51 protein-coding genes and 1 pseudogene (2 of these 52 only partly in view) are annotated in these 56136 nt (G+C 73.2%); 23 read left to right on the top strand and 29 right to left on the bottom strand.

From position 1 onward, the window contains the following. Positions 1 to 140 carry the start of a CaiB/BaiF CoA transferase family protein gene (locus ACZ43H_RS20410; protein ID WP_464585980.1) on the bottom strand. The gene continues 1018 nt to the left of window position 1, outside the view, so 140 of the gene's 1158 nt are visible here — the first part of the coding sequence; the start codon lies at positions 138 to 140; its stop codon lies beyond the left edge, outside the window. A gap of 383 nt (positions 141 to 523) precedes the next feature. On the opposite strand from ACZ43H_RS20410, the gene ACZ43H_RS20405 reads away from it, so the two are divergent. After that, on the top strand, positions 524 to 1474 hold the full coding sequence (locus tag ACZ43H_RS20405; RefSeq protein ID WP_464585979.1) for a hypothetical protein: 951 nt from the start codon (positions 524 to 526) through the stop codon (positions 1472 to 1474). 287 nt (positions 1475 to 1761) lie between these two features. Here the strand turns inward: ACZ43H_RS20405 and ACZ43H_RS20400 are convergent, their stop codons facing one another. The 6 genes from ACZ43H_RS20400 to ACZ43H_RS20375 all read right to left on the bottom strand — a co-directional run bounded on the left by ACZ43H_RS20400 (position 1762) and on the right by ACZ43H_RS20375 (position 9423). Beyond that, positions 1762 to 2502 carry an amino acid ABC transporter ATP-binding protein gene (locus ACZ43H_RS20400; RefSeq protein WP_464585977.1) on the bottom strand — a complete coding sequence of 247 codons (741 nt, stop codon included), beginning with the start codon at positions 2500 to 2502 and terminating at the stop codon, positions 1762 to 1764. After that, entirely contained in the window at positions 2499 to 3353 is an 855-nt protein-coding gene (locus tag ACZ43H_RS20395; protein WP_464585975.1) for an amino acid ABC transporter permease, read from the bottom strand. Before ACZ43H_RS20395 ends, ACZ43H_RS20400 begins: the two co-directional genes overlap by 4 nt. Before the next feature lie 2 nt (positions 3354 to 3355). Beyond that, a complete protein-coding gene (locus ACZ43H_RS20390) occupies positions 3356 to 4225 on the bottom strand; it encodes an ABC transporter substrate-binding protein (RefSeq protein WP_464585973.1) in 870 nt (289 codons plus the stop codon). Positions 4226 to 4242: 17 nt separating this feature from the next. Then, a complete protein-coding gene (locus ACZ43H_RS20385) occupies positions 4243 to 4713 on the bottom strand; it encodes a DUF4396 domain-containing protein (RefSeq protein ID WP_464585971.1) in 471 nt (156 codons plus the stop codon). Between the two features lie 44 nt (positions 4714 to 4757). Further along, positions 4758 to 5036 carry a hypothetical protein gene (locus tag ACZ43H_RS20380; protein ID WP_464585969.1) on the bottom strand — a complete coding sequence of 93 codons (279 nt, stop codon included), beginning with the start codon at positions 5034 to 5036 and terminating at the stop codon, positions 4758 to 4760. A gap of 118 nt (positions 5037 to 5154) precedes the next feature. Next, positions 5155 to 9423 (bottom strand): nSTAND1 domain-containing NTPase, encoded by a 4269-nt coding sequence (locus ACZ43H_RS20375; protein ID WP_464585967.1) that lies wholly within the window; start codon positions 9421 to 9423, stop codon positions 5155 to 5157. A gap of 111 nt (positions 9424 to 9534) precedes the next feature. On the opposite strand from ACZ43H_RS20375, the gene ACZ43H_RS20370 reads away from it, so the two are divergent. The 3 genes from ACZ43H_RS20370 (at position 9535) to ACZ43H_RS20360 (ending at position 13320) form a co-directional block, all read left to right on the top strand. After that, positions 9535 to 10065, top strand: a complete 531-nt coding sequence (locus ACZ43H_RS20370; RefSeq protein WP_464585965.1) for a PadR family transcriptional regulator — start codon at positions 9535 to 9537, stop codon at positions 10063 to 10065. Beyond that, positions 10062 to 12080, top strand: a complete 2019-nt coding sequence (locus tag ACZ43H_RS20365; RefSeq protein WP_464585964.1) for an FAD-dependent oxidoreductase — start codon at positions 10062 to 10064, stop codon at positions 12078 to 12080. Before ACZ43H_RS20370 ends, ACZ43H_RS20365 begins: the two co-directional genes overlap by 4 nt. Positions 12081 to 12192: 112 nt before the next feature. Beyond that, the gene (locus ACZ43H_RS20360) at positions 12193 to 13320 is read left to right on the top strand and encodes a MalY/PatB family protein (protein ID WP_464585962.1); all 1128 of its coding nucleotides are present in this window, start codon (positions 12193 to 12195) and stop codon (positions 13318 to 13320) included. A 35-nt stretch (positions 13321 to 13355) separates the two neighbouring features. On the opposite strand, the gene ACZ43H_RS20355 is transcribed toward ACZ43H_RS20360, so the two are convergent. Continuing rightward, a complete protein-coding gene (locus ACZ43H_RS20355) occupies positions 13356 to 14717 on the bottom strand; it encodes a GH1 family beta-glucosidase (protein WP_464585960.1) in 1362 nt (453 codons plus the stop codon). 15 nt (positions 14718 to 14732) lie between these two features. Here ACZ43H_RS20355 and ACZ43H_RS20350 point away from each other — a divergent pair, with 15 nt between their 5' ends. Beyond that, positions 14733 to 15434: a pirin family protein gene (locus tag ACZ43H_RS20350; RefSeq protein ID WP_464585958.1), complete on the top strand. Its 702-nt coding sequence runs from the start codon at positions 14733 to 14735 to the stop codon at positions 15432 to 15434. Positions 15435 to 15509: 75 nt separating this feature from the next. Here ACZ43H_RS20350 and ACZ43H_RS20345 read toward each other — a convergent pair whose 3' ends face one another. Together ACZ43H_RS20345 and ACZ43H_RS20340 are read right to left on the bottom strand one after the other, a co-directional pair. Next, positions 15510 to 16469 (bottom strand): diacylglycerol/lipid kinase family protein, encoded by a 960-nt coding sequence (locus ACZ43H_RS20345; RefSeq protein WP_464585956.1) that lies wholly within the window; start codon positions 16467 to 16469, stop codon positions 15510 to 15512. Further along, on the bottom strand, positions 16466 to 18094 hold the full coding sequence (locus ACZ43H_RS20340) for an FAD-binding oxidoreductase (RefSeq protein ID WP_464585954.1): 1629 nt from the start codon (positions 18092 to 18094) through the stop codon (positions 16466 to 16468). Before ACZ43H_RS20340 ends, ACZ43H_RS20345 begins: the two co-directional genes overlap by 4 nt. A 17-nt stretch (positions 18095 to 18111) precedes the next feature. On the opposite strand from ACZ43H_RS20340, the gene ACZ43H_RS20335 reads away from it, so the two are divergent. From ACZ43H_RS20335 to ACZ43H_RS20315, 5 genes are all read left to right on the top strand, one after another. Then, positions 18112 to 18723: a TetR/AcrR family transcriptional regulator gene (locus tag ACZ43H_RS20335; RefSeq protein ID WP_464585952.1), complete on the top strand. Its 612-nt coding sequence runs from the start codon at positions 18112 to 18114 to the stop codon at positions 18721 to 18723. Further along, positions 18720 to 20261 (top strand): glycerol-3-phosphate dehydrogenase/oxidase, encoded by a 1542-nt coding sequence (locus ACZ43H_RS20330; RefSeq protein WP_464585951.1) that lies wholly within the window; start codon positions 18720 to 18722, stop codon positions 20259 to 20261. The genes ACZ43H_RS20335 and ACZ43H_RS20330 overlap by 4 nt, the downstream gene beginning before the upstream one ends. A gap of 92 nt (positions 20262 to 20353) precedes the next feature. Next, entirely contained in the window at positions 20354 to 21328 is a 975-nt protein-coding gene (locus ACZ43H_RS20325) for a sigma-70 family RNA polymerase sigma factor (protein WP_464585949.1), read from the top strand. Beyond that, complete coding sequence (locus ACZ43H_RS20320; protein ID WP_464585947.1) at positions 21325 to 21933, top strand: TIGR03086 family metal-binding protein; 609 nt, start codon at positions 21325 to 21327, stop codon at positions 21931 to 21933. The genes ACZ43H_RS20325 and ACZ43H_RS20320 overlap by 4 nt, the downstream gene beginning before the upstream one ends. A 10-nt stretch (positions 21934 to 21943) precedes the next feature. After that, the gene (locus ACZ43H_RS20315; RefSeq protein WP_464585946.1) at positions 21944 to 22957 is read left to right on the top strand and encodes a helix-turn-helix transcriptional regulator; all 1014 of its coding nucleotides are present in this window, start codon (positions 21944 to 21946) and stop codon (positions 22955 to 22957) included. A gap of 90 nt (positions 22958 to 23047) precedes the next feature. On the opposite strand, the gene ACZ43H_RS20310 is transcribed toward ACZ43H_RS20315, so the two are convergent. After that, a complete protein-coding gene (locus ACZ43H_RS20310; protein ID WP_464585944.1) occupies positions 23048 to 24028 on the bottom strand; it encodes a DUF2332 domain-containing protein in 981 nt (326 codons plus the stop codon). A 39-nt stretch (positions 24029 to 24067) separates the two neighbouring features. Further along, complete coding sequence (locus tag ACZ43H_RS20305; protein WP_464585943.1) at positions 24068 to 25525, bottom strand: NAD-dependent succinate-semialdehyde dehydrogenase; 1458 nt, start codon at positions 25523 to 25525, stop codon at positions 24068 to 24070. A gap of 356 nt (positions 25526 to 25881) precedes the next feature. Here ACZ43H_RS20305 and ACZ43H_RS20300 point away from each other — a divergent pair, with 356 nt between their 5' ends. Further along, the gene (locus tag ACZ43H_RS20300; protein ID WP_464585941.1) at positions 25882 to 27981 is read left to right on the top strand and encodes an elongation factor G-like protein EF-G2; all 2100 of its coding nucleotides are present in this window, start codon (positions 25882 to 25884) and stop codon (positions 27979 to 27981) included. A gap of 93 nt (positions 27982 to 28074) precedes the next feature. Next, entirely contained in the window at positions 28075 to 29301 is a 1227-nt protein-coding gene (locus ACZ43H_RS20295; protein WP_464585940.1) for an IS30 family transposase, read from the top strand. A gap of 66 nt (positions 29302 to 29367) precedes the next feature. On the opposite strand, the gene ACZ43H_RS20290 is transcribed toward ACZ43H_RS20295, so the two are convergent. The 6 genes from ACZ43H_RS20290 to ACZ43H_RS20265 form a co-directional block, all read right to left on the bottom strand. After that, entirely contained in the window at positions 29368 to 31275 is a 1908-nt protein-coding gene (locus ACZ43H_RS20290; protein ID WP_464585938.1) for a penicillin-binding transpeptidase domain-containing protein, read from the bottom strand. Between the two features lie 35 nt (positions 31276 to 31310). Then, positions 31311 to 32312, bottom strand: a complete 1002-nt coding sequence (locus tag ACZ43H_RS20285) for an SGNH/GDSL hydrolase family protein (RefSeq protein ID WP_464585937.1) — start codon at positions 32310 to 32312, stop codon at positions 31311 to 31313. Between the two features lie 121 nt (positions 32313 to 32433). Beyond that, on the bottom strand, positions 32434 to 34188 hold the full coding sequence (locus ACZ43H_RS20280; protein WP_464585935.1) for a DEAD/DEAH box helicase: 1755 nt from the start codon (positions 34186 to 34188) through the stop codon (positions 32434 to 32436). A gap of 77 nt (positions 34189 to 34265) precedes the next feature. Then, a complete protein-coding gene (locus tag ACZ43H_RS20275) occupies positions 34266 to 36380 on the bottom strand; it encodes a phosphocholine-specific phospholipase C (protein ID WP_464585934.1) in 2115 nt (704 codons plus the stop codon). A 68-nt stretch (positions 36381 to 36448) separates the two neighbouring features. Then, a complete protein-coding gene (glmS, locus tag ACZ43H_RS20270; protein WP_464585932.1) occupies positions 36449 to 38281 on the bottom strand; it encodes a glutamine--fructose-6-phosphate transaminase (isomerizing) in 1833 nt (610 codons plus the stop codon). Positions 38282 to 38325: 44 nt separating this feature from the next. Then, positions 38326 to 38595, bottom strand: coding sequence for a hypothetical protein (locus ACZ43H_RS20265; RefSeq protein ID WP_464585931.1), 270 nt, complete (start codon positions 38593 to 38595; stop codon positions 38326 to 38328). 259 nt (positions 38596 to 38854) lie between these two features. On the opposite strand from ACZ43H_RS20265, the gene ACZ43H_RS20260 reads away from it, so the two are divergent. The 4 genes from ACZ43H_RS20260 to ACZ43H_RS20245 all read left to right on the top strand — a co-directional run bounded on the left by ACZ43H_RS20260 (position 38855) and on the right by ACZ43H_RS20245 (position 41889). Further along, positions 38855 to 38995 carry a hypothetical protein gene (locus ACZ43H_RS20260; protein ID WP_464585930.1) on the top strand — a complete coding sequence of 47 codons (141 nt, stop codon included), beginning with the start codon at positions 38855 to 38857 and terminating at the stop codon, positions 38993 to 38995. Between the two features lie 26 nt (positions 38996 to 39021). Further along, a complete protein-coding gene (locus ACZ43H_RS20255; RefSeq protein WP_464585928.1) occupies positions 39022 to 40194 on the top strand; it encodes an acyl-CoA dehydrogenase family protein in 1173 nt (390 codons plus the stop codon). Between the two features lie 96 nt (positions 40195 to 40290). Then, on the top strand, positions 40291 to 40899 hold the full coding sequence (locus ACZ43H_RS20250) for a YceI family protein (protein WP_464585927.1): 609 nt from the start codon (positions 40291 to 40293) through the stop codon (positions 40897 to 40899). An 84-nt stretch (positions 40900 to 40983) separates the two neighbouring features. Continuing rightward, positions 40984 to 41889, top strand: coding sequence for a GNAT family N-acetyltransferase (locus tag ACZ43H_RS20245; RefSeq protein ID WP_464585925.1), 906 nt, complete (start codon positions 40984 to 40986; stop codon positions 41887 to 41889). A 6-nt stretch (positions 41890 to 41895) separates the two neighbouring features. Here ACZ43H_RS20245 and ACZ43H_RS20240 read toward each other — a convergent pair whose 3' ends face one another. The 4 genes from ACZ43H_RS20240 to ACZ43H_RS20225 form a co-directional block, all read right to left on the bottom strand. Continuing rightward, positions 41896 to 42519 (bottom strand): hypothetical protein, encoded by a 624-nt coding sequence (locus ACZ43H_RS20240; protein ID WP_464590887.1) that lies wholly within the window; start codon positions 42517 to 42519, stop codon positions 41896 to 41898. A 2-nt stretch (positions 42520 to 42521) separates the two neighbouring features. After that, positions 42522 to 43625 carry an FUSC family protein gene (locus ACZ43H_RS20235; protein ID WP_464585923.1) on the bottom strand — a complete coding sequence of 368 codons (1104 nt, stop codon included), beginning with the start codon at positions 43623 to 43625 and terminating at the stop codon, positions 42522 to 42524. Positions 43626 to 43777: 152 nt separating this feature from the next. Beyond that, positions 43778 to 45448, bottom strand: a complete 1671-nt coding sequence (gene mctP / locus ACZ43H_RS20230) for a monocarboxylate uptake permease MctP (protein WP_464585921.1) — start codon at positions 45446 to 45448, stop codon at positions 43778 to 43780. Next, on the bottom strand, positions 45445 to 45720 hold the full coding sequence (locus ACZ43H_RS20225; RefSeq protein ID WP_464585919.1) for a DUF3311 domain-containing protein: 276 nt from the start codon (positions 45718 to 45720) through the stop codon (positions 45445 to 45447). Before ACZ43H_RS20225 ends, mctP begins: the two co-directional genes overlap by 4 nt. A gap of 56 nt (positions 45721 to 45776) precedes the next feature. Between ACZ43H_RS20225 and ACZ43H_RS20220 the strand changes: the two genes are divergently transcribed. Further along, entirely contained in the window at positions 45777 to 46568 is a 792-nt protein-coding gene (locus ACZ43H_RS20220; RefSeq protein ID WP_464585917.1) for a hypothetical protein, read from the top strand. Here the strand turns inward: ACZ43H_RS20220 and ACZ43H_RS20215 are convergent. The 4 genes from ACZ43H_RS20215 to ACZ43H_RS20200 all read right to left on the bottom strand — a co-directional run bounded on the left by ACZ43H_RS20215 (position 46550) and on the right by ACZ43H_RS20200 (position 50242). Continuing rightward, positions 46550 to 46954: a DUF1707 SHOCT-like domain-containing protein gene (locus tag ACZ43H_RS20215; RefSeq protein ID WP_464585915.1), complete on the bottom strand. Its 405-nt coding sequence runs from the start codon at positions 46952 to 46954 to the stop codon at positions 46550 to 46552. The genes ACZ43H_RS20220 and ACZ43H_RS20215 overlap by 19 nt on opposite strands. After that, positions 46951 to 47580 carry a PadR family transcriptional regulator gene (locus ACZ43H_RS20210; RefSeq protein ID WP_464585913.1) on the bottom strand — a complete coding sequence of 210 codons (630 nt, stop codon included), beginning with the start codon at positions 47578 to 47580 and terminating at the stop codon, positions 46951 to 46953. Before ACZ43H_RS20210 ends, ACZ43H_RS20215 begins: the two co-directional genes overlap by 4 nt. A gap of 85 nt (positions 47581 to 47665) precedes the next feature. After that, on the bottom strand, positions 47666 to 49597 hold the full coding sequence (locus ACZ43H_RS20205) for a M3 family metallopeptidase (protein WP_464585911.1): 1932 nt from the start codon (positions 49595 to 49597) through the stop codon (positions 47666 to 47668). 180 nt (positions 49598 to 49777) lie between these two features. After that, positions 49778 to 50242 (bottom strand): nucleoside deaminase, encoded by a 465-nt coding sequence (locus ACZ43H_RS20200; protein WP_464585909.1) that lies wholly within the window; start codon positions 50240 to 50242, stop codon positions 49778 to 49780. A 45-nt stretch (positions 50243 to 50287) separates the two neighbouring features. Here ACZ43H_RS20200 and ACZ43H_RS20195 point away from each other — a divergent pair, with 45 nt between their 5' ends. Continuing rightward, positions 50288 to 50935 carry a maleylpyruvate isomerase N-terminal domain-containing protein gene (locus ACZ43H_RS20195; protein ID WP_464585907.1) on the top strand — a complete coding sequence of 216 codons (648 nt, stop codon included), beginning with the start codon at positions 50288 to 50290 and terminating at the stop codon, positions 50933 to 50935. 62 nt (positions 50936 to 50997) lie between these two features. Continuing rightward, positions 50998 to 52062, top strand: coding sequence for a glycoside hydrolase family 6 protein (locus ACZ43H_RS20190; RefSeq protein ID WP_464585905.1), 1065 nt, complete (start codon positions 50998 to 51000; stop codon positions 52060 to 52062). Here ACZ43H_RS20190 and ACZ43H_RS20185 read toward each other — a convergent pair. Next, positions 51993 to 52490 (bottom strand): DUF427 domain-containing protein, encoded by a 498-nt coding sequence (locus tag ACZ43H_RS20185; protein ID WP_464585903.1) that lies wholly within the window; start codon positions 52488 to 52490, stop codon positions 51993 to 51995. The two genes, ACZ43H_RS20190 and ACZ43H_RS20185, sit on opposite strands and share 70 nt — an antisense overlap. A 10-nt stretch (positions 52491 to 52500) precedes the next feature. Beyond that, positions 52501 to 52941, bottom strand: a complete 441-nt coding sequence (locus ACZ43H_RS20180) for an SRPBCC family protein (protein ID WP_464585901.1) — start codon at positions 52939 to 52941, stop codon at positions 52501 to 52503. Between ACZ43H_RS20180 and ACZ43H_RS20175 the strand changes: the two are divergent. Together ACZ43H_RS20175 and ACZ43H_RS20170 are read left to right on the top strand one after the other, a co-directional pair. Then, positions 52940 to 53815 (top strand): annotated as a pseudogene (locus ACZ43H_RS20175) (MFS transporter); the annotation flags it as partial. The gene ACZ43H_RS20180 and the pseudogene ACZ43H_RS20175 overlap by 2 nt on opposite strands. 76 nt (positions 53816 to 53891) lie before the next feature. Continuing rightward, on the top strand, positions 53892 to 54314 hold the full coding sequence (locus ACZ43H_RS20170; protein WP_464585900.1) for a hypothetical protein: 423 nt from the start codon (positions 53892 to 53894) through the stop codon (positions 54312 to 54314). Positions 54315 to 54334: 20 nt separating this feature from the next. Here ACZ43H_RS20170 and ACZ43H_RS20165 read toward each other — a convergent pair whose 3' ends face one another. Continuing rightward, on the bottom strand, positions 54335 to 54838 hold the full coding sequence (locus ACZ43H_RS20165; protein ID WP_464585898.1) for a mycothiol transferase: 504 nt from the start codon (positions 54836 to 54838) through the stop codon (positions 54335 to 54337). A 77-nt stretch (positions 54839 to 54915) separates the two neighbouring features. Here ACZ43H_RS20165 and ACZ43H_RS20160 point away from each other — a divergent pair, with 77 nt between their 5' ends. Next, the gene (locus ACZ43H_RS20160) at positions 54916 to 55902 is read left to right on the top strand and encodes an LLM class F420-dependent oxidoreductase (RefSeq protein WP_464585896.1); all 987 of its coding nucleotides are present in this window, start codon (positions 54916 to 54918) and stop codon (positions 55900 to 55902) included. Between the two features lie 156 nt (positions 55903 to 56058). Further along, positions 56059 to 56136: the 5' portion of an aldo/keto reductase gene (locus ACZ43H_RS20155; RefSeq protein WP_464590885.1), read on the top strand. It continues 813 nt past the right edge of the window; the window shows 78 of its 891 coding nt (coding positions 1–78); its start codon is at positions 56059 to 56061; its stop codon lies beyond the right edge, outside the window.

Below are 56136 nucleotides of genomic sequence, written 5' to 3'. Positions count from 1 at the left end.
CCCGGCCGCTCGACCCGGATCACGTCCGCCCCCAGGTCGGCGAGGATCATGCAGGCGTGCGGCCCCGGGCCGATGCCGGCGATCTCGACGACCTTCACGCCCCTGAGCGGGCCCGTCCCCTGGCCGAGTGCGTAGCTCATGGGGGCGATCATGACATTGGTGCTGTCACGGTGGGGGTGCGTCCGGGAATCGGCGCGACCGTGGGCCGCGGCCGCCGGCGGTGAGCTGGACACCATTCACACTCAGGAAACCGTGGCTGACTCACCGCCCACACCCGGTCGCCGCCGCCGGCGGTGAGCTGGACACCATTCACACTCAGGAAACCGTGGCTGACTCACCGCCCACACCCGGTCGCCGCCGCCGGCGGTGAGCTGGACACCGTTCACGCCCGGAGATCGGTGGCCTGCTCACCGCCCGACGTGGCGGGCCAGCGCCCGTGCACATCTCGTCTCGCGGAGCTGGTCGTCCACAACCGTCCGCGACGCCACTGACGTCCGTCTCCGCCGGCCGGTGCCATCGGCGCATGAGATCTGTTCCCGAGGCCTTGAGGGCCGGCCCTTTCACCCGCCCGCAGGCACGTGCTGCCGGCGTCACGCCGCGGATGCTCGACGGCAACCGGTTCGTCCGGATCCATCACGGGGTCTGGCGCCACCGCGACCACGAGATGACGGAGGCCGACTGGGTCGAGGCCGCCCGGCTCGCTCTCCCGTCTTCCGCGCACCTGACCGGCATCAGCCGTCTGCAGCAGCTGGGGCTGGACTTCGGGCCCCGGCGGCCCTTGCACTTCGTGGTCGAGGGCGACCATCACCTCGCCATCGACGGCGTCTTCCTCCATCGCACCAAGCAGCTCGCCCCGACCGACGAGGTCGGCGTGACCCCCGCCGGTGCGTTCATCTCCTACGTCGCCCGAGCGCGGGTGATCGACGCGATCAAGGTCGGGGACTGGCTCCTGCACCACGGGTACATGACCGTCGACGAGCTGCGAACGCTGGCGCTCTCGGCCCTCTGGCGGGACGGAGCACACGAGGCGGTGTGGGTCCTCGACCACCTCGACGCGCGCTCGCGTTCCCTGAAGGAGTCGGAGGTGCGGGCGGTACTCGAGTTCTCCGACCTTCCCGCACCCGAGGTGAACGTGCCGGTGCCGGTGGGTGAGGACGTGACCGTCATCGGCGACCTGGTCTACCCGCGCTGGCGGACCGTGGTCGAGTACGAAGGAGCGCAGCACCAGGAGGACCGGGAACAGTACGTCGCCGACCTCGGCCGCTACGCGTTGATGCGCGCCGCCCAGGTCACCTACGTGCAGGTCACGCGCGAGAAGCTCGCCCACGCCCGCACCACGGTGGGCGAGGTCTTCCGGTCACTCGTGATCAACGGGTACGACGGACCCCCGCCGGTGTTCGGCGAGAAGTGGCGGCTCCTGTTCGCCCAGGTGTCCGATGCCGTCGGCCCCAAGAACGGCCGGGCGGTGAGCTGACCACCATTCGCACCCAGAGAACCGTGGCTGACTCACCGCCAACCCCCGCACCCGCGACCGGGCGGTGAGCAGACCACCATTCGCACGCGGGGAACCGTGGCTGACTCACCGCCAACCCCCGCACCCGCGACCGGGCGGTGAGCAGACCACCATTCGCACCCAGGAAACCGTGGCTGACTCACCGCCAACCCCCGCACCCGCGACCGGGCGGTGAGCAGACCACCATTCGCACCCAGGAAACCGTGGCTGACTCACCGCCAACCCCCGCACGAACCCCGCCCGGGCCGTCAGCCCGGCAGCACCCGCCGCAGGAACTGCCTCGTCCGCGCCTCCCGCGGGTCGGTGAGCAGCTGCGCGGGCGGGCCCTGCTCGAGGATCCGCCCCTCGTGCAGGAAGCACACCTGGGTGGCCACCTCGCGCGCGAAGCTCATCTCGTGCGTCGCCAGCACCATGGTGGTGCCCTGCTCGGCGAGGTCGCGCACGATCGTCAGCACCTCCCCCACCAGCTCGGGGTCGAGCGCCGCGGTGATCTCGTCGAGGAGGAGCAGCGTCGGCGACGTGCACAGCGCGCGCACCAGCGCGGCGCGCTGCTGCTGCCCGCCGGAGAGCCGGTCGGGGTGCTTGGCCGCCTGGTCGGCGAGCCCGAACTGCTCGAGCAGCGCCCGCACCCGCGTCTCCGCCTCGGCCCGCGAGACGCCGTGGACCCGGCGCGGCGCGAGCGTGCAGTTCTCCAGCACGGTCAGGTGCGGGAAGAGGTTGTAGGCCTGGAAGACCATCCCCATCCGGCTGCGCACCTCCCGCCGGTCGATCCGCGGGTCGGAGATCTCCCGGCCCTCGAACCGGATCACCCCGTCGTCGATGTCCTCGAGCAGGTTCAGGCAGCGCAGCAGCGTGGACTTGCCCGAGCCCGACGACCCGATCAGGCAGACCACGTCGTGCGGCTCCACGACCAGGTCGACGTCGGCGAGCACCACCCGCTCGCCGTACGACTTGCGCAGGTCGGCGACCTCGAGCAGCGAGGGGCTCATCGCGCCCCCGCCCGCTCGCGCTCGGCGTAGCGCCGACCCAGCCAGTCGGTGAACCGGGCCAGCGGGATCGTCAGCGCGACGAAGAACGCCGCGACCACGACGTACGGCGTGTAGTTGAAGTTGTACGCCGTGTAGTCGCGCGCCACGAAGACCGCCTCGAACACACCCAGCGTCGACGCCAGCGCGGTGTCCTTCTGCAGCGAGACGAAGTCGTTCAGCAGGGGAGGTACGACGCGGCGCACCGCCTGCGGGACGACCACGAACCGCATGGTCTGCCCACGGCCGAGCCCGAGCGCCTCCGCGCTGGCGAGCTGGGAGGGGTGGATCGACTCGATGCCGGAGCGGAACACCTCGGCGACGTAGGCGCTGTAGGAGATCACCAGCGCCGTGGTGGCCCAGAAGAACGGGCTGTTCGGCACGCCCTGGAGCCGCAGGCCGGGCATGCCGAAGCCGAGCAGCAGGATCAGGAGGATGGTCGGGATGCCGCGGATCACGTCGGTGTAGACCACCGCCGACACCCGCAGCGGGACCAGCCAGGGCGACCGGGCGCCGCGGGCCAGCGCGATGGCGAGGGCCAGCACCAGGATCAGCGGCTCGGCGATCAGGAACATCTTCACGTTGAGCCAGAAGGCGTCGCGGATCTCGGGCAGCGAGGCCTTGGCGTGGTAGCCGTTGAAGAACGACTCCCGCACCCGGTCCCACCCCGGGGAGGTGACGACCAGCAGCCCGAGCCCGACGAACACGACGACCAGGGCGACCGTCGCGACCAGGATCGAGCGCAGCCGCATCCGCTGCCGGAGCCGGCGGCGCTCGAGCTCGCGGGGACTCGGGGTCCAGGCCGGCGCGGACACGCTCACTGGAGGGTGGGCACGTCGACGACGTCGGAGAGCCACTTCTTCTCCAGGTCGCCGAGGGTGCCGTCGTCCTTCAGGGCCGCCAGCGCCTCGTTCACGCAGGGCACCAGCCCGCTGCCCTTCTCGAAGAGCATGCCGAACTCCTCCTGCTGCCCGGTCTCGGGCTGGAACTGGCCCACGATGGTGCTGTCCGGGATCTCCACGGCGCTGATGTAGAAGGCGGTCGGCAGGTCCGCGAGGATCGCGTCGACCTGGTCGTTCTGCAGCGCCTGCTTGGCGGCATTGGTGTCCTCGAAGACCGCCGGGTCCTGCTCGGGCTGGATCACGTCACGGATGGCGGTGAGCGAGGTGGTGCCGGTCTGGGCGCCGAGCCGCAGCCCCTTGAGGTCGTCGAGGCTGGTGGCCTCGGCGCCCGCGGTCCCCTTGAGCGCGATCACGGCCTGCGCGGCCGAGTAGTAGCCGTCGGAGAAGTCGACCACCTTCGCCCGGGCGGGGGTGATCGAGATCTGGTTGATGTCGAAGTCGAAGTCCTTCGGCCCGGGCTTGTAGGAGCTGTTGAACGGCACCTTGACCCAGGTGACCTCGTCCTTGGAGAAGCCGAGCTGGTCGGCCACGGCGTACGCCACCGCCGATTCGTAGCCCTTGCCGTTGGTCGGGTCGTTGTCGTTGAACCAGGGGTCGTACGCCGGGGAGTCGGTGCCGATCGTGAGCGTGCCGGCCTGCTGCAGGGGCAGGTCGGCCTTCGCGCACGAGCCGGCGCTCGCCGAGTCCGACGCGGACGGGCTCTCGTCCTGCGGGGCGCAGGCGGCCGCGGCCACGAGAACCGGCAGCATCAGGGGCAGGGTGACGACGGATCCACGCAGGCGCATGGCGAAATCGTACGGTTTCAGTGGCCCGTGTGGTCATGCATCTCGTGGTTGTCATGCATCTGGTGCACGACGGCGTGCCCCTTGCCCCGTCCGATCATGAAGTGGTTGACCGGCACCGTCACGACGAACGCGACGGCCAGCGAGGCCGCCAGGGTGATCCAGAAGAGCAGGTCGGCCAGGGTCGCGTCCATGGCCCCGGGCCAGAGCACCAGGAAGCCGTTGTCGACGACCTCCATGGTGAGGATCGAGATGGTGTCCGCGGCCAGCGCCGTGCGCACCGCGGTCGGCACGTCGAGCCCGGCCCGGCGGACGCCGCGGAAGGTCAGCAGGTAGCCGAAGAAGAACGCGAGTCCCACCGAGAGCACCACGCTCGCGAGGTTGCCCCAGCCCCACCAGGTGGCCAGGACCATGCCGAGCACCTCGCCGATCGCACAACCGGTCAGGCAGTGCAGCGTCGCGGTGGCGGCCATCTTCCAGGAGCTGTTCATGCGCCTGACCATATACCCCTAGGGGGTATGTGGTCAAGGCTCGGTCACCGGACGTACCTCCACCAGTGGCGCAGCGAGTCGCACCGGGAGTCGGGCGCGACCCAGGGGCCACCGACGTACCTCGGGTCGGGGGGTGGCGGGCAGGTCTCGGCCGGGATGTGGGCGTAGCCGGGCTCGATCTCCGGCGCCCTCAGGTCGGCGTTCGCGCCACCGGAGGGGACGAGGACCAGCGATGCGGCCAGGATGCCGGTGGCAGCCAGGCCGGCAGCACCGGCCGGCAGCCACCAGGTGCGGGAGTCGGAGCTGAGCGAGTAGCGGTTCATGACGGTGTTCCTTCGACAGGCGGAGCGGCTGCTCCGCGACTGCCCCAGGTCTGGCACCGATCGGTACCGGACGGCCGCACGACCGGTATCCGCCGGGTATTCGCGCAGGTCAGGGCGGTCAGGCGGCGCAGACCCGCCGGTACGCCAGGCTCCCGAAGTGGTCCCGCCACTCCTCGAGGGTCAGGTCGCGACCGGCGGCCCGGCAGGCGTGCGCCAGCGCGGCGTCCGTGTCCAGCGGCCAGGTCCAGACCTGCCCGGACCACCACTCCACGATCCGCGCCTCGTGCCCGCCGTCGGTGAACGCGGCGGCGGCGTACGGTCGGCCGTCGAGCTCGACCCGCCCCAGCGAGGTGCCCCGGGCCGCGTCCCAGAGCGCCACGGTCCCGTCCAGCCCGGTCGTGAGGATCCGGGTCCCGTCCGGGGAGTACGCGAGCTGGAAGGCCGCCCCCTGGTGGGCGATCACCGGCGGTCGCACCAGCCGCCCGGCCCGCAGGTCGAGGACCGCCAGCACGCCGTCCGCTCCGGTCGCGTCGATCCGCTCGGCCAGCGTGCCGCCGGCCACCGCGGCGTACCTCCCGTCGGGCGAGACGTCGAGCCACGAGCCGTGGGCCATGCCGAGGTCGCCGCGCGACGCGACGGTGCCGGACTCGAGGTCGAGCACCGCCCAGCCCGGGCTCGGGGCGATGCGCAGCTGCTGGGTGCCCGGACCCCCGGTGAGGACGACCGCGGTCCGGTCGTCGGGCGCGGCCTGGACCCAGGAGACCTTGTCGCCGACCTCGACCGGCCTGCCCACCGGCTCCCAGGTCCGGGTCGAGAGCATGGTGACCCGGCCGGACACCTCGGCCACGGCCAGCCTCGTCCCGTCCGGGGTGAAGTCGATCTCGGAGACGCGGTCGCCCGGCAGCCGGGCGGACTCGGTGAGCCTCGCCGTACGCATGTCCCAGATCGAGAGCCGGTCGCCCACCGCGCTCGCGTAGTGACGGCCGTCGGGGTGCCAGGCCCCGATGGTGTGCCGGTAGCCGGCCCCCCAGGGGATCAGCCGCGTCTCCTCCCCGGTGCGCAGGTCCCGGAAGCCGAAGGAGTAACGACCGTCCGCTGCGAAGATCTCGCGGCGCCCGTCCGGGGACACGACACTGAAGGCGCCCTGCTCGCGACGCAGCGGGAGGGGGGCCCGGTGGACCAGCTCGCGGCGCCCGGTGAGGTCCCAGCGGCGCAGGGCGGTGCTCCCGCTGGTCGAGTACAGGTAGGTCCCGTCGGCAGCCAGGTCCACCGCCCGCGCCATGCCACGGTCGAGGTCGAGGGTCATCCGGGGCCCGTCCACCTTCGTCCCGTCGAGCCCCCAGACCTCGGCCTTCCGGTCGCCTCGCTGCACGAGCAGCAGCGTGCGGGCGTCCCGGCTGAGGCGGAGGTCGGCCACGTCCAGGTCGGTGTCCACCCGGGTGGACACACCCGTGCGCAGGTCCTCGACGACCGGACCGTTCCCGGCCATGGCCACGAGCATCCGGCCACCGCGGCCCATCTCGAGGGGACCGACGACGCGGTCGTCGAGCACCCGGTGGCCACCGTCCCGGAGGTCGTGCACCGTGAGGGGCCCGGTCGAGTAGAGGCGGGTGCCGTCGGGGCTGAGGGCGACCGACTGCCACTCGGGGTCGCGCAGGCGCACCCGCACCGGCCGTCCCCCGTGCCGCAGGTCCCACACCAACGCCGCCGCGGCGACAGGCGCGACGCTGCCGGTGCTCGGGTCCTCGCGGACGACCTGCACCCGGCGCACCGACGCGGCGAGGTGGCTGCCGTCCGCGCTGAACGCCAGGTCGGTGCCGACCCAGCCGTGTCCCCGCGGCGCCGCCAGCCTGGTCACCGGCACCAGGGTGCGCGCGTCCAGCAGCAGCACCGCCGGGTCACCGCCGCCGGTGGCGACCACGGCCAGGGACCGTCCGTCCGGCGCGAACTCCACGAGCTTGTCCCGCTCGATCCCGACGCCGCTGGGTTGCCCCACCTGGCGCGAGGCGACGAGCCGGCCCGTGCTGCCGTCGTACACCCGCACGGTCTGCAGGTAGTCCATGGTCGCCACCAGGCCGCCACGCGCGGCGGCGTCGACCCCGAGCACCTGCTCCTCCCCCGGCATCGGCGTGGACGACCACAGCTGCGGGAAACGGGCGATCGTCGCCTGCAGGCTGCGACGACTGGCGACCGAGTCGTCGAGGCGGACGCCGGCGACGGCCAGCAGCAGCGACTCGTCGATGTCGTCGGTGACCAAGGAGGCGGCGCCGGCGGCGCGGGCCACCGCCGCGGTCCCCGCGAGGGTGGCGGCTGACGCGCTGCGGTCGGCCACCCTGCCCTGGTGGACCGCGAACACCGTCGCCACCAGCGCCACCAGGAGCAGCCCCACCGCTCCCGCCAGCACGACCCGCAGCCGGCGGATCATCGTGGCCTGCTCGTGGGCGCGCCGGGAGGCCGACCGCTCCTCGGCCTCGGCCAGCTCCCGGCCGGCGTCGAGGAACTCCTCCTCGGAGGCGGCGAGGTCGGGCCGTGCGCTTCGCTGCCACTCCAGGGCGCCCTGGAGCCGGGCGCCGCGGTAGAGCTCGCTGACCGGGCGCCCGAGCCGGTCCCACTCCTGCGCCGCCGCGGCCAGGTGGTGGAGGATCCGGCGACCCTCGAGGTCCTCGTCGAGCCACCTGCCCAGCCGCGGCCAGGCCCGCACGATCGCCTCGTGCGTCAGCGCGACGGAGTCCTCGTCGCTGGTCAGGATGCGGGCGTCGACCAGCGTCTCGACGATCGCCAGCTGGGCCGGGTCCCCGCCCAGCAGGCGCCGCGGCACCCGGGACAGGACCGGCTGGCCCTCCGGTCCCGGCGCCACCAACCGCTGCACCAGCTCGCGCAGCATCCCGCGCTGGCGCTCGTCGAGCCGTTCGTAGACGTCCTCGGCCGTGCGGGCGACCGCCTGCTGGATGCCCCCGGAGGCGCGGTAGCCCGCGACCGTCAGCGAGCGGCCCTCCCGGCGCAGCCACGTCTCGCGGAGGCTGTGGGACAGCAGCGGCAGCGCCGCCGGCTCACCCTCGACCTCGCGGAGCAGCAGGTCGACCAGGCCCGGCTCCAGCACCAGGCCGGCCTGGCGCGCCGGACCCTCGATGGCGGCCCTGAGTCCCTCCTCGTCCATCGCACCGAGCAGGTGGAGGCCCCGCTCGACGAGGCGCCCGAACGCCGGCTGCCCGGCCAGGTCGCCCATCCGGTCCGCGCGCAGGGCGATGACCAGCCGCGGCCCGCTCCCCGCCGCGGCGTGGGTCACCAGGAGGTCCAGGAAGGCGGTGCGCACGGCCGGGTCGCGGCAGACGGTGAAGACCTCCTCGCACTGGTCGACCACGACCACTGTCGGGCGGGGTTCCGGCTGCGCCGGCGGCCAGCAGTCGAGGGGACGCGAGCCGGGCGTGACGATCTCCACGGGGTGCCCGCCGGCGCGCAGGGCCGCCGCCACGCCGGCGCGCACCAGCGAGGACTTCCCGCAGCCCGAGGGCCCGACGACCGCCAGCACCCCGGTCGCGTGCAGCCGCTGCAGGCAGGCCGCGAGGTCGCCGTCCCGCCCGAAGAAGGCCTCCGCGTCGGCGACGTCGTACGCGCTCAGCCCCAGGTAGGGCGAGTGGCCGGACGCGGCGGGTGCCGGCGCCACGACGAGCGACGGGTCCTGGCGCAGGACAGCCTCCTCCAGCGCGAGGGTCGCGGGCTCGGGGTCGAGCCCGAGCTCTCGCGCGAGCATCCGGCGCAGCTCCTGGATCGTGGCCAGGGCCTCGCCCTGGTGGCCGCAGCGGTACTCCGTGAGGGCGAGCAGCTGCCAGCGTCGCTCGCGCAGCGGCGCGTCCCGGACCATCGCCTGTGCGCGGGACAGCACCTCCGCATGGTGCCCGGAGCGCAGCGACGCGTCGAGCCAGTCCTCCTCCGCCCCGAGCCGCAGCTCCCCCAGCCGGCCAGCCTCGGTGCGGCCCGGCTCCCACTCCTCGAGCTCCGAGAACGGCCGGCCGCGCCACAGCGCGAGCGCCCGGGCGAGGGAGTACGCCGCCCGCTCGGCCTCGCCGAGGACGAGCAGCTCCCGGCCGCGCGCCGCCAGCCGTTCGAAGACGTCCGCGTCGACGTCGTCGTGGGGCACAGCCAGCCGGTATCCCTGCGGCGTCGTCACGATGGCGTCGGGCCCCAGCACCCGCCGCAGGCGGACGACGCAGCTCTGCAGGTTCTTGCGCCAGGACGGCGGCGCGGTCTCGCCCCACAACGCGTCCGCCAGCTGCTCGGCGCCCAGGGCCTGCCGCGGGGCCACCGCGAGGGCGGCCAGCACCACCCGGTCGCGCGCGCCGAGCGCGGCGCCGTCGACCTCGAGGGGACCGAGCACCGCGATGCCCATGTTCGACTGTCCCGCCGGGGACCCGGGGCGTCAACGGATCCCGCCCGGAATGGCCCGCCGTGGTGGACCTCACCATTGCACTTCGTTGCATAGGTCGGGCAGGCTGTCCCCATGGCCCTCGAACACGCGTTGCTGGTCGCGCTCCGCGAGCAGCCCGCGTCCGGGCTGGATCTCGCGAAGCGGTTCGGCCGCTCGATCGGGTTCTTCTGGCACGCCACCCACCAGCAGATCTACCGCGTGCTGGCCCGGATGGACGCCGACGGCTGGGTCAGCGTGACCGAGGTCGCCCAGACCGGCAAGCCCGACAAGAAGGTGTACGCCGTCTCCGCGGCCGGCGAGCGCGCCCTCGCCGACTGGCTGGCCGAGCCGACCCCGATGGAGCCGCTGCGCAGCGAGCTGGCCGTGAAGATGCGCGGGGCGTCGTACGGCGACCGCACCGCCGTGCTCGACGTGCTGCGCGGCAACCTCGCCGAGCACCACGCGCGACTGGCCCACTACGAGCAGCTCGAGCGGCGCGACCACCCCCACCCCGAGTCCCTGACCGGCCACGACCTCGACCAGTACCTCGTCCTGCGCGGCGGCATCCGCCTGGAGGAGTTCTGGATCGCCTGGATCACCGAGTACCTGGAGGCACACCAGTGAGCTACCCGAACCTGCTCTCCCCGATCGAGCTGGGCGACCTGACGCTGCGCAACCGCGTGGTGATGGGCTCGATGCACACCGGCCTGGAGGACCGGGTGCGCGACCTGCCGGCGCTGGCGGCGTACTTCGCCGAGCGGGCCCGCGGCGGTGTCGGCCTGATCGTGACCGGCGGCTACGCGCCGAACAGGCGCGGCTGGCTCAAGCCGTTCGCCTCCGAGATGACCACGCGGCTGCAGGCGATGCGGCACCGCGACGCGACCGACGCCGTGCACGACGAGGGCGGCGCCATCGCGCTGCAGGTGCTGCACGCCGGCCGCTACGGCTACCACCCGCTGAGCGTCTCGGCGTCGGCGAAGAAGTCGCCGATCACGCCGTTCCGACCCTCGGCGCTCTCGTCGAGGGCGGTGGACCGCACGGCCTCCGACTTCGCACGGTCGGTGGCGCTGGCGCGCAAGGCGGGGTACGACGCCGTCGAGATCATGGGCTCGGAGGGCTACCTGATCAACCAGTTCCTCGCGGCGCGCACCAACGACCGGACCGACGCGTGGGGCGGCTCGGCCGAGAAGCGGATGCGGTTCCCGGTCGAGGTGGTGCGGCGGTCCCGCGAGCTGGTCGGTGACGGGTTCCCGATCATGTACCGGATCTCGCTGCTCGACCTCGTCGAGGGTGGCCAGACGTGGGACGAGGTCACCGAGCTCGCGCACCGCCTCGAGGAGGCCGGCGTCACCGTCCTCAACACCGGCATCGGCTGGCACGAGGCGCGGGTGCCGACGATCATCACGCAGGTGCCGCGGGGCGCCTGGCGCTCGGCGACGGCCCGGCTCAAGGCCGAGGTGTCCGTGCCGGTCTGTGCGTCGAACCGGATCAACGGCCCCGAGCTCGCCGAGGAGATCCTGGCCGCCGGCGAGGCCGACCTGGTCTCGATGGCGCGGCCGCTGCTGGCCGATCCCGAGCTCGTGGCCAAGGCGGCCGCCGGCCGGGCCGACGAGATCAACACCTGCATCGCCTGCAACCAGGCCTGCCTCGACCACGTGTTCCAGAACAAGCGGGCGTCCTGCCTGGTCAACCCGCGCGCCTGCCGGGAGACCGAGCTGGTCCTCGAGCCGATCGGGCTGGGGCCCACCCGTCGCGCCGGCTCGGTGGCGGTCGTCGGCGCCGGACCGGCCGGCCTCTCGGCCGCGGTGTCGGCGGCGGAGCGCGGCTTCGCGGTCACGCTGTTCGAGAAGTCGGACTCGCTGGGCGGCCAGTTCCGCCTCGCGATGCAGGTCCCCGGCAAGGAGGAGTTCGCCGAGACGCTGCGCTACTTCACCCGGCGGCTGGAGGTCCTCGGGGTCGACGTACGGCTCGGCACGAAGGCCACCGCGGCCGACCTGGCGGCGTACGACGAGGTCGTCGTCGCCACCGGCGTGGTCGGCCGGACGCCCGACCTCGAAGGCATCGACCACCCGAAGGTGGTGTCGTACGCCGACGTGCTCAGCGGCGCGGTCGTGCCCGGTCGCCGCGTGGCGGTGATCGGCGCCGGCGGGATCGGGGTCGACGTGAGCCACTTCCTGACCCACGACCCGGCCGACACCGAGGACGACTGGATGGCCCACTGGGGCGTCGGCGACCCGGCCGTGCACCCCGGCGGCCTGACCGAGCGCAAGCCGCGCACGCCGGTCCGCGAGGTCACCCTGCTGCAGCGCAAGACCACCCCGATCGGCATCGGCCTGGGCAAGACGTCGGGCTGGGCGCACCGCGCGGTGCTCAAGCAGTCCGGCGTCGTGCAGGTCAGCGGCGTCACCTACGACCGGGTCGACGACGCGGGGCTGCACTACTCCGTCGACGGGGTCGCGCACGTCCTCGACGTCGACCACGTGGTGCTCTGCGCGGGCCAGGAGTCGGTGCGGGACCTGTACGACCAGCTGCTCGCCGCCGGACCCACGGTGCACCTGATCGGCGGCGCCGATGTGGCCGCCGAGCTCGACGCCAAGCGTGCGATCGAGCAGGGCACCCGGGTCGCGGCGGGGCTGTAGGGCGCTCCACCACTTGTAACGCTCCGTTAGGGAGACTGGTGCCCCGCCACAACGGCGCACCAGAGCCCCTAACGGAGCGTTACATGTTCCGGGCCGGGCTAGGTTCGACAGCATGATCGTTGATCTCGGCGACGAGGAGGCCCGGGCCGCGCTGCCCCTGAAGTGGGGAGCGGTCGAGCCGGGGGTGCTGCCGGCGTGGGTGGCGGAGATGGACTACGCGCTGGCGCCGCGGGTCGTGACGGCGGTGACCGACGCCGTGCGCCGCGGGACCGCCGGCTACCCGCCCTTCGGGGACGGTGGGGTCGGCGCGGCCTTCGCGGAGTTCGCGGAGCGGCACTGGTCCTGGCGCCCGCCGGCGGACGCGAGCGTGGTCGTCGGGGACGTCATCGCCGGCATCCGGCTCGCCCTCGAGGTGCTCTGCCCGCCCGGCCCGGTCGTGGTCCCAGTCCCCTGCTACCCGCCGTTCCGCGAGGTCGTCGCGATCGCCGGGCGCGAGCTGGTCGCCGTCGGGACCGACCCCGACACGGCCGACGCCGCCCTCGACCTCGACGCGGTCGAGGACGCCTTCCGCGCCGGCGCCCGCACGATCCTGCTCTGCAACCCCCACAACCCGCTGGGCCGGGTGTCGCGGCGCGTCGAGCTGGAGGCGCTCGCCGAGCTCGCCGGGAGGTACGACGTCCGCGTGGTCGCCGATGAGATCCACGGGCCGCTCACCCTGCCTGGGGCGACCTTCACGCCGTACCTCTCCGTGGACGAGCGCGGCATCCTGGTCACCAGCCCCTCGAAGACGTTCAACACTGCCGGCCTGCACACCGCGCACGTGACCGTGCTCGACGAGGCCGACCGGGCCCGGCTCCGGGGTGTCCCGCTGCCGCAGAACCACGCCTACTCGCCGCTCGGGATGATCGCCGCGGTCGCCTCGTGGCGCGACTGCGACGACTGGCACGCCGCGCTGGTGGCCCGGCTGGCCGACCAGCGCGAGCTCCTCGGCGAGCTGCTGGCGGCGCACCTCCCGGACGCACGGACCCGGCCACTGGAGGCGACGTACCTCGCCTGGCTCGACCTGCGCGGCTACGGGCACACGGACCCGGCGGCGGTCGCGCTGGAGCAGGGCGTGAGGATCGCGCCGGGCGAGGACTACCAGCCCGGGCTCGCCGGACACGCGCGCGTCAACATCGCCACCAGCGCGGACCGGCTCGAGCAGGTGGTGCTGCGGCTGGCGAAGGCGATGACGGGCTAGCCGCCGTGATCAGCCGTTGTGCTCAGCCGTTGCGCTCAGCCGTTGTGCTGGGGCTGGGCGGCGATCATCTCGGCGTACCACCGGAAGGACCGCTTCGGCGTGCGCTTCTGGGTCTCGTAGTCGACGTGCACCAGCCCGAACCGCTGGGCGTACCCCTCGGCCCACTCGAAGTTGTCCAGGAGCGACCACGTGTAGTAGCCGCGGACGTCGACACCGCGCCGGATCGCGGTCGCCACGGCGTTCAGGTGCGCGTCGAGGTAGTCGATCCGCGGCTGGTCGTCGACGACGCCGTGCTCGTCCGGGCCCATCACGTAGGAGCAGCCGGACTCGGTGATCATGATCGGCGGCAGCGCAGCGCGGTAGCGGGCGCGCAGGGTGATCAGCCACTCGCGCAGCGCGTCGGGGACGACCGGCCAGCCGAAGTCGGTCGTCGGGTAGCCGACGAGCTCGCGGAACTCGAACGGCATCTCCGACTCCTCGCCGGCGGCGGCGATCTTCATCGGGTTGTAGTAGTTGACGCCGTAGAAGTCGAGCGGCTGGCGGATCGTGGCCAGGTCTCCCTCGACCATCACGTCCTCCATCAGCGGCATCAGGTCGGCGGGGTAGCGACCGAGCAGCATCGGCTCGACGTACATGCCGTTCCACAGCGCGTCGAACAGCTTCGTCGCGCCGACGTCGGCCTCGTCGTCGCTGGCCGGCCACATCGGCGCGTGGTTGTTCGCGCAGCCCACGCTCGTCGCACCGGCGGCCCGCAGCGCGATCGCCGCACGGCCGTGGCCGAGCAGCAGGTGGTGGGACACCGGGAGCGCGTCGAACATCAGGGTGCGGCCCGGGGCGTGCGTCCCCTGGGCGTAGCCGAGCATCGTCACGACGTTCGGCTCGTTGACCGGGATCCAGTGCTCGACCCGGTCGGCGTACCGCTCCCCCACGATCGAGGCGAAGTCGGCGAACCGGTCGATCGTCGCGCGGTTGAGCCAGCCGCCGTCGTCCTCGAGCGCCTGCGGCAGGTCCCAGTGGTAGAGCGTCACCATCGGCTGCACGCCTGCCTCGAGCAGCGCGTCGAGGAGCCGGTCGTAGAAGTCGAGGCCCTTCTCGTTCGGCTTGCCGGCGCCGGTGGGCTGGATCCGCGGCCAGGACAGCGAGAAGCGGTAGCCGCCGGCGCCGAGCCGCTTCATCAGCGCGACGTCCTCGGCGTAGCGGTGGTAGTGGTCGCAGGCGACAGCGCCGCTGGACCCGTCCGCGATCCGGCCCTCCTGCGCGCAGAAGGTGTCCCAGATGCTCGGCCCCTTGCCGTCCTCGTCGGCCGCCCCCTCGATCTGGTACGACGCGGTGCTGGTGCCGAACCGGAAGCCGGCGGGCAGCTGGGGGTACGGCGGGGACTGCTCGGGGGAGGACACGGCACAATTCTGCCTGTGACCGTGGAGATCCGCCGGAGTTCGGAGCGCTTCAGTACCCGAGATGAAGGACGCCTCACCAGGCACTCCTTCTCGTTCGGGAGCCACTACGACCCCGGCAACGTCGGGTTCGGGCCGCTGGTCTGCCTCGACGACCACCGGCTGCGCGCCGGCACCGGCTTCGACGAGCACCCGCACAGCGACGTCGAGATCGTGACCTGGGTGCTCGAGGGCGCGGTCGACCACGCCGACACGACGGGCCGCGCCGGGATCGTCCGGCCCGGCACCGTCCAGGTGCAGTCGGCCGGCTCCGGGATCGTGCACCGCGAGACGGCCGCCTCGGGGGTCGGGCCGACCCGGTTCGTGCAGGCCTGGCTGACCCCGGACGAGACCGGCACCGAGCCGGCGTACACCCTCGCGGAGGTGGCGCTGCCCGAGGGCGAGCTGGTGCCGGTCGCCTCCGGGCACCGCACCGACGCGGCAGCACGGCTCGGCACGGCGTCGGCGACGTTCTGGGTGGCCCGGCTGCCCGCCGGTGGGACCCTGACCCTGCCCGACGAGCCCCGTCAGCACGTGCTCGTGGGTCGCGGTGCCCTGATCCGCTCCTCGCTGGCCGAGCCGCTGGGTGACGGCGACGCGTTCCGGATCACCGACCGGCCCGGGCTCGAGCTGACTGCGGCCGTGCCCACCGAGCTGCTCGTCTGGACCTTCACCCGTTGAGATGGGCCTCGTTCGGCGTTGAGATGGGCCTCGTTCCACGAATCCGGCCCATCTCACGACCGAATCAGGCCCAGTTCAACAGATGACCGGGAGCGCGGCCGGGAGGAGCTCGACCACGACCGGCTGGTCCGCGAGGCCCGGGAGCACGCCGAGCGGCTCGCCGTCCCCACCGACGGGTACGGGCACCCGGGCGTCCGCGCGCAGCTCGACGCGGGTCCCGGTGAGCACGGTGACCTCGGGCAGGTCGACGTGCGAGCCGTCGTAGACCTTGGGCAGCGAGCGCATCAGCTCCAGCCGCGAGGCCGCCTCGATCACCACCACGTCCAGCCTGCCGTCATCGAGCCGGGCCGCGGGCGCGATCTTCATGCCCTGCCCGTAGTAGCCCGAGTTCGCGACCACGACGGTGGCCGCGGTGAACTCCCGCTCCACGCCGTCGACCGAGACCCGGTAGCGACCGGGCTGGTACGTCGCGAGCGAGCGCAGCGCGGCGTACGGGTACTGCAGCCGGCGGGGCAGCCGGTGCGACCGGTCGACCAGCTCCGCCGCACGCGCGTCGACGCCGGAGTAGACCGAGCCGGCCACCACCCGCGCGGCTGCGCCCGGGAAGGAGAGCGCCAGCAGGTCGACCCGGCGTACGCCGCCCTCGAGGAGCACCCGCGCGAGGCCGGCCGGGTCCTCGGGCAGGCCGAGCATCCGCGCGAAGTCGTTGCCGCGGCCGGCCGGCAGCACCGCGAGCGTGCCACCCGCCCCCGAGACCAGCCCGGCGAGCGAGGAGAGCATCCCGTCGCCGCCGACCGAGACGACCACGTCGCCGCGACCCAGCGCCTGCTCGACGAGGCCGGGCATCGCCCGCGGCCCGGGCGAGTAGGTCACGTCGACGGTGGAGCCGGCCTCGCGCAGGAGCCGGGCGACGGGTACGACGGCGCCCGGCGCCGCCCCGCCGCCCGAGGCGGGGTTCACCAGGAAGGTGAAGGTCCGGGGGCCCGGCTCCGGCCGTTCGTTCGTGGGCCGGTCACCCAGGGGCTGGTCACTCACGGGACCAGCACCCCGGGGTTGAGGATGCCGGTCGGGTCGAGCTCGGCCTTGACCGCGCGGAGGATCCCGACGCCCACCGGCCCGATCTCCTGCGCCAGCCACGGCTTGTGGTCGATCCCGACCGCATGGTGGTGGGTGATGGTGGCGCCCGCCGCGATCATCGCGTCGCTGGCGGCCGCCTTGGCCGCGAGCCAGCGCTCGACGGGCGCCTCGCCCTCCGCGGTCGCGACCGTGAAGTAGAGCGAGCAGCCGGTCTCGTACACGTGCGAGACGTGGCAGAGCACGATCGTCGGCTGGCCCAGGGTCGCCTCGAGGGCCGCCTTCACGTCGGCGTACAACCGCTCCGCGTTGGACCAGAAGGTCGCCGTCTCGAGGGTCTCGACCAGGACGCCGACGTCGAGCAACGAGTCACGCAGGTACGGCGCGTGGAACCGGCCGTGCGCCCAGGCCTGGCCCGGCTCCTCCCCGAGCGCCGTCCCGCCCAGGCCCGTGAGCACGGCGGTCACGGCGTCCCGGCGCGCCTGCACCGCCTCCGGCTCGCCCTCGAAGCCGGTGATCATCAGGCACCCTCCCGCCCCCTCGCCGCCGATCTCGTCGGGCCGGGCGAGGTTGATCGCGGTCTCGGCCTCGTCGGAGAGCCGGATCACCGTCGGCAGCAGCCCGGACTGGGCGAGGGTGCGCATCGCGGTCGCGCCGTCGGCGAACGACGGCCAGCGCCAGCCCTCGTAGACCTTGACCGCCGGCAGCCTGCGCACCCGCACGGTGACCGAGGTGATGACGCCGAAGGCGCCCTCGGAGCCGAGCACCAGCTGGCGCAGGTCCGGCCCGGCGGCGTTGGCCGGCGCGCTGCCGAGCGTGAGCGGCCCCTGCGGGGTGGCGACGGTGAGGCCGACGACGAGGGAGTCGAAGCGGCCGTAGCCCGCGCTGGACTGGCCGCTGGACCTGGTCGCGGCGAAGCCGCCGATGGAGGCGTACTCGAACGACTGGGGGAAGTGGCCCAGGGTCAGGCCGTGCCCGGCCAGCAGCTCCTCCGCCTCGGGGCCGCGCAGCCCCGGCTCGAGGGTCGCCGTCATCGAGACGGGGTCGACGTGCAGCAGCCGCTTCATCCGCACCAGGTCGAGGCTGACCACGCCGGCGTACCCCTCCCGCCGCGCGGCCAGGCCGCCGGTGACCGACGTGCCCCCACCGAAGGGGACGACCGCGAGGTGGTGCTCCACGGCGAGGGCGAGCACGGCCGCGACGTCGTCGTGACCGTCCGGGCGCACGACGACGTCCGGGGCGTCGGACAGGTCGCCGGCGCGCGCCTTGAGCAGGTCGGGGGTCGACTTGCCGCGGGTGCGCAGCCGTCGCGTGTCGTCGTCGGTGAGCACGTGGTCGGCGCCGAGCAGGTCGCGCAGGCGCTCGACCAGCGCGGGGTCGAGGGACGATGCCGGCGGTGCTGCCGGCTCGACGGCCGGCCGCTCCTCGATCCCGAAGGCCAGCTCGATCAGGCCGCGCGCGGCCTCGGGCAGCGGGCTCGCCGCGGCCGGGTCGCCCCAGCGCTGTGGGTGCATCTCGGGAGGGCGCATCTCGGGAGGGTGCATCTCGGGAGGGCGCATCTCGCGAGGGTCCGTCTCAGGCGTCATGCGTTACACTGTGACACATGACGTCACTTCGTCACAACGATGACCGGTCCGCGAGCGAGCCCAACCCCCGCGACGGCTACCTCGACGCCGCCCGCGACTGCATCCTCGACCTGGGCTGGCGGCGTACGACGCTCACCGAGGTCGCGCGCCGGGCCGGGGTCTCGCGGATGACGATCTACCGCTCCTGGTCGGACATGCAGCAGCTGCTCGGCGACCTGATGACCCGCGAGTGGGCCGGCGTGGTCGCCGCGACCGTCGCCGACGAGGACCCCGCCGCCTCGACGGTGGACCGGCTGGTCGGGGACGTCGTCGGCACCGTGCGCACGCTGCGCGAGAACGAGCTGTTCCTGCGCATCGTCGAGCTCGACCCCGAGCTGCTGCTGCCCTACCTGCTGGCCCGCCGTGGCCGCTCGCAGGACGCGATCCTCGCGATGGTCGCCGAGACGATCCGTCAGGGGCAGGAGGCCGGCGAGGTCCGTGCCGGCAACCCGGTCGCGATCGCGCGCGGGCTGGTGCTCGCCGCCCACGGGTTCGTGCTCTCCACCCACACGATGGTCGACGAGGAGGCAGCCGAGGCCGAGCTCGACGCCGAGCTCACGCTGCTGCTGACCCGGGCGCTGCGGCCGTGAGCCGCCTGGACAGGAACCGCATCACCCCGGGCCTCGAGGGAGCGCCCGAGGAGGTCGACCTGGTGGTCGTCGGCCTCGGCATCACCGGCGCCGGCGTGGCCCTGGACGCGGTGACCCGGGGTCTGACGGTGCTCGCCGTCGACGCCCACGACCTCGCCTTCGGCACCTCGCGCTGGTCCTCGAAGATGGTGCACGGGGGCCTGCGCTACCTCGCCAAGGGGCAGGTCGGCGTCGCCCACGAGAGCGCCGTCGAGCGCGGCATCCTGATGGAGGTGACCGCGCCCCACCTGGCCCGGCCGATGCCGATGGTGGTCCCCCTGGGCTCGGCGGTGACCCGCCTGCAGGCGGGCGTCACCCACGCGGGCCTGGTCGCCGGTGACCTGCTGCGCCGCGGCGCCCGCACCGACGTCGAGACGCTGCCCCGGCCGCGCCGGCTCTCCGCCACCGAGACCCTGCGGCTGGCCCCGGCGCTGCGGCCGGACGGGCTCCGGGGCGGGCTGCTGTCCTGGGACGGCCAGCTCGAGGACGACGCCCGGCTGGTCACGACCGTGGCCCGCACCGCCGCGGCGTACGGCGCGCACGTCCGCACCCACGCCCGGGTGCTGGCCGCGACCGGCACCCGCGTCGAGCTGCGCGACGAGCTCACCGGCGCCACCACCTCCGTGCACGCCCGGGCCGTCGTGAACGCTGCGGGCGTCTGGGCCGGCCAGCTGGTGGAGGAGGTCACGCTCCGGCCCAGCCGCGGCACCCACCTCGTGCTGCGCCAGGAGAGCCTGCCGGGCCTGCAGGTGTCGGTGTTCGCGCCGGTGCCCGGCGAGACCAACCGCTTCGTGCTCGTCCTGCCCCAGCCGGACGGCACGGTGTACGTCGGGCTGACCGACGAGCCGGTCGAGGGCGAGGTGCCCGACGTGCCCGAGCCGTCCGAGGCCGAGATCGGGTTCCTGCTCGACGTGGTCTCCGCCGCCTTCTCCCACCAGCTGCACCGCGACGACGTGGTGGGCGCCTTCGCCGGCCTGCGCCCGCTGCTGGACAGCGCCGACGGGAGCACCGCCGACCTGTCCCGCAAGCACGCGGTGCTCACCTCCCCGACCGGCGTGGTGACGGTCGTCGGCGGCAAGCTGACGACGTACCGCCGGATGGCCGAGGACGCCGTCGACGCCGCCGTGGCCGGGGCGGGCCTGGTCGCCGGACCGTGCCGCACCCGCCGGCTGCCGCTGCTCGGCGCCGCCTCTCGCGCGGCGCTGGCGCGGCTCGAGCTGCCGGCCAGGCTGGTCCGCCGCTACGGCACCGACGCCGAGCTGGTGCTGGCCAGCGCCCGCGCGGTCAGCGGACTGGCCGACGAGGAGCTGCTCGCCCCGGTCGCCGACGGGGTCCCGGTCACCCTGGCCGAGCTGCTGTTCGGCGTGACCCACGAGGGAGCCGCCGACGTCGACGACCTGCTCGACCGACGCACCCGGGTCGGGCTCGTCCCCGCCGACCGCGAGGCCGCCCTGCCGGCGGCAGAGCGCGCCCTGGGCATCACGCACGCCGCCCGCTGATCCGACGTCGGCGCCCGGGACCGATGACTCGGACCGTCGACGCCGGTCTGTCCTGCGAGGCAGACTGGTCGACGACGAAGGGGCGACACACCGTGACCACCACCGAGCTCGAGGACTTCCCGGCGCTGACCCAGCGCTACCAGCGTGAGCTGCTGGCCCACTGCTACCGGATGAGCGGCTCGGTCCACGAGGCCGAGGACCTCGTCCAGGAGACCTTCCTGCGCGCCTGGAAGGCGTCCGCGGACTTCCAGGGCCGGTCGTCGGTGCGCACCTGGCTCTACCGGATCGCCACCAACGTCTGCCTGACCAACCTCGAGGGCCGCCCCCGCCGCCCGCTGCCGGCCGGGCTCGGCACGCCCGACGCGATGGCCGGTGACGCGCTCGAGACCGACCACGAGATCGCCTGGCTCGAGCCGGTGCCCGACGCCGCCGTCGTCGTGGCCGAGCGGGACTCGATCCGGCTGGCGTTCATCGCCGCCCTGCAGCACCTGCCCGCCCGGCAGCGTGCCGTGCTGATCCTGCGCGACGTGCTCCGCTGGTCGGCCGCCGAGGTCGCCGAGGCGCTGGACACCTCCTCGGCCGCGGTCAACTCCGCCCTGCAGCGCGCGCACGCCCAGCTCGCCGACCGTGGCCTGACCGAGGAGACGGTCGAGCCCGACCTGACGCCCGCCCAGCGCCAGCTGCTGGACCGCTACGTCGAGGCCTTCTGGCGCAAGGACGTCGACACCATCGTCAGCCTGCTCACCGCCGAGGCGGTGTGGGAGATGCCGCCGTTCACCAGCTGGTTCCGCGGGGCCGACAAGATCGGCTGGCTGATCGGCACCGAGTGCCCCGGCGGCTCCTTCGACATGCCGATGCTCGCGACCTCGGCCAACGGCCAGCCCGCCTACGGGCTCTACATGCGCTCCGAGAAGGGCGACTTCGTGCCGTTCCAGCTGCAGGTCCTCGAGCTCGACGGCGAGCGGGTCCGGCACGTGCGCGCCTTCTTCGACCACGCCCTGTTCGCCACCTTCGGGCTGCCCGAGCGGCTGCCCGCCGACCACCAGCCGGTCGCGGACCACCGGTGACCCCGCCGCTCGACGGGGCCGTCGAGCTGCTGGAACGGGCGCTGGCCTACACCCGGGGAGCCCTCGCCTCCGTCGACGAGACCGCGCTCGCCGGCCCCACCCCGTGCCGTGGCTGGACGCTCGGCGTCCTGCTCGACCACATGGACGACGCCCTCCTCGCCTTCACCGAGGCCGCCGAGGGCTGGGTGCCGGTGAGCCCGACCCAGCCCGGCGGCACCCGCGTCGCCACGCTCCAGGACCGGGCCTGCGCGCTGCTCGGCGCCTGGACGCGGGCCGCGCCCGGCGTCGTACGCGTCGGTGACCGTCCGGTCGACCCGGCCCTGCTGGTCGCGACGGCCGCGCTCGAGATCACCGTGCACGGCTGGGACGTCGCCCAGGCCACCGGCCTGCGGACCCCACTGCCCCAGCGGCTCGCCCGGAACCTGCTGCCGGTCGCGATGGAGGCGGTGACGCCGGCCGACCGGGGATCGCGGTTCGCCCCGGCGCGGCCGGCGGCGGACGAGGCGTACGACGCCCGGCTGCTCGCCTTCCTCGGCCGCGACCTGACTGGTCCACCGGTGCCCAATCCCCGCAATCCGGGCACGGCGCCGGGGCGGGCTCCCTAGCCTTGCCGCCATGCAGGGAACCGACCACGCCGAGCTGGCTCCCGGCGACCTCGCTCCCGCCCTGCTCGAGGGCTGTCTGCTGGCCCGGGCCGGCCGCACCACCGAGGCGCTGGCCGCGCTGGAGGCGTTCCGTTCCGACGCCGATCCGGCCCCCGGGAGCGTCGAGCGGGCGGTGCTGCTCGCAGCGGCCATGGACTGCCGGCTCGCCCGCGGCGACCTCGGCGAGGCGCTCGCGATCGGTGACGAGCTCGCGGACTACGACGACGTCGCCGGGCAGGCGACCGGGCCGGCCGCGGGCCTGGCCCACGCCGCGCGGGGTGAGCTGAGCGCGGCGCTCAGCGAGACCGAGCTGGCCGCCGCCCACTTCGAGCGTGCGGGACGGGTCCTCGAGCAGCACGACGTCGACCCCGGGCTGGTGCCCTGGCGCACCGGCGCCGCGCTCGCCGCCGTGCGCCTCGGCCGGCGCACCGAGGCGACCCGCCTGGCCCGCGAGCACCTCGACCTGGTGCTGCCCTCCGGATCGCCGTACGTCGTCGCGCAGGCGCTGCGCACCCTCGCCGCCACCGACGCCGGGGCCGACTCGCTGGACCTGCTGCGCCGCGCCCGGGCCACGCTCACCGGGCTCCCCACCGGACGGCTGGCCGTGCAGATCGACACCGACCTGGCCGGGCTGCTGCTCCTCACCCCGGGCGAGCAGGCCTCCGCCGAGGCGCTGGCGCTGCTGCGCTCGGCCGAGGAGTACGCCGGCCACCAGGAGCTGTGGCCGCTCCAGGGCCGGGTCCGCCGGCTGCTCGAGCGGATGGGTGAGGCCCCGCGACGGGTGCGCGCCGAGGTGCTGGCGACGCTGACCGCGTCCGAGCGCCGGGTGGCGAGGCTGGCGGCCGACGGCCTGACCAACCGCGCGATCGCGCAGCGGCTCGACGTCACGGTCAAGGCCGTCGAGTGGCACCTCTCCCACGTCTACCGGAAGCTCGAGATCCCCTCGCGCGCCGGCCTCGCGGCCACCCTCGGCACCCGCGGCTGAACTGGCCCGCTTCTTGTAACGCTCCGTTAGGGAGACTGGTGCGCCGCTACAACGGGGTCCCAGAGTCCCTAACGGAGCGTTACAAGTGATTCAGCCCAGCCAGGTCATCGAGCGCCCGTGCCCGTGGGTCCACGCGACCGCCCGCCCGTCGACACCCAGCACGAAGGTCGGCAGGTCGGCCGGGACCTCGGGTCCGGTGGCGGTCACGCCGGGCAGCACCCGCTTGCCCTCGTTGCTGACCCAGTGGCAGCGGCCCGCGCCGACCAGGTCCGCCATCAGCGCCGCGAACCGCTCCCGGTCGTCCTCTTCGAGGTAGGCGATGACCGCGCTGTGGAAGACGACGACCCGGCCGTGCCGGCCCGCCTCGTCGACGAGGCCGGGCAGCTCCTCGAGCAGGTCGCCCCGCACGATCCGGGGCGGATCGGCCCGGGCCACCGCGATCGCCTCCTCGAGCCGCGACCGACGGTCCTCGTGCTCGGGCCAGACCAGGGTCGTCAGCCACGCCATCGCGTCGGCGTCGGTGACGTCGAGCGGGTTGAGGTCGACGCCGCCGCGCCACGCCACGGTCGGCAGCTCCCGGGGCAGCGGCGCCGGCCCGGTGACTCGGCAGCCCAGGGTCGGGCCGGAGCCGGCGGTGACGGTGCCGTCGTCGGTCTGCCACGCGTACCTGTGCCGGTCGGGGTAGAGGCACAGCCCGGCGCTCGCACCGACCTCGAGCAGCGCGAGCGGCTCACCGCCGGCGACGCGGGCGAAGGCGGGCGCCAGCGTCGCCAGCCGCCCGGCCTCGTTGGTCTGCGTCGACCGCGCCAGGATCGTGGCCCGGACGGCCCCGTCGTCCTCGAGCAGCGCCGCGCGCAGGGCGGCGTACGGCCCCGGAGCGAGTACGCCGTGCCACCGGGCCGAAGCGAACACCAGGTTGGGCTGCTGCTTGATGCCCGGCAGCGAGCCGATCCAGGCCAGCAGCTCGGGGTCCGCCACGACCGACCGCGCCCACTCCTCGAAGCAGGGCGAGTCGGTCGCGGCGTCCGCGAAGTCGGCGTACTGCGCGGCGACGTCGGTCCACGGGTCCACCGGCCGATCATGACCGATGGCGGCCGGCGGCGGGGTGGCTCAGGTGACCGGCAGCGCGACGTATGTCGTCTCGAGGTACTCCTCGATCCCCTCGAAACCGCCCTCGCGACCGAATCCGCTCGCCTTGACCCCGCCGAACGGCGCCGCCGGGTTGGAGACGAGGCCGGTGTTCACGCCGACCATCCCGAACTCGAGGGCCTCCGCGAGCCGGATCGTGCGGGACAGGTCGCGGGTGTAGACGTAGGACGACAGGCCGTACTCGGTGCTGTTGGCCTGCCGGACCGCGTCCTCCTCGGTGCGGAACGTCGTGATCGGCGCGACCGGGCCGAAGATCTCCTCGGCGTTGATCGCCGAGTCGGCCGGCACGTCGAGCAGCACGGTCGGCGGGTAGAAGTAGCCCGGCCCGTCGGGCGCCTCGCCGCCGACGACCACCTTGGCGCCGTCGTGGACGGCGTCGGTGACCAGCTGGCTCACGGTCTCGACGGCCTTCTCGTCGATGAGCGGGCCCACGTCGACACCCTCGTCCTGGCCGCGGCCCACGGTCATCGCGCCCATCCGCTCGGCCAGCTTGCCGGCGAACTCCCCGGCCACGTCCTCGTGCACCAGGAACCGGTTGGCGGCGGTGCAGGCCTCGCCCATGTTGCGCATCTTGGCGACCATCGCGCCCTCGACCGCCGCGTCGACGTCGGCGTCCTCGAACACCAGGAACGGCGCGTTCCCGCCGAGCTCCATGCTGACCCGCTGCAGCTGGTCGGCGGACTGCTTGACCAGCAGCCGGCCCACCCCGGTGGACCCGGTGAAGCTGACCTTGCGCAGCCGGTCGTCTGCCTGCAGCGTCTCGCTGAACTCCTTGGTGTGCCGGGTGGTCACGACGTTGAGCACCCCGTCGGGCAGGCCCGCCTCGGCGAGCACCGCCGCGAGGGCGAGCATCGTCAGCGGCGTCTGGGCGGCGGGCTTGACCACCATCGTGCAGCCGGCGGCGACCGCCGGACCGATCTTGCGGGTGCCCATCGCCAGCGGGAAGTTCCACGGCGTGATGAACAGGCACGGGCCGACCGGCTTCTTGATCGTCAGCAGCCGGCTGCCGCCGGCGGGCGCCTGCATCCAGCGGCCGTGGATGCGGACGGCCTCCTCGGCGTACCACCGGAAGAACTCGGCGCCGTAGGCCACCTCGCCCTTGGCCTCCTTGACGGTCTTGCCCATCTCGAGGCTCATCAGGTGTCCGAAGTCGTCGGCGCGCGCGGTGATCATCTCGAAGGCGCGGCGCAGGATCTCCCCGCGCTCGCGGGGCGGGGTGGCGGCCCAGTCGGCCTGGGCGGCGACCGCGGCGTCGAGCGCCTCGACCGCGTCGGGGACCGAGCCGTCGGCCACGTCCGTGATCACCGACCCGTCCGCCGGGTCGATCACGTCGAACCGCGCGCCGTCCTCCGCCTCGCGCCAGGTGCCACCGATGAAGAGGCCCCGCTGGTCGGGGCCGAGGAGATCGAGTCCGTTCATGACAGAGAGCCTTGCACGTCGCGACCTTCCGCAAAACCGCAGACAGGGCACGGGATCCCGTGGGAATCTTGGACCGTCGACCTCGGAGGGAGCACCTGCGCGTCGGCACGAACCCCTTGCTGACCCCATGCAGCGAGGGGTTCTCCCGCTCTGCCGTCGCTCGTCCCCTGTCGTCGGCCGGGCCACAGCCGCGCGCGGGGGCCCGCACCCTCAGGTCGGTCCCCCGCGCGCCGGCCGCCGACCGGACCGCCGTACGACGCGGGACGCCACTGGACCCTTGCGCAGCGGCGCCGGGAGTAGTTGCCTCGGAGTCGGACATGCCGAGGGGCCGAGCGGCCCGGAACCGAGGTGGCGACATGGCGGACAAGGGGAGCTCGCGCAGAGCGGCCGGCCACGATCTCGAGGCGAGCAGCCCGGACCGGATCCGCAACGTGGTGCTGGTGGGGCCCGGAGGCTCCGGCAAGACCACCCTGGTCGAGACGCTGCTCGCCACCTCCGGTGCCATCACCCGGGCAGGGTCGGTGCGCGACGGCAGCACCGTGTGCGACTTCGAGGACTCCGAGCACGCCCACGGCCGCTCGATCTCCCTCGCGGTGGCCCCGCTCGTGCACGACGGGGTGAAGGTGAACCTCGTCGACACCCCCGGGTACGCCGACTTCGTCGGTGAGCTCCGGGCCGGGCTGCGGGCCGCCGACTGCGCGCTGTTCGTGGTCGCGGCGAACGAGGGCGTCGACGAGGCCACCCGCGCGCTGTGGCGCGAGTGCGCCGCCGTCGCGATGCCCCGCGCGGTGGTGGTGACCAAGCTGGACCAGGCCCGTGCCGACTACGAGGGCGTCCTGCGGCAGGCCCAGGAGGCCTTCGGCGAGCGGGTCGTGCCGCTGTACGTGCCGCGCCGGGAGGGCGAGCGGGTGGTCGGCCTCGCCGGGCTGCTCGCCCCGGACGGCGGCGGCCCCGAGGAGCTGCGCGGGGAGCTGATCGAGGGCGTCATCGAGGAGTCCGAGGACGAGACCCTGATGGACCGCTACGTCGGCGGCGAGGAGATCGACGAGCAGGTGCTGACCGCCGACCTCGAGCGCGCGGTGGCGCGGGCGACGTTCTTCCCGGTGGTGCCGGTCTGCTCGATGACCGGCGTCGGCTGCACCGAGCTCCTCGACCTGGCCACCCGCGCCTTCCCCTCCCCGGCCGAGCACCCGGCGCCCGAGGTGTTCACCCCGGCGGGGAAGGCCGCCCCGGCGATCGACTGCGACCCGGGCGGCCCACTGGTGGCCGAGATCGTGAAGACGACCAGCGACCCGTACGTCGGCCGGCTGAGCCTGGTCCGCGTCTTCTCCGGCACCCTCGCGCCCGACCAGGCCGTGCACGTCTCGGGCCACTTCACGTCGTTCTTCGGGGCGTCCTCCGGTCACGACGACCACGACGAGGACGAGCGGGTGGGCGCGCTGGCGCACCCGTTCGGACGGAGCCAGGTGCCGGCGTCGCGGATCATCGCCGGCGACCTGTGCGCGGTCGGGCGGCTCACCCGGGCCGAGACCGGGGACACGCTCTCGTCGGTGGACGACCCGCGGGTGCTCCGTCCGTGGTCGATGCCTGAGCCGCTGCTGCCGATCGCGGTGGTGGCCCACAGCAAGGCTGACGAGGACAAGCTGTCGCAGGCGCTCGGGCGGCTGGGCGCCGAGGACCCGTCGCTGCGCATCGAGAACAACGCCGAGACCCACCAGCTGGTGCTCTGGTGCCTCGGCGAGGCCCACGCCGAAGTCCTGCTCGAGCGGCTCACCTCCCGCTTCGGGGTGCACGTCGACCAGGTGCCGTTCACGGTCTCGCTGCGGGAGACGTTCGGGGGGTCGGCCAAGGGGCACGGGCGGCACGTGAAGCAGTCCGGCGGGCACGGACAGTTCGCGGTCTGCGACATCGAGGTGGAGCCGCTGCCGGAGGGCTCCGGGTTCGAGTTCGTGGACAAGGTGGTCGGCGGCGCCGTACCCCGCCAGTTCATCCCCAGCGTCGAGAAGGGCGTGCGCGCCCAGATGGAGCGCGGTGTCCGGCTCGGCTACCCGGTGGTCGACCTGCGGGTGACGCTCACCGACGGCAAGTCCCACAGCGTCGACTCCTCCGACATGGCCTTCCAGACCGCGGGCGCGCTGGCCCTGCGCGAGGCGGCCGCGTCCACGTCGATCGTGATGCTCGAGCCGTACGACAGCGTCACCGTCGTGGTCCCCGACGACCTGGTCGGCGGGGTGATGAGCGACCTCTCCACACGCCGCGCGCGGGTGCTGGGCACCGACAAGGTCGGCGAGGACCGCACCAGCATCGTGGCCGACGTCCCGCAGACCGAGCTGGTGCGGTACGCCGTCGACCTGCGCTCGGCCAGCCACGGATCCGGCACGTTCACCCGGACCTTCGCGCACTACGAGCCGATGCCGGACGACGTCGCCGCGAAGCTGCCGCCGCGGGAGAGGTAGCGGCTGCAGGAGTCACCGGTCCACCGGCGATTCCTGCACTTCTCAGCCGCTTGATGTCTAGCGGTGAGTGCGACACCTGAGGAGGTGTCGCACATGGCCGGTGGTCGCCCGCCGTTCCCACGAGAGGTTCGTCGTCGGTTCTGGCTCGGGATCGCGGCCGGGCTGGGGCGGTACGACGCGGCCGTGGCCGCGGGCGTGTCGCGGGCCTCGGCGGATCTGTGGTTCAGCCAGCGTGGCGGGGTGATCCCAGCCAATGCCCGGTCCTACGGCTCACCGGCGAGGTCGCCCGCCCCGCAGGGTCGGCGATTGTCGATGTCAGATCGGGAAGAGATCGCCCACTTGGGTGCCGCCGGGCTGACGCCCGCCCAGATCGCGGAGGAGATCGGGTTCGACCGCTCCACGGTCTACCGCGAGCTGAACCGTGGACGTACGCCGTCGGCCCGATACCGTGCCAGTGTTGCCCAGGCCCGGGCCGACGAGCGGGCCCAGCGCCCCAAGCCGGCCAAGCTGGCGACCAACCTGCGGTTGCGGCGTGAGGTTCAAGACCGGTTGGCCCGCAACCACAGTCCCCGGCAGATCGCCCGGCGGCTGCGGGTGGACCTTCCCGACGATCCGGAGATGTGGGTGTCGCACGAGACGATCTACCAGGCGCTCTACGTGCAGTCCCGGGGCGGGCTGAGGCGCGAGCTGGCCAAGCACCTGCGCACCGGCCGGACGCTGCGCAAGCCGCAACGCCACCGCGAGGGACAGCAGCGACGGGCGCCCCGATTCCCGGGCATGGTGATGATCAGCGAACGACCCCCCGAGGTCGCCGACCGGGCGGTGCCCGGCCACTGGGAGGGGGACCTGATCATGGGCAAGGACAACGCCTCCGCGATCGGCACCCTGGTGGAACGAACGACCCGGTTCGCGATGCTGCTGCACCTGCCGACCGGCTGGGACGCCGAGGTCGTCGCCGAGGCCATGATCGCGAAGATGCTCACACTGCCCGACCAGCTGCGCCGCTCGCTGACCTGGGACCAGGGCAAGGAGATGGCCAGCCACGCCCGGATCGCCCTCGCGACCGGCCTGGATATCTACTTCTGCGACCCCCACTCACCCTGGCAGCGCGGCTCCAACGAGAACACCAACGGGCTCCTGCGCCAGTACTTCCCCAAGGGCACCGACCTGTCCTTCTGGGGGCCCGGCTACCTCGACACCGTCGCCGCCGAGCTCAATGGCCGTCCCCGCGAGACCTTGAGCTGGGCCACCCCGGCCGAAGCGCTCGACCGGCTACTCTCAGACCCCAACAAACCAGGTGGTGTCGCACTCACCGGTTGAAATCACCCCGGTGCAACGGCTGAGAACGTCAGGAGTCACCGGGTAACCGGTGACTCCGACATGGGCTCACCCCTGCGCCGAGCGCAGGAACTCCTCCAGGATCGGACCGGCGGTGCCGGAGCCCGACTCGCCCTCGTCCACGAAGACGGCCACGGCGAGGTCGCCCTGCGCCGCGATCATCCACGCGTGGGTGAGGACCTTGCCGTCCTTCTCGAACTCCGCGGTGCCGGTCTTGGCGATCACCGGCGGGCCGGGCACGTCGGCGAGCAGGCTGCCGCTCCCGGAGGTGACCACGCCCCGCAGCATCGAGCGCAGCGACGCCGCCTCGGCCCTCGTCACCGGCGCGACCCCGTCCGGCGGCGACACCTCGACCGACTTCACCAGCCGCGGCACCACCAGCGAGCCGGTCTGCACCGACGCGATCACCGTCGCCATGGCCATCGGCGAGGCCAGCACCTTGCCCTGCCCGATCATGTCCGCGGCGGCCTCGGTGTCGGAGGCGGCCGGCTGCTCGACGCTGCCGAAGTACGCCGGGAAGCCGAGGTCGTGGTCGACCCCGAGGCCCAGCGAGGCGGCGGCGTCGCCGAGGTCCTGGCCACCCAGCCTGTCGGCCTCGGCGATGAACGCGGTGTTGCACGAGTTCGCGAGCGCGGTGCGCAGCGGGATCCGGCCGATCCCGCCGGCCGGGTAGTCGGAGTAGTTCTTGAAGGACTTGCCGTCGACCGTGATCGTCGTCGTGCACGGCACGATCGTGTCCGGGCGCAGCCCGGCCCGCAGCAGCGCCAGCGTGCTGACGCTCTTGAACGTCGAGCCCGGCGCGAGCTGCCCGTAGGTCGCCATGTTGTAGCCGTCGTTCCCCGGGCCGTTGGCGGCCGCCAGGATGTCGCCCGTCGACGGCCTGATCGCGACCAGGGCGCTCGCCGGCCCGACGCCCGCGAGCGCGCGCTCGGCGGCGGTCTCGAGTCGCTCGTCGAGGGTCAGCGCCAGCGTCGAGCCACGGGTGGCGTCGGCCCGGTAGAGCTCCCGCTCCTTGCCGTCGGAGCCGACGGCGTTCACCACCACGCCCGGGGTGCCGCGCAGCTGGTCGTCGTACCTCGCCTGCAGCCCGGACACCCCCGCCTGGTCGCCGGGCCGGTACTTCCCGGGGTCGTCCTTGACCATCTCGGCGGTCACCTCGCCGACGCTGCCGAGGATGGGGGCGGCGAACTCCTTGGTCGGCGCCAGCGGGATGCGGTCGCCGAGCGCGAGGACGCCGGGGATGCTCTCGTAGTCGCCCACCGCGTCCGGCACCCCACCCTTGCGGTAGACGATCGCCTCCACGTAGGCCTTCGCCCCGGCGGCCTCGACCCGCTTGGCGTACGCCGCCGCGTCGATGTCGACCATCGCGGCAAGCCGTCGCGCCGAGTCGACGGCCTTGCGGGCCGGCACCTGGGACTTGTCGATCCCGAAGCGGACGACCGGCCGGTCGGTGACCAGCACGCTGCCCCCGGCGCCGGTGATGCGGCCGCGCTTCGCCTCGATCGGCGTCGCCGCGAGCGTGACCCCGTCGACCAGGCTGGGCTCGACGACGGATCGGTCCCAAGCGACCTGCCACTCGTCGTCGACCTTGGTCATCCGCGCCTCGGTGGTGTAGCTCCACTCGTCGCCGCCGACCGGCCACGTCCACGCGAGCGGCGCCGTCGCGGAGTCGCCGGACTCCTTCACCGGACCCGCGGAGACGACGGGGTCCACGTCGCCCATCCCCTCGACGGTGGCCTCGTAGTCGTCGGTCACCTCGGTGGGCGTCTGCTGGGTGAACGCCACGTCACCGAACGACCCGGACGCCAGTGCACCGGCGAGCGTGTCGGCCGCCTCGTCGGGGTCCGGCCCGGTCGCCTTGGTCACCGAGTCGCACCCGGTCGCGAGCAGCCCGAGCAGGGCGGTCGTGGCGAGTCCGGCCGTCCAGCGGCCGGCGTTGGTCTGTCGAGCCCCCATGCCCCCGGTTCTACCAGCCCCCGGCCAGACGGGCGTCAGTGCCTGGCCAGCCAGCGGTCCAGGTCGACGCCGGCTGCGCGCGCTGCCCGCCGGGCCTGCGGCGTGGTCAGGTCCGGAGCGACGAAGCGCTCCGGCGAGATGGCCGCGTCCTGGTCGGCGTAGGCCCGCTGCTGCTGGGTCAGCCGGTCGGTGGACGCGACGGCGGCCCGCACGACCGCGGGCGTGACGGTGAGGCTCGCTCCGGTCAGCAGCGGGCTGACCAGCGGGGAGTAGCCGGAGGAGTGCCCGGCACGGTTGGGGTGGTAGCTCTCGGTGATCGGGTTCGACAGCCCGTTGATCCACTCGGTGCTGTCGCACACCGCGTGCCCGGTGAACCGGCCGGTCGGGTTGGCGAAGCCGAAGCCGCGGGCCGCGGCCGCGCTGGCGAGCTTGCTGTTGAGCAGGTCGGCGGTGGCGTTGAGCCGGGTCTCCTCGGCCGGGGAGAACCAGGTGGCGGCGTTGCAGTCCTCGCCCATGAAGACCCGCGGGTAGCCCACGACCACCACCCGGGCGTTGCTGGCCCGGCTGCGGATGGCGGAGTACAGGGTGGACAGCGCCGCCGGCAGCTTGGTGCTGATGTAGGCCTGCGCACCGTCGATCGCGGCGTTGCAGCTGCTCATCCAGCCGGGCAGCGCGCACTCGGTGAGCACGTCGGCGAACCCCGCGTCGTTGCCGCCCACCGAGATGGTCACGTAGCTCGTGGCCGGGCCCAGCGCTCCGAGCTGGCTGGTGGTGACGTCCGGGATCGTCGCTCCGGAGCAGGCCCGGAAGTTGAGCGCGTAGCCACGGGCGGCCGCGACCAGGCTCGGATAGGCGTACGCCGAGCGCTGGCACGACGTCCCGTCGGCGAGGTAGCTGCGCGTCCCGACCCCGGAGGAGTAGGAGTCACCGAGGGCGACGTACGACGGTGCCGCGGCCTGCGCGGGAGCCGTGGGGGCCAGCAGGGTCAGGACGACGCCGAGGACGGCGAGCGCGACCGGGCGCGGGTGGATGCGCACGAGGACCTCCCGAGAGGGTGAGCGGCCACCCGATGTGGCCTGGCTCACTCAAGCACTCGGTGCCCCCGCCCCGCTAGAGGTCAGCGCCAGAGGTCAGCGCCAGAGGCTCAGCGCTCGAGGGTCAGCGCGCCTTGTGCCGCGGCTTGCGCCGCTCCGCGCCGCCCCGGTCCGGGCCACCGCGGTCCGGACGCCCGCGCGGCGCACCCTCGTCGCGGCGCAGCTCGATGAGCTTGCCGGAGATGCGGGTGCTCTGCAGGGCGTCCCACGCCGAGCTCGGCAGCTCGGCGGGGAGCTCGACGAGCGAGAAGTCGGGACGGATCTGGATGTGCCCGAAGTCGCTGCGCGACAGGCCGCCCTCGTTGGCGATGGCGCCCACGATCTGGCGGGGCTCCACCTTGTGGCGCTTGCCGACCGCGATCCGGTACGTCGCCATCGGGACGTCGCTCTGGCGCCCCCGGCGCTCCGGGCGCGGGCCGCGCTCGGGCCGGTCGCCACGCTCCGGGCGCTCCTTGGGCGGGCGCACCTCGTCGCGCGGGTCGAGCAGCAGCGGGGTGTCACCCTGCGCGACCACCGCGAGGGCGGCCGCCACGTCGACCTCGGGCACGTCGTGCTCGTTGACGTAGTGCTTGATGATGTCGCGGAACTTCTCGATCCGGGACGCCTGGTCCAGCGCCTCGGTGATCGCGTCGTCGAACCGGGCCAGCCGGGTCTCGTTGACGTCCTCGACCGACGGCAGCTGCATCTGGGTCAGCGGCTGACGGGTCGCCTTCTCGATGTGCTTGAGCAGGTAGCGCTCGCGCGGCGTCACGAACGAGATCGCGTCGCCGCTGCGGCCCGCGCGGCCGGTGCGGCCGATGCGGTGCACGTAGGACTCGGTGTCGGTGGGGATGTCGTAGTTGACGACGTGGCTGATCCGCTCGACGTCGAGGCCACGGGCGGCGACGTCGGTGGCGACGAGGATGTCGAGCTTGGCCGACTTGAGCTGGTTGACCGTGCGCTCGCGGACGTTCTGCGGGACGTCGCCGTTGATGGCGGCCGCGGAGAAGCCGCGCGCCCGCAGCTTCTCGGCGAGCATCTCGGTCTCGTTCTTGGTGCGGACGAAGACGATCATCCCCTCGAAGTTCTCGACCTCGAGGATGCGGGTGAGGGCGTCCACCTTCTGCGGGTAGGACACCGTCAGGTAGCGCTGGGTGATGTTCGACGCCGTGGCCGTCTTGTTCTTGACGGTGATCTCGACCGGGTCGGTGAGGTACTTCTGCGACAGCGACCGGATCTGACGCGGCATGGTGGCCGAGAACAGCGCGACGTTCTTGTCGTCGGGGGTGTCGGCGAGGATCGTCTCGACGTCCTCGGCGAAGCCCATGTTGAGCATCTCGTCGGCCTCGTCGAGGACCAGGAAGCGCAGCTCGGACAGGTCGAGCGTGCCCTTGTCGAGGTGGTCCATGATCCGCCCCGGCGTGCCGACGACGACGTGCACGCCGCGGCGCAGCGCGGACAGCTGCACGCCGTACCCCTGGCCGCCGTAGACCGGCAGCACCTTCACGCCGCGCAGGTGGGCGGCGTACCGCTCGAACGCCTCGCAGACCTGCAGGGCGAGCTCGCGGGTCGGTGCGAGCACCAGCGCCTGCGGCGTCTTCTGCGACAGGTCGAGGCGGGACAGGATCGGCAGGGCGAACGCCGCGGTCTTGCCGGTGCCCGTCTGCGCGAGGCCGACGACGTCGCGACCCTGCAGCAGGTGCGGGATCGTCTCGGCCTGGATCGGCGAGGGGGTCTCGTAGCCCACGTCGCGCAGGGCGTCCAGCACCCCGTCGGCGAGGCCGAGCTCGGCGAAGGCGGGGGTCACCTCGGCGGCGAACTCGTTCTCGTCTGTGGTCATTCCCACCACGGTAGTGGTTCCGGACGCCTCGTCACGACTCGACGTCGCGGAGACGCTGCTCACGCCGGCACCCCCGCTCAGGCGGTGACGGTGGTCCGGTCGGTCTCGACCCGGCCGGTCAGCCGCCGGCGGAACGCCGCGTCCTCGCGGGCCGTCACCTCCACGTCGTACCAGCCACGGTCGGTGGGCCAGGCCAGCGCCCGCCGGCCCCCGGCAGGCAGCACGACCGTCCTGTCGCGACCCTCGTGGGCCCGCGGACGCAGCCGCAGGGTCACCGCACGAGGCCCGTCGTTGACCAGGAGCAGGCCGAGGGTGGCTCGCCGCCGGACGAACGTGGGGCGTACGTCGACCCGCGCGGCGGCGCCGGTCACCGAGCCCGCGATCTCGCACCAGAACCGGTTCGGCCCCTGCACCAGCAGGTCCCAGCCGCCCCCGGGCAGGAGCGCGGTGAGCGACTGGGAGGACCGGCCGTCCACCGGGACGAAGGTCGGCCGGGTGAGGTCGCCGCGGAACGGGTAGACGGCGAACGACGCGGTCGACTCGCCGGTGTTGGCGAGCTCGAGCCGCAGCGTGCCGCGGTCGAACGTGGCCGACACCGCCGGCTGGTAGGCGAGCGGCCGGGCCGACCGGCGGCCGGGCTCCTGCTCCGGCAGCTGCTGGTCGGCCGGCGGCGCCGGGTGCCAGCGCGTGATCGGCGCCGGCACCGCGTCGGGCTGGCTCAGCGTCGGGGGCGTGCCGGGCCGCTCGAAGTCGAAGGCGCCGACGAGGTCCGAGCAGACCCGCCGCCGCCACGGGGAGATGTTGGGCTCGGCCACCCCGGTCCAGCGCTCCAGCAGGCGCAGCGTCGAGGTGTGGTCGGCCACCGAGGAGTCGACGTGGCCCCCGATCGTCCACGGCGAGACGATCGTCATCGGGACCCGGGGCCCCAGCCCGATCGGCTGCCCGTCGTACCAGTCGTCGCCGTCGCCCGAGGTCGGCCGGGGCGCGACCGGCGGCGGCACGTGGTCGAAGAAGCCGTCGTTCTCGTCGAAGTTGAGCAGCAGCGCGGTGGTCGACCAGGTGTCGAGGTCGGAGGCGAGCACGTCCAGCAGGTCGTGGACCAGGTTGGCGCTGCCCACCGGGGTGGACGCCCCCGGGTGCTCGGAGAGGGCGGCGGCCGGGACCAGCCAGGTGACCTGCGGCAGCGTGCCGGCGGCGATGTCGTCGCGCAGCCGGTCCAGCAGGGTTCCGGGCCGGCTGCGGTACATCCCCCGGTCGAACAGCGACCGCTCCGCCGGGGTGAGCGCGGCCCGTCCCTGCTCGAGCTGGGCCAGCAGCGCGTCCTGCTCCGCGGGCGACCGGTCGTGCAGCGAGTCGTAGAGCTCCTCGGTGGTGCGGAAGCCGCCGTCGACGTGGGCCAGCATCTTGGTGCCGATCCGCTTGAAGGTCGTGAAGTACTCGACCGCGTTGTCGGTGAAGTTGTCCCACTCCTGGTAGATCTGCCAGCTCACCCCGGCCTGCTCCAACCGCTCGGGGTACGTCGTCCAGTCGTAGCCGGGGTGCGCATAGTCGTACGCCGCGTTCGTGACCGCGCGGCGGACCCCGTCCGGCTCGTAGCCGGTGGTCCCCGTCCAGAAGTAGTTGCGGTTGGGGTTGGTCGACCCGAAGACCGAGCAGTGGTAGGCGTCGAGGGTCGTGAAGGTCTCGGCGAGCTCGTGCTGGAGCGGGATGTCGCTGCGGTCGTAGTAGGTCATGGTGGCCGCGGTCTTGGCCGGGACCCAGCCGTCGTACCAGCCGTCGGCCCAGGCCTGGGTGGCGTCGGTGAAGCCGTGCGCGAGGGCGCCGAGGTACTGGATGTCGCTGGCCGGGCGCCCCGAGTCCAGGGCGGCCTGGCGCACCGAGAAGGGCAGTACCTCGCCGCCGGCGCCGTCCGGTTGTCGCATCACCGACCCGCCCCCGCGGCGCCGCAGCGGGTTGCGGTCGGCGTACCCACGGACGCCGCGCAGCGTCCCGTAGTAGTGGTCGAACGACCGGTTCTCCTGCATCAGCAGGACCACGTGCTCGACCGCGGCGAGGCCGCCGGGCCGCATCGGCGCGGCCATCGCGCGGTGGACGGAGGGCGGCAGCAGCGACCCCGCCGCCGCGAGGCCGGCCGCTGCGCCGCCGGTCTTGAGGATCTGTCGTCGTGTGGGGCCGCCCGAGGTGTTCGTCATGGGGTCATGCCAGCAGCGCTGCCCGACGCGACGCTGAACGCGCCGCGTCGGGCAGGTGACGACCTCGGCTACTCGACCGTGACGGACTTGGCCAGGTTGCGCGGCTTGTCGATGTCGTGGCCGAGGTGGCGCGCCGCGTGGTAGGCGAGCACCTGGAGCGGGACGGTGAGCAGGATCGGGTCCAGCTCGCGCTCGTTGCGGGGTACGTCGATCCGCAGCGCCGGCACCTCCCCGAGGTCCACGTCCTCGTGGGTCAGGACCACCAGCGGGCCGCGGCGGGCGGCGATCTCGTGCAGGGCGCCCACGTTGCGATCGGTGAGCTCGTCGGCCGGCACCACCGCGACGGTGGGCACCTCCGGCGAGATCAGCGCCAGCGGCCCGTGCTTGAGCTCGGAGGTCTGGTAGGCCTCGGCGTGCCGGTAGGAGATCTCCTTGAACTTCTGCGCCCCCTCGCGGGCGACCGGGAAGCCGCGGACCCGGCCGACGAAGAAGAGGCTCTCGGCCTCGGCCAGCTGCCGGGCCACCTCGGCCAGCTCGTCCTCGCGCTCGAGGACCTGGGCGATCTGCTCCGGGAGCCGGGCGAGGCCGGCGATCAGCCGCTTGCCGTCGGCGATGGAGAGGTCGCGCACCCGGCCCAGCTGCAGGGCCAGCAGCGCGAAGCCGAGGAACATGTTGGTCAGCGCCTTGGTGGACGCGACGGCCACCTCGGGGCCGGCGTGCAGGTAGATGCCGCCGTCGCACTCGCGGGCGATGGCGCTGCCGACCACGTTGACCAGGCCGACCACGCGGCCACCCTTGCGGCGGATCTCCTGGACCGCGAGCAGGGTGTCGATGGTCTCGCCGGACTGGCTGACCGCGACGTAGAGCGTGTCCGGCTCGATGACCGGGTCGCGGTAGCGGAACTCGCTGGCCGCCTCGGCGTCCGCGGGGATCCGGGCCAGCTCCTCGATCAGCGAGGCACCCATCTGGCCCACGTAGTACGCCGAGCCGCAGCCGAGGATCTTCACCCGGCGGATCGCCCTGGTTTCACGTGGATCCATGTTGAGCCCGCCGAGGTGCGCGGTGCCGAAGCGCTCGTCGAGGCGGCCGCGCAGCACCCGCTCGGCGGCGGCGGGCTGCTCGAGCATCTCCTTGTGCATGAAGGAGTCGTGGTCGCCGGCGTCGTACGAGGCCGGGTCGATGTCGACCTTGGTCGCGGTCTTGCCGGTGGTGGAGAGGTCCTGGCGGTACGTCGTGAACCCGGTCGCCGTGAGCGTGGCGAGCTCGCCGTCGTCGAGGTGCGCCACGGTCGTCGTGTAGCGGACCAGCGCGGCGAGGTCGGAGGCGACGTGCATCTCCTTCTCGCCGACGCCGATGATCAGCGGGCTGCCGTTGCGGGCGACGACCAGGCGGTCGGGGAAGTCCGCGTGCATCACCGCGACGCCGTAGGTCCCGTGGATGGCGGCCAGCGCGTCGCGCACCTTGCCCTCGAGGGTGTCGGCGTCGGAGCGGGCCACCAGGTGCGCGAGCACCTCGGTGTCGGTGTCCGAGACCAGGTCCACCCCGTCGTCGGCGAGCTGCTGGCGCAGCGCGGCGGCGTTGTCGATGATCCCGTTGTGGACCACCGCCACGTCACCCTTGGCGTCGGTGTGCGGGTGGGCGTTCACGTCGTTCGCGGGCCCGTGGGTCGCCCAGCGGGTGTGCCCGATGCCGACCTTGCCGCCGAACCGCTTCGGCAGCTCCTCGGTCAGGTCCCGCACCCGGCCGGCCTTCTTCGCGACGCGGACGGTCGAGGTGCCTCCCGAGGTGCCGAGCACCGCGACGCCCGCCGAGTCGTAGCCCCGGTGCTCGAGCCGGGTCAGGCCCTCGAGCAGCAGTGGGGCGGCCTGCTGGCTGCCGATGTAGCCGACGATTCCGCACATTCTGTGTCTCCCTCGTGGTGGTCGTTGGGTCGGGCCGTCCGAGATCAGCCGTAGACGATGCGGCGCAGCTGCCGCTCGCTGAGCTCCGGAGCGGCCACCACGCGGGCGGCGAGCTCCTCGGCGATCAGCGCGAAGATCTCGGGGTTCTTCGCGCCGTAGGTCTGCAGGTGGGCGTGCCGGCGGCGCACGTAGGCCTCCACCGGCTCCGCGAAGTACGCCACCACGTCCTCGACGACGCGGGCCGCCTCGGCTCCGCTCAGCCCCGTGCTGGCGGCGATGCGGTCGACCAGGGCGGGGTCCGGGACGGTGGGCACACCGAGATCGTGGGCCACGCGGCCCATCACGGCAACTTCCTGCCCGAAATCGGGCAGGAACGGTCCTTTCGGCGCCGCAAGTCACGGCCGTCGTTCGTCCCACCCGTCACTCCCCTCCCGGCGGGGAGCGCACTCCGTCGTTCTGGGGCTGTCCCGGGCCCCGAGTGGAGGGACTGGGGCGACTTCGGCGGTTTTTCGACCCCCCGGGTGGGGGTGCGCTACGCTAGGTGAACAGAAGGTGAACGAAAGGTGTCCCGAGATGAACACGCAGATGACCGATGGCCTCGTCCAGACCTGGGTGCGGGTGGTCGACGAGCGTGGCCGGGCGCACCTCGAGGCCCGCTGGGTGTCGGTGTCCGCCACCCCCGCCCAGACCCCGACGCAGACGCACGCCGCCTGATCCGCTGAGCCGGTCATGATGGGGGCATGACCGCCCCGCTCGCTCCCCTGGCCCTGCTCGACACCGACTCCCTGATCGGGGAGGAGGACCGCGCGATCCGCGACACGGTGCGCAGCTTCGTCGAGGAGCGGCTCCGACCCGAGATCGCCGGTTGGTACGAGCGCGGTGACGTGCCGGTGCGGGACCTCGCCCTGGAGTTCGGCAAGCTCGGGCTGCTCGGCATGCACCTCGAGGGCTACGGCTGCGCCGGCACCAGCGCCACGGCGTACGGCCTGGCCTGCCTGGAGCTCGAGGCCGGCGACTCCGGCCTCCGCTCGGTCGTGTCCGTGCAGGGGTCGCTGGCGATGTTCGCGATCTGGAAGCACGGGTCGGACGAGCAGAAGGAGCAGTGGCTGCCGCGGATGGCGACCGGCGAGGCCATCGGCTGCTTCGGCCTGACCGAGCCGGACTTCGGCTCCAACCCCGGCGGCATGCGCACCCGCGCCGTCCGCGACGGCAGCGACTGGGTGCTGACCGGCAACAAGATGTGGATCACCAACGGCTCCGTCGCCGACGTCGCGGTCGTCTGGGCGCGCACCGACGACGGGATCCGCGGCTTCGTCGTGCCCACCGACACCCCCGGCTTCTCCGCCACCGAGATCAAGCACAAGATGTCGCTGCGCGCCTCGGTGACCGCCGAGCTCGCGCTCGACGACGTGCGCCTCCCGGAGTCGGCGATGCTCCCCGGGGCGCGAGGGCTCTCCGGCCCGCTGTCCTGCCTGACCGAGGCCCGGTTCGGCATCATCTTCGGCGCGCTCGGCGCGGCCCGGGACTGCCTCGAGACCACCATCGCCTACGCCCGCGAGCGCGAGATCTTCGACCGGCAGCTGGCCTCCTACCAGCTGACGCAGGCCAAGCTCGCCGACATGGCGGTCGAGCTGGGCAAGGGCATGCTCCTCGCGCTGCACCTCGGCCGGCTCAAGGACGAGGGGCGGCTGCTCGCCCCGGCGATCAGCGTCGGCAAGCTGAACAGCACCCGCGAGGCGATCGCCATCGCGCGCGAGTGCCGCACCGTCCTGGGGGCCGCCGGGATCACGCTGGAGTACCCCCTGATGAGGCACGCGAACAACCTCGAGTCGGTGCTGACCTACGAGGGCACCTCCGAGGTCCACCAGCTGGTCATCGGCCAGGCCCTCACCGGCGAGTCCGCCTTCCGCTGACCCAGTGGTCCAGACCACTTCGGGGTGGGAATGAAACGGACCGGGGTCCGGTTAAGGTGGTTGAAGTTTGAACAAACCGACCGCCAGGAGCAGACCATGAACTTCTTCAACCGCAGCAAGACCAGCACCGCCGTCGCCGAGCCCGTCTTCGACGCCCCGACCACCGTCGTCGAGGACATCACCGGCGACTACACGATCGACCCGACCCACAGCCGCCTCGGCTTCAGCGCCCGCCACGCGATGGTCACCACCGTGCGCGGCCAGTTCACCGACTTCGCCGGCACCGCCCACATCGACACCGCGAACCCGGCCGCCTCCAAGGTCGAGCTGACCATCCAGACCGCCAGCATCGACACCGGTGTCGCCGACCGCGACGGCCACCTCCGCTCCGGCGACTTCTTCGACGTCGAGGCCAACCCGACCATCACCTTCGTCTCGACCAAGGTCGAGCGAGACGGCGACGACTGGACCATCACCGGCGACCTGACCATGAAGGGCGTCGCCAAGCCGGTCACCATCGAGTTCGAGTCCACCGGCTCGGCCCGCGACCCGTTCGGCAACCTGCGCGTCGGCTTCGAGGGCGCGACCTCGATCAACCGCAAGGACTGGGGCCTGACCTGGAACGCCGCGCTCGAGACCGGCGGCGTGCTCGTCTCCGAGAAGATCAAGCTCGAGTTCGACGTCTCGGCGATCCAGAGCGCCTGACGCACCCCTGCTTCACACGGTCCGGACGGGGCCGCCGAGGAAATTCGGCGGCCCCGTCGGCCATTTCCTGCTCCAATCGTCTCCATGCCCGCCGCACTCGATCTCCCCGCCGGCCTCTCCGAGCGTCCGCTCGTCCTCTCCGACGCCGCTGCGGTGACCGCGGTCATGGCCGCGCAGGAGCTCGTCGACGTCGGCGAGGTGGTCATCGAGGAGGCCGACATCGTGGCCGACTGGCAGCGCCCCGGTTACGACGTGGCCGACAGCACGGTCGGGGTCTTCGACGGCGACACGCTCGTGGCGTACGCCGAGGTGTCGCAGGGCGACCGCGGGGACGCCGCGGTGCACCCCGACCACCGGGGCCGGGGGCTCGGCACCGCCCTGGCCCGCTGGATGCAGGAGAAGGCACGGGAGAAGGGCGCCGGCCTGATCGGGATGCCGGTGCCCGTCGGCTCGGCCGGCGACCGACTGCTGGAGGCGCTCGGCTACCACGTGCGCTGGAACAGCTGGGTGCTCCAGCTGCCCGCCGGCACGACGGTCCCGCCCCGCGACCTGCCGGAGGGGTACGCCGTCGGGGCCGCCACGCCGGACCTGTACGAGCAGTGCTGGACCGTGCAGGAGGACGCGTTCCTCGAGTGGTCCGAGCGTGAGCGCCAGACCTTCGACGAGTGGCGCGCGTGGACCACCCTGCGCCCCGGCTTCGAGCCGTGGCACCTGCGCGTGGTCACCGACCCTGCCGGCGACGTCGCGGCGGTGGCGGTCCTGCAGGTGCACCTGCCGACCGCCTTCATCGCCCGCCTCGCCACCCGCAGCGAGCAGCGCGGCCGGGGCCTGGCCCAGGCGCTGCTCGTCGACGCCTTCGCCGCCGGTGCCGAGCACGGGGCCACCGTCTCCGAGCTGTCCACCGACTCCCGCACCGGCGCCCTCTCCCTCTACGAGAAGGTCGGGATGGTCGTCACGTCGAACTGGGTCAACCGCGCCATCCGCCTCTGAGCCGGGTCAGCGGGAGACCGGCGCCGACTCGACGGTGGTCACGACCCGGGTGACCGAGGGACGGCGCGGGGTCGAGGAGAAGCCGAACCGGCACGGCGGGTCCACCGGCGCGAGCTCGCCGAGGTCGACGCCGTCGAAGCTGCCCCTCGCCGCGGTCACGGCCCGGGTGTCGGTCGCGCCGTACCACTCGCGCCGGTCGTTGCCGGCGGTGCCGCGGGTGCGGACGCCGCGCAGGGCGACGCGCGCGACGGGGTCGGTCAGGGCGCACCAGGCGGGGCTCTCCGCGAGCCCGCCCGGCACCGCACGCAGCAGCAGGCCCAGGGGCGTACGCCGCCCGACGCCGAGCTCGAGCGCCAGCGACGGGGCGCTCACCCGCCAGCCGGTCCCCCTGTCGGACATGGTGTCGGCCACGGTGACGGGCTCGATCCGGGTCTCGTCGAAGACGTAGGTGGCCTGCACGAAGTCCGCCACCTCGGCGCGGGGCGCGATCAGCACCCGGTGCCCTGCCCCGGTCTCCACCATCACGTCTGCGAACGGGCCGAGGGGCGTGTCGTCCCACCGCCCGACGACCACCCGAACCCCGCTCGTGCTGCCCACGCCGGCGATGGCGCCCCGGAACCGCTCGCGCACCCTCAACGGCGCAGCCTGAGCTCGACCGGGCGGCGGCTGATCGGGCCGGACCCGGCCACCTCGTCGAGCGCGTCGAAGATGTTGCGCAGGTTGATGATCAGGCCACCGTAGACCGGCCAGAGCGGGGAGATCGGGCTCTCGACGCCGACCAGCTCCACGATCTCGTCGAGGTACTCGCGGCAGCGCCGCAGCGTCTCCCGGTCGGAGTCGATGATCGCCCGGCCACCCGTCCGCAGCGTCTCGACCAGCGCGTCGCGGAACTCCGGCTGCCACTGCTCCTCGTCGTGCAGCGAGTGGGACTGGGTGCGCGCCATGCTGCGGGTGTCGGCCAGCGCCTGCTCGAGCCGCTCGAGCATCGAGAACCACTGCTTGGGGTCGCGCATGGGCACGGCCTGGCGGCGCGGGTTCAGCCGGGCGCTCTCCTTGGCCTGCCGCACCAGCGCCCACGCCCGGTCGAGCTCGTCGTCGAGCTCGCGGGCCCGCTTGTCCCAGCCCTCGACGTCGGTGCGCGCGACCCCGGACTCGAGGTCGTCGCCCATCTCGATGAGCAGCTCACCGATCTTGTCGTCCAGCGCCTCGAGGGCGACCGCGGCGGTGTGCCGTCGCAGCGGCGGCCACACCACGGCGGTGACCGCCAGTCCCACGACGATGCCGATCGCGGTGTCGAGCAGCCGCGAGACGAGCATGTGGTCGTTGGTCGAGAAGCCCGTGGTCAGCACGACCAGCGCGGTCGCGGCGACCGTCGTGCCCTGGCCCTCGAAGATCCGGTGCGCACCCACGGACAGCCCGAGGAGCAGCACCACGCCGACCGCGAGCGGGTCGAGGCCCACGACGTTGCCGACCGCCCAGGCCAGCAGCACGCCCGCGACCGCGGCGCCGACCTGCCGGGCTCCCTGCGAGAAGGTCCGGTAGACCGTCGCGTGCACCACCAGCAGCGCCGACCACGGCGCCAGGAACGACTGCGGCAGCTCCAGCCACTCGGTGGCGATCAGCCAGGCGATCACCCCGGCCACCACGGTCTTCACGATCTGGAGGACGTCGGTCCAGAAGACCGGGTCACTCAGCCTGCCACGCGCTCCCTCAGGGCGCGGTCCGCTCAAGGACATGGCACCTCCCTCGCGTCGTACGACGCACCGACACCCCCGCCGGTCACTTGCTCCCGGCCTCCCGTGCCCACCGCGCCGGTCCCGCATGCCCCCGGAAGGAGTCGTGCGGCCCACAGTGCGCCAGGGCGCACCGTGGGCCGCACGAGGCGGGGTCAGGCGTGGGCCGGGGTCCCGGGGTCCAGCTCCTCCTCGACGCCCTCGTCGCCGAGGTCGGCGTGGTAGTCCTCCGGCCTGGTCTGGTCGACGCCCTCGTCGATGCCCATCGCACGCAGCCCGAACGAGAGGCCGACGCTGACCACGAGGTTGAGCAGCAGCGCGGTGAACCCGATGTACATCAGCGTGTCGAAGGGCAGCCAGTCCGACCAGGGCACGCTCAGGAACGGGTCGAGCGGGCTGCCGAAGTGGCTGCCGGGGTCCCCGACCTTCGGGTTGTTGTAGGCCGTCCACGTGCCGTAGACCATGCCGACCGCCCAGCCGACGAACAGAGCCGTGCGGTGGAAGAACCGGGTGTAGAGCCCGACCACGATGGCGGGGAACGTCTGCAGGATCCAGACGCCGCCGAGCAGCTGCAGGTCCAGGGCGTAGGTCGTCGACACGAACAGCACGAACGCCAGCGCACCGAACTTGACCAGCAGCGACGCCAGCTTGCTCTGGGTCGCCTCCTCCGACGGGGTGGCGTTCCGGTTGATGAACGCCTTGTAGATGTTGCGGGTCCACAGGTTCGCGGCCGCGATCGACATGATCGCCGCCGGCACGAGGGCGCCGATCACGATCGCCGCGAACGCGACACCGGCGAACCAGTCGGGGAACTCGTTCTCGAACAGCTGCGGCACCGCCTGCTGCGGGTTGGTCACCTTGACCCCGGCGGCGATCGCCACGAAGCCGAGCAGCGCGAGCAGCCCGAGCAGGAAGGAGTACGCCGGCAGCAGGGCCGCGTTGCGTCGGATCACCGAGCGCTCCCGGGTCGACAGCACCGCGGTCACCGAGTGGGGGTACATGAACAGCGCCAGGGCCGAGCCGAGGGCCAACGAGGCGTAGGCCCAGTGCAGCAGCGGTGCCGGGATCACGCTCTTCGGGGCGGCCTGGCCGGCGGCGATCGCGTCGGCGTTCGAGCTGTTGAAGCTGGCGAACGAGTCGGACACGCTGCCGAAGATGCTGCCCCAGCCGCCGAGCTGCGAGGGCAGGTAGAGCACGGCGACGATGATGACGACGTAGATCAGCGCGTCCTTGACGAACGCGATCAGCGCGGGCGCCCGCAGCCCCGAGGAGTAGGTGTAGGCCGCGAGCACCACGAACGCGATGAAGAGCGGCAGGTCCTTGACGAACCAGTTGTCGCTGCCGGTGCCGATGCCCATGACCTCCAGGCAGACCTGCATGCCCACCAGCTGCAGCGCGATGTAGGGCATCGTCGCGAGGATGCCCGTCAGTGCCACCGCGGTCGCCAGCGGGCGGCTGTCGTACCTCCCCTGCACGAAGTCGGCCGGGGTCACGTAGCCGTGCCGGTGCGAGACCGACCAGAGCCGCGGCAGGAACAGGAAGATCAGCGGGTAGACCACGATCGTGTACGGCACGGCGAAGAAGCCGATGGCGCTGCCGGCGTAGAGGAGCGCGGGCACCGCGACGAAGGTGTACGCCGTGTAGAGGTCACCGCCGATGAGGAACCAGGCGATGAACGTGCCGAAGCCGCGGCCGCCGAGGCCCCACTCGTCGAGGTTGTCCAATTTCTCGGCCCGGCGCCAACGGGCGGCGGCGAAGCCGAGGACCGTGACCAGCAGGAAGAAGAACAGGAACACGCTGAACGTGATGGTGCTGACGCCGCTCATCGCTGCGGCCCCCGGTCTGCGGCGCGCGCCGCCCGGTCACGTCGTTCGGCGGTCTTCGTGAGGTAGTAGGCGAGGACGGTGAGCGCGACGGCACCCGGGATCATCGCCAGCTGGGCCCAGAAGTAGAACGGGAACCCGCCCAACGCCGGGTCCGTGGAGTCGTAGAGCGGGACGAGCAGCGGCACCACCACCGCGGGTGCCAGCAGCACCAGGACGAGGATCCAGAGCCCTCGTGACGATCCGCCCTCAGGGCGGCGGGAAACGTCGGTCATGACACACCTCCGAGTAGGTGGTACCCACTGTGGGACCGGGTGTGACCATAGCCACCATGGATTCTCGCGTCACCGACCTGTCCCGCTACGACGACTGGCTGGCCTGGCTGGCCCGCCAGGGTGATACGGACCCCGACGTCCGGGTCGCGTGGGTGGGCGGGTCCGCGGCGACGGGCGGGTACGACGACTGGTCGGACCTCGACGTCGAGCTGCTGTGCACCCCCGGCGAGGCCGACGCGGTGTACGACCGGCTGCTGGCGCGGATCCACGAGGACTTCGACGTCGACCACGTCTGGGAGCTGCCGAGGTCGACCTGGCCGGACGGACGGCAGTGCTTCGTGAACCACCAGGACCGAGCCGGGTCGCTGACGGAGCCGACCCGGATCGTCGACCTCCACGTCTCCGACCTGGCCGACGCGCACCGCTTCGTCGACGTACGCCGGCACGGCACCCCGATCGTCGTGCACGACCCGGACGGCCTGGTGGAGCTGCGCCACGACGACGAGGCGGCCCTGCGCGCCGGGATCGCCGAGAACGTCGACCAGATCCGGCAGCGCCGGGCCACTGCGGAGTGGCTGGTGAACCGGGCGGTGCGACGCGGCCAGCTGCCCGAGGCGCACGCGCTCTACCAGCGCTTCGCCCTGTCCCCGCTGGTGCTGCTGCTGCGGGCCGAGCACTGCCCGTGGCGCTACGACTTCGGGCTTCGCTACCTGCACACCGGCCTGCCGGCGGACGTGGCCACCCGGGTGGACGCGCTGCTGCCGGGCACGGCCGACCTCGCCGACCTGTCCGCCGGCTGCTTCGCCTGGACCGACGAGCTGCTCGAGCGCTACCGGCGACGCGGGTAGCCGCCCCTGCGGAACTTCTGGGAGAACAGCATCCACGCCACGAGCCCGAGGATGATGAGGGGCAGGTGGGTCACGACGGTCATGACGAGCAGGATCGCCAGCACCACGTAGACCGGCGTGGGGACACCCCGGCGTCGGGGCGCCGGTCGAGCCGACCAGGCTCCCTGCGCGGGGCGCGGCGGATAGGCCGGCGGCGCGGCGGCGTACCTGCTCGGCAGGTCGGCGAAGACCGGCAGCAGCTCGCCCCGGGTGCGCGCGGCCCAGACCCGGTCGAGGCGCTCGCCGTGCTCCTCCGGAGTCAGCCGGCCCTGCACGAAGTGCTCACCGAGCTCCGTGGCGGCGAGCTCTCGCTCGGCGTCGCTGAGCCGGAGGTGCTGGTCGCTCATGACGACTCCTCGTCACCGTCGGCGAGCACGCCGTAGAGGCGGCGCCGGGTGTCGACGAGGATCTCGACGGCGTCGCGCCGCTGGCGCTCGGAGCCCTGGGTGACGATCTGCCAGACCGCCGACATGACCTGTCCGATCTCGGGCTTGAGGTCGGCGAAGCCGACGCCGTGCTCCTCGTCCCGGGCGGGCGACTCGAACGGCGCCCACACCTCCGCGAGCTCCTCACGGTGCTCCTCGATGTAGTGCCAGCCGGCCGTGGTCGGCTTGAGCTTGCGCTGGCCCGAGCCGTCGATGCCCTCGATCAGCCCCTCGTCCTCGAGCTGCTGGATCGTCGGGTAGACCGAGCCCGGGCTGGGCTTCCAGGCGCCGCCGGAGCGTTCGGCGATCTGCTGCATGACCTGGTAGCCGTTCATCGCGTCCTGGCGCAACACGTCGAGGATCGCCGCCCGCACGTCACCGCGCCGGACCTTCGGCCCGCGCTGCTCCGGCTGCGGCGTGCCGAACAGTCCGGCCAACCACGGCGGTGGCCCGGGCCGGCCCCGGGTCCCGAACGGCCCGCCGGACCACGGCCCACCCCACGACGCCGCGCCCCACGGGCCTCCGCCCCACGCACCCCTACTGCCCATGACTGCCTCCAGACTGTCGCGACCGTTCGCGATATATCGGCAATAGTACGTCGACCGGTCGCCGACACAAGGAGCCCAGCGACGGTCAGCGGGCGAGCCAGGCGGCGTACGCGTCGAAGGTGTAGGGGCGGCCGAGGAAGTCGGCGACCAGGTCGGCGGCGTCCAGGCTGCCCCCGGGCGCGAGCACCCGCTGGCGGTAGCGCCCCGCCACGTCAGGGGCGAACAGGTCGGCGGGGTCGAAGGCGCTGAACATGTCCTTCGCGATCACCAACGACCACATGTAGGTGTAGTAGGCCGAGGAGTAGCCGCCGAGGTGGCCGAAGCTGGCGAACATGTGGGTGCCGTCGATCCAGTCGAACGGCGAGTAGCGCGCCTGCAGCTCGCGCATCCGCGCGGTGAGGTCGGCCGGCCGATCGGCGTGGAACCAGTAGGACATCGCGGCGTAGAACATCTGCGTCCGGGCCTGGTAGCCCTTGCCGAAGTCGTGCGCCGCGCGCATCCGGGCGACCAGGTCCGCCGGGATCGGCTCACCCTCGGCGTCGGTGGCGAAGCCGCGCAGCACGTCGGGGTCCCACGCCCACTCCTCGAGCATCTGGCTCGGCGCCTCGACGAAGTCCCACTCGGTGGCGACGCCCGAGAAGCGGGCCCACTCCCCGCGCCCGGCCAGCACGTGGTGGACCAGGTGGCCGAACTCGTGGAACAGCGTGACGACATGGCTGTGCTCCATCAGCCCCCTGGAGAAGTTGCAGACCAGCGCGCCCTCGGCCAGCTGCCGGCCGGCCACCCCGTCGGCCAAGGTGAACTGGGCCGCGTGCTTGTACTTGCCCTCCCGGGGGTGCAGGTCGAGGTAGATCCGGGCGATCCGCTCGCCGCCACCGTCGTCGCGGACGTCGTACGCCGTCACGTCCTCGTGCCACGTCGGCGCGTCCGGGACCGGGTCCCACCACAGGCCGAAGAGCCGGCCGGTCACCTCGAGCAGCCCCTGCCGGACCTTGGTGAACTCGAAGTAGGTGCGCACCAGCTGCGCGTCCACGTCGAGCTGCTCCTTGCGCACCAGCTCCTCGTAGAAGCCGGCGTCGGCCTGGTCGATCGACGTGGCGCCGGGGATGTCCTGTCGGTAGCGCTCCAGCAGCACCCCGAGGTCGCGGCGCATCGGCTCCTCGGCGGCCGCGGCGATGCGGTCGATGAAGGCGGGGATGGCCGCGCCCGTGCCGATCATCTTGACCTCGGCGTCGTAGGAGGCCCAGTCCGGGAAGCCGACGAGGGTCGCGAGCTCGTGGCGCAGCTCGAACAGCTCGACCAGCAGCGGCTCGTTCTGCGGCCAGCCGCGGCTCAGGAACGCCACCGTGACGTCGCGACGCACCCCGGCGTCACGCACGAACATCCGCGCCGGGACGGAGTCGGGGTAGTCGCTGGTCACGGCCACCAGTCCGTCGTCGCCGGCGGGGTGCGACGCCAGCCAGTCCTCGGGCATCCCCGCGAGCCGTTCCGGCTCGACCCGGACGGTGCGGACGTCGTCGCGGATCGTGCGCCCGAGCTCCTGCACCAGGGCCGTGATCCGCTCGTCGATCTCGGCGAGCCGGGTGCGGGTCGCGTCGTCGCGGTCGACCCCGGAGCGCCGGAAGTCGGTCAGGGTCTTCTCGAGCAGGCGGGCCGCCTGCGGGTCCAGCCCGGTCGGGTCGAGGGCCGCGAGCACGTCGTACAACCCCCGGTCCTGGCGCAGCTCGGTGCCGAGCCGGTCGGCCTCGACCTGCGCCTGCTCGCAGCTGGTGCGCACCTCCTCGAGCGGGTGCACGTTGGCCCACAGCGACCCGACGGCGGCGACGTTGCCGAGCCGGAGGGTGATCTCGTCCCAGGCCCGGAGCGCGTCCAGCGCGTCGGCCGGCGGCGCGGTCCGCAGCGCCGCGACCAGCTCCCGGACGCCGGCCAGCCCGTCCGCCGTGCGGGTCTCGACCCACGCGCGGGCGTGGTCGGCGTCAGGCAGCTCGAGCGGTCCGGTGGCGGTTCGTTCGGTCACCCCGCCCACAGTAGAGGCGGACGGTGTCAGCGGCGCCGACGTCCCTGGTAGGTCACCAGCCCGAGCGCGAGCAGCAGGATGACGATGAAGATCCAGAACCACATGCGGTCCACCTCCTGGCCGTGACGCTAGGCCGTGCCCGGCCCCGGGCGGAGGGGCCGAACGGCTCGTCTTCGCCGATCAGTACGGCGTGCGCGAGCCGTTGGCGATCCAGGCCTCGAACGGCTCCCGGGACCGCGGGTGCGGCGCCCCCACCAGGTTGTCGGCCCACGCCTCCGGCACGGCCGCGAGCGCGGCGTGGAACCGGGCGTCGTCGAACCCGGCGGCCGCGGCGTCGTGCCGGTCCGCGGCGTACACCACCCGGTCCACCCGGGCCCACAGCGAGGCCGCGAGGCACAGTGGGCAGGGCTCGCAGGACGCGAAGAGCGTCGTGCCGGCCAGGCTGAAGTCGCCCTCGGCCCGGCAGGCGGCCCGGATCGCCATCACCTCGGCGTGCGCGGTGGGGTCGAGGTCGGCGGTCACCCGGTTGGCCCCCTCGGCGACCAGCCGGTCGTCGCGGACCACGACGGCACCGAACGGACCGCCGCCGTCCGCCACGTTGGCCACCGCCACCTCGATCGCGCGCCCGAGCCACTCCTCGTCCATGCCGACAGGGTGCCACGGGCCTCCGGAGGCCGTAGGTTGATCGGCGTGAACCCGTGGGGACAGCTCTACCGCGACAACGTCGCCGCCCTCGTGGCCCTGGCCGCGGACCTCTCCGAGGAGCAGCTCCACACCCACGTGCCGGCCACGCCCGCGTGGACGGTGCGCGACGTCTACGCCCACCTCGCGGGTGGCGCGGCCGACGCCCTGGCCGGCCGGATGGACGGCGCGCCCGGGCCGGAGTGGACCGCCCGCCACGTCGGTGAGCGCGCCCGGCTCCCTCTCCCGGTGCTGCTGGAGGAGATCACCGGGCAGCAGGACGCGGTGGCCGCGTCGGTGGTCGACAGCCCGAGCCCGGCCCTGGTCTGGGACATCACCGTCCACCACACCGACCTGCACGAGGCGCTCGGTCTCGGCCAGCCCCCGGAGCCGCTGTGGCGCCTGGTCCTGAAGGCGGCCGGGCCGCGGATGGTCGGCCGGGCCGGGGTCGCGGTCCGCTGCGAGGGCCAGGTCTGGGGCGAGCCCGGCGGTGACGAGCTGCCCGAGGTGTCGGCGTACGAGCTCTACCGCACGGTGTTCTCCCGGCGCTCCCGCAGCCAGGTCCGCGCCTGGGCCGGCCCGGAGTGGAGCGAGGAGCAGGTGGACGCGCTCGGGGTGTTCGGGCCACGGCTGGACGACCAGCCGCAGCCTGCCTGAGCACGCCGTTCGGCCGCGCCGTTCGCCCGCGCCGGGCGGCTCCGCGCTCCTACGATGTGCCGGTGCCCTCCCCCACCGCATCCCGGCTGCGCCCCGCTGCGCTGGTGCTCGGCTGCGCCCTGCTCGCCGGCGGCGCCGTCACCGCGCCCGCGACGGCCGGGGAGTCGCCGCGCCAGGACGTCCGGCGGACCCGGGCGATGTACGCCGACCCGCAGTCCTCGGCCGCCCGCGCCGCGCGTGACGACGCCTCCTTCAGGCCGCTGGCCCGGGCGCCGCAGGCCCTCTGGGTCACCGGGGCGGTTGCGACCGCCGACGTGCGTCGGGTGGTCCGTGAGTACGCCGACCGCGCGAACGCCGCCGACCGCACCCCGCTGCTGTCGGTCTACGCGATCCCGGACCGCGACTGCGGCCTGTACTCCTCCGGGGGCATCGCCGGCGCCGACGAGTACGTGACGTGGGTCCGGCACGTCGCCGCCGGGCTGCGCGGCCGGCACGCCATGGTGGTCCTCGAGCCCGACGCCGTCGCGTTCTTCGACGACCCCCGCTGCCAGAACGCCGGCGACCGGCTCGGCCTGCTGCGCCGGGCCACGAAGGCGCTGGCGCGCGCCGGGGCGTGGGTCTACATCGACGCCGGCCACTCCGGGTGGCGCTCCGCCGAGGAGATGGCACCGCTGCTGAAGAAGGCCGGCGTGTCCCACGCCCGGGGGTTCAGCACCAACGTCGCGAACTTCGTCGAGACCGCGAAGGAGCGCGACTATGCCCGGGCGCTCACGCGACGCCTGGCGGCGATCGGCGTGCCGGGCCGTCACTACGTGATCGAGACCGCCCGCAACGGCGCCCGGACCGCCCCGACCCCCGGCGACGTGTGCAACCCCGTCGAGGCGCGGACCGGCCGGCGGCCGCGGCTGGTCTTCGACGGCGCCCTCGACGGCTACGTCTGGGTCAAGCACCCCGGCGAGTCCGACGGCCAGTCCGCCGACGGCACCTGCCACGGGGGTCCGGCGGGCCGGCCAGTGGTGGCCCGAGGGCGCCCGCCGGCTGCTCGGCGACTGACGGCTCACCAGCCGGAGGAGCCCGGCCCGCCCTTGAACGGCCCGACGACCCGGCCCGTGATCCAGCCTCCGTAGAAACCGCCCGGCTGGGGCACCACCACCTCGCCGTCGACCGTGCACCGGTCGACCAGCCCGGGCATCACCGCGATCGCACCCGTGATCGCCTCGAAGCCGCGCGTCGGCTCGGGGTAGGTCCATGCCGCGCGGGCGGCCACCCGCTCGTCGGTGACGAGGTCGAAGTAGGCGGCCCGCCCCTTCCACTCGCACCAGGTGGCGCCGTCGGTCTCCCGCAGCACACCGGGCGCGAAGGAGTCGCGCGGCAGGTAGTACGTCGGCGGGTGGCTGGTCTCGAGGACCCGCCAGCCGGCCGAGGTGCCGGCCACCACCCGGCCGCCGAGCTCGACCTCCACCCGCTCGCTGGTCGGCTCGAGCCGGGGCGGGCGCGGGTAGTCCCACACCGACTCCTGGCCGGGACCGGGCCGCTCCGGGACCGGGCGCCTCATGACTGCTGCCTCACGATCGCTGGGCGAGCCGGCCGAGTGCCTCGTCCAGCCCCCGCTCGGCGTGGTCGCCCAGCCGCTTGAACGCCGGCGCGAGCAGCGGCGCGACGTACTTCACCAGGCCCTTGAACTCGAAGTCGGCCGTGTAGGTGACCCGGGTGCCGGCACCCTCCGCCGCGATCTCCATGGTGTCGTGGGCGACCACCGTGGCGTTCTCCCCGCGCAGCGCGAAGCGGGTCGGCGCCTTGACCTCGACCACGGTGTACGTCAGCTCGGACTTCTGCCCGAGGAAGGAGGAGACGTTCCGGTAGGTCGTGCCGACACCGCCGTCGCCGGAGACCCGCTCGGTGCTGACCGTGCCCGGGTCCCACTCGTTGGTCGTGGTGAAGTCGCTCAGGTAGTCGAAGACGCGGTCCGGCGGGACGGTCGTGCGCACCGTGCGCTGCAGCCTCATGGCCTCCAACGTAGGAGGTGCCGGCAAGGAGGCACGTGGTCGCCGCCGGGAAGAACGAGGGACCGGCGTAGGTTCTGGACCCGTGCGCGCGACGATCCGGGGACTGGTCGCGGACACGCGACCGCTGAAGAACGAGCACTTCCGGCGGCTGTGGCTGGCCAACATCATCACCGTGGTCGGCGCCCAGCTGACCGTGGTCGCGGTGCCGGCGCAGATCTACGCCGAGACCGGCTCCTCGGCGTACGTCGGCCTGACCGGGCTGTTCGGTCTGGTGCCGCTCGTGGTCTTCGGGCTGTGGGGCGGGGCGCTGGCCGACCACATGGACCGGCGCACGCTGCTGATCTGCACCACGACCGGCCTGATCGGGACCAGCGCGCTGTTCTGGCTGCAGGCGGCGGCCGGCGGTGTGAACGTGTGGCTGCTGCTCGGGCTGTTCTCCCTGCAGCAGGCGTTCTTCGCCGTCAACCAGCCGACCCGCAGCGCGGTGCTGCCCAAGCTGCTGCCGCTGCCGCTGCTGCCGGCGGCCAACTCGCTGAACATGACGATCTTCCAGGCCGGTGCGATCGCCGGGCCGCTGGTCGCCGGTGCGTTGATCCCGGTGCTCGGCTTCTCGTGGCTCTACCTGATCGACACGATCACGCTGTTCGCGACGCTGAGCGCCGTCGTACGCCTCCCGCGGCTGCCGGTGGAGGGCCGCGGCACCGGCACCCCCGGCCTGCGGTCGGTCGTCGAGGGGCTCGCCTACCTGCGCGGCCACCCGGTGCTGCTGATGTCCTTCGTCGTCGACCTGATCGCGATGGTCTTCGGGATGCCGCGGGCGCTCTTCCCCGAGATCGCGCACGAGTCCTTCGGCGGCCCCGAGCAGGGCGGGCTCGCCTTCGCGCTGCTGTTCGCGGCGATCCCCGCGGGCGCCGTCCTGGGCGGCATTTTTCTCCGGGTGGGTGTCGCGGGTGGACCTGCAGGGCCGGGCGGTCATCGCGTGCATCCTCGTGTGGGGCGTGGCGATGACCGGCTTCGGCGTCGCGGTCGGCCTCGCCGACCACGGGCCACGGCTCTTCCTCGGCGTCGCCGTCGGGCTGCTCGTCCTCGGCGGGGCCGCGGACATGGCCTCGGCCGCGTTCCGCACCAGCATGCTGCAGAGCGCCGCCACCGACGCGGTGCGCGGCCGCCTGCAGGGCGTCTTCATCGTCGTGGTCGCGGGCGGCCCGCGGATCGCCGACGTCGTGCACGGCGCGAGCGCGGCGATGGTCGGGACCGCTGCTGCCGCCGCCGGTGGGGGCGTCCTCGTCGTGGTCGGGACCGTGGTCGCAGCCCTGGCGGTGCCGTCGTTCATGCGCTACCGGATCAGCCGCACCCTGCGCGAGGTGCCCTGACCCCATCGGTCACCGAGGGGTCAGGCGCCGAGCAGTCCTCGGACGTACGCCGCCTGCCCGAGGTGCTGGCTGTCGTCGTTGACGACGCTGACCAGCCGCACCCCCAGGGTCACGGGCGGGTCCCAGCGCTCGTCGACGACCCGGTCGAGGTCCGCGGGCTCGAGCCCGTCGAGGTAGCGGGTCGTCTGCGCGTGCACGGCGGCGAGGTACGCCGCGAGCAGGTCCGCATCGGCCCGCACGTGGGCGACCTGCTCGCTGGAGTGCCCGTAGCCGATGTCGGAGCGGTCGAAGGGCAGGTCGAACCGCTCGTGGAACCCCTGGGCCGTCCACACCTGCTCGAGGCCGGCGACGTCGGCCACGTGGTCGTCCTGGACCCGGGCGAGGTGCCAGACCAGCCAGCCGATCGGGTTGGCGTCCGGACCGGGCCGGTGCGCCAGCTGCTCCGCGTCGAGCCCGTCGACGACGTCGCGGCCACCCTCCGCGATGCGTCCGAAGGCGTCGGCCAGCAGCTCTGCGGGAGTCATGGTCCGAGGCTACGGCGGGTACGGGCGCGGTCAAGTGATCGTGCCGGCCCGCCCCCGGGCCGAGGAGGAGGGAACCAGTGACGCAGTTCGGCTACACCCTGATGACCGAGCAGAGCGGCCCGCGCGAGCTGGTGCGGTACGCCGTCGGCGCCGAGGAGGTCGGCTTCGACTTCGAGGTGATGAGCGACCACTTCTCCCCGTGGCTGACCGAGCAGGGGCACGCGCCGTACGCCTGGTCCGTGCTCGGCGCGGTCGCGCACGCCACCTCGCGGGTGGGGCTGATGACCTACATCACCTGCCCGACGATCCGCTACCACCCCGCCGTGGTGGCCCAGAAGGCCGCGACCGTGCAACTGCTGTCCGAGGGGCGCTTCACCCTCGGGCTGGGCAGCGGCGAGAACCTCAACGAGCACGTCGTGGGGGCCGGGTGGCCGGCCGTCGACGCCCGGCAGGACATGCTCGCCGAGGCCATCGAGATCATCCGGCAGTTGCACACCGGCGAGCTGGTCACCTTCCGTGGCGACCACTTCGACGTCGACTCGGCCCGGATCTGGGACTGCCCCGAGGGCGGGGTCCCGCTCGCGGTGGCCGTCGCCGGCGACAAGGGCGTGGAGCGGTTCGCGCCGCTGGGCGACCACCTGATCGCGGTCGAGCCGAAGGCCGATCTCATCTCGGCGTGGAGCTCCGTGGACGGTGCACCGAGGATCGGGGAGCAGGCGCGCGCGGTCGGGCAGATCCCGATCTGCTGGGACCCCGACGAGGACACCGCCGTGAAGCGGGCGCACGAGCAGTTCCGGTGGTTCGCCGGTGGCTGGAAGGTGAACGCCGACCTGCCCACGCCGGCCGGCTTCTCCGGCGCCACCCAGTTCGTGCGTCCCGAGGACGTCGCAGACTCCATCCCCTGCGGCCCCGACCTCGACAGGATCGTGGAGTCGGTCGGCGCCTTCTGGGAGGCCGGCTTCACCGACGTGGCCCTGGTCCAGATCGGCGACGAGAGCCAGGAGGCCTTCCTGCGCGAGGCCGCGGGCCCGCTGCTGGAGAAGCTGCGCGCCGCCTCGAGCTGAGGTGCAGGTGCCGGCTGCGGCTCTGGTGCCGACCCTGTTGACTCTCAGGTGGCTTGAAGCTCCACTCTCGTCCTCGTGAGCGATGAGGAACACCAGACCCGCGGCACCCTGCCACTCGACGACCGCTCGCCCGGACGGTGGGGCACCTGCCTTGCAATGCCGATCGGCCTGGGGTGCAACACCTTCGGCCGGACGACCGACGAGTCCGACTCCCATCGGGTCCTCGACGCCTTC

This window comes from Nocardioides sp. DN36, from assembly GCF_055380375.1.
This window is presented reverse-complemented; position numbering and strand designations above follow the sequence as displayed.

What these genes read in the sequence shown, in the direction of transcription:
- ACZ43H_RS20405 (WP_464585979.1), top strand. Translation starts at nt 524, where the DNA reads ATGAGATCTGTTCCCGAGGCCTTGAGGGCCGGCCCTTTCACCCGCCCG.
- ACZ43H_RS20400 (WP_464585977.1), bottom strand. Translation starts at nt 2,502, where the DNA reads ATGAGCCCCTCGCTGCTCGAGGTCGCCGACCTGCGCAAGTCGTACGGC.
- ACZ43H_RS20390 (WP_464585973.1), bottom strand. Translation starts at nt 4,225, where the DNA reads ATGCGCCTGCGTGGATCCGTCGTCACCCTGCCCCTGATGCTGCCGGTT.
- ACZ43H_RS20385 (WP_464585971.1), bottom strand. Translation starts at nt 4,713, where the DNA reads ATGAACAGCTCCTGGAAGATGGCCGCCACCGCGACGCTGCACTGCCTG.
- ACZ43H_RS20380 (WP_464585969.1), bottom strand. Translation starts at nt 5,036, where the DNA reads ATGAACCGCTACTCGCTCAGCTCCGACTCCCGCACCTGGTGGCTGCCG.
- ACZ43H_RS20375 (WP_464585967.1), bottom strand. Translation starts at nt 9,423, where the DNA reads ATGGGCATCGCGGTGCTCGGTCCCCTCGAGGTCGACGGCGCCGCGCTC.
- ACZ43H_RS20370 (WP_464585965.1), top strand. Translation starts at nt 9,535, where the DNA reads ATGGCCCTCGAACACGCGTTGCTGGTCGCGCTCCGCGAGCAGCCCGCG.
- ACZ43H_RS20360 (WP_464585962.1), top strand. Translation starts at nt 12,193, where the DNA reads ATGATCGTTGATCTCGGCGACGAGGAGGCCCGGGCCGCGCTGCCCCTG.
- ACZ43H_RS20340 (WP_464585954.1), bottom strand. Translation starts at nt 18,094, where the DNA reads ATGACGCCTGAGACGGACCCTCGCGAGATGCGCCCTCCCGAGATGCAC.
- ACZ43H_RS20335 (WP_464585952.1), top strand. Translation starts at nt 18,112, where the DNA reads ATGACGTCACTTCGTCACAACGATGACCGGTCCGCGAGCGAGCCCAAC.
- ACZ43H_RS20315 (WP_464585946.1), top strand. Translation starts at nt 21,944, where the DNA reads ATGCAGGGAACCGACCACGCCGAGCTGGCTCCCGGCGACCTCGCTCCC.
- ACZ43H_RS20305 (WP_464585943.1), bottom strand. Translation starts at nt 25,525, where the DNA reads ATGAACGGACTCGATCTCCTCGGCCCCGACCAGCGGGGCCTCTTCATC.
- ACZ43H_RS20300 (WP_464585941.1), top strand. Translation starts at nt 25,882, where the DNA reads ATGGCGGACAAGGGGAGCTCGCGCAGAGCGGCCGGCCACGATCTCGAG.
- ACZ43H_RS20295 (WP_464585940.1), top strand. Translation starts at nt 28,075, where the DNA reads ATGGCCGGTGGTCGCCCGCCGTTCCCACGAGAGGTTCGTCGTCGGTTC.
- ACZ43H_RS20290 (WP_464585938.1), bottom strand. Translation starts at nt 31,275, where the DNA reads ATGGGGGCTCGACAGACCAACGCCGGCCGCTGGACGGCCGGACTCGCC.
- ACZ43H_RS20280 (WP_464585935.1), bottom strand. Translation starts at nt 34,188, where the DNA reads ATGACCACAGACGAGAACGAGTTCGCCGCCGAGGTGACCCCCGCCTTC.
- ACZ43H_RS20275 (WP_464585934.1), bottom strand. Translation starts at nt 36,380, where the DNA reads ATGACGAACACCTCGGGCGGCCCCACACGACGACAGATCCTCAAGACC.
- glmS (WP_464585932.1), bottom strand. Translation starts at nt 38,281, where the DNA reads ATGTGCGGAATCGTCGGCTACATCGGCAGCCAGCAGGCCGCCCCACTG.
- ACZ43H_RS20260 (WP_464585930.1), top strand. Translation starts at nt 38,855, where the DNA reads ATGAACACGCAGATGACCGATGGCCTCGTCCAGACCTGGGTGCGGGTG.
- ACZ43H_RS20255 (WP_464585928.1), top strand. Translation starts at nt 39,022, where the DNA reads ATGACCGCCCCGCTCGCTCCCCTGGCCCTGCTCGACACCGACTCCCTG.
- ACZ43H_RS20250 (WP_464585927.1), top strand. Translation starts at nt 40,291, where the DNA reads ATGAACTTCTTCAACCGCAGCAAGACCAGCACCGCCGTCGCCGAGCCC.
- ACZ43H_RS20245 (WP_464585925.1), top strand. Translation starts at nt 40,984, where the DNA reads ATGCCCGCCGCACTCGATCTCCCCGCCGGCCTCTCCGAGCGTCCGCTC.
- ACZ43H_RS20235 (WP_464585923.1), bottom strand. Translation starts at nt 43,625, where the DNA reads ATGTCCTTGAGCGGACCGCGCCCTGAGGGAGCGCGTGGCAGGCTGAGT.
- mctP (WP_464585921.1), bottom strand. Translation starts at nt 45,448, where the DNA reads ATGAGCGGCGTCAGCACCATCACGTTCAGCGTGTTCCTGTTCTTCTTC.
- ACZ43H_RS20225 (WP_464585919.1), bottom strand. Translation starts at nt 45,720, where the DNA reads ATGACCGACGTTTCCCGCCGCCCTGAGGGCGGATCGTCACGAGGGCTC.
- ACZ43H_RS20220 (WP_464585917.1), top strand. Translation starts at nt 45,777, where the DNA reads ATGGATTCTCGCGTCACCGACCTGTCCCGCTACGACGACTGGCTGGCC.
- ACZ43H_RS20215 (WP_464585915.1), bottom strand. Translation starts at nt 46,954, where the DNA reads ATGAGCGACCAGCACCTCCGGCTCAGCGACGCCGAGCGAGAGCTCGCC.
- ACZ43H_RS20210 (WP_464585913.1), bottom strand. Translation starts at nt 47,580, where the DNA reads ATGGGCAGTAGGGGTGCGTGGGGCGGAGGCCCGTGGGGCGCGGCGTCG.
- ACZ43H_RS20200 (WP_464585909.1), bottom strand. Translation starts at nt 50,242, where the DNA reads ATGGACGAGGAGTGGCTCGGGCGCGCGATCGAGGTGGCGGTGGCCAAC.
- ACZ43H_RS20185 (WP_464585903.1), bottom strand. Translation starts at nt 52,490, where the DNA reads ATGAGGCGCCCGGTCCCGGAGCGGCCCGGTCCCGGCCAGGAGTCGGTG.
- ACZ43H_RS20180 (WP_464585901.1), bottom strand. Translation starts at nt 52,941, where the DNA reads ATGAGGCTGCAGCGCACGGTGCGCACGACCGTCCCGCCGGACCGCGTC.
- ACZ43H_RS20165 (WP_464585898.1), bottom strand. Translation starts at nt 54,838, where the DNA reads ATGACTCCCGCAGAGCTGCTGGCCGACGCCTTCGGACGCATCGCGGAG.